This window comes from Vibrio sp. 2-2(8), assembly GCF_963888495.1.
Taxonomy (GTDB): Bacteria; Pseudomonadota; Gammaproteobacteria; order Enterobacterales; family Vibrionaceae; genus Vibrio; species Vibrio anguillarum.
Genome location: NZ_CAWPJM010000022.1, coordinates 57,672 through 115,342, shown reverse-complemented (window position 1 = coordinate 115,342; position 57,671 = coordinate 57,672). Strand labels below are relative to the sequence as shown.

The window sequence follows — 57,671 nt, the reverse complement described above, 5'->3', positions numbered from 1 at the left end:
AACTCTTGGCGAAAATCATCATAGCACAGTAATCTCATTCTATGAGATATTATCTAATTTATTGATTATCAATAGATTTATATATGGCATGAAACTTGGTTATCTCTTCTCGTCTTAACGTTTTGAGCGATTCAAAATGGCTCACCAATAACTACATCGTCATGAACAACTAATCAGGAGATTGAACATGGGTATTTTTTCTCGTTTTGCCGATATCGTAAACTCGAATATCAGTGCACTGTTAGATAAAGCGGAAGATCCTGAAAAGATGATCCGCTTAATCATCCAAGAGATGGAAGACACCTTGGTGGAAGTACGCACCAATTCGGCCAAAGCTATTGCGGATAAGAAAGAGCTCGCGCGTAAAGTGGATTCTATGGCCTCTCATATTGAAGATTGGCAACAGAAAGCGACCTTGGCGCTTACTAAACAGCGTGAAGATCTCGCTCGCGCTGCTTTAATTGAAAAAAAGAAATTGCAAGAAATGCAGAAAGGCTTGCACACTGAACAAACCTTGGTAGAAGAAACTATCGATAAATTGACTGGGGAAATCGGTAAGTTAGAGGCCAAAATTGCCGAAACACGGGTGAAGCAACAAGCTTTGGCACTTCGTAGCCAAACTGCGCACAACCGTCGTGATGTGCAACGTCATTTGCATACTAGCCGTACTGATGAAGCGATGGCGAAGTTTGAGCAGTACTCGCGTAAAGTCGATGAACTTGAAGCTGAAGCCGATCTCTACGCTATGTCCGGTAACGCTAAGTCACTCGACCAAGAATTTGCTGAACTTCAAGCGCAAGATGAAATTGAACAAGAGCTAGCAAAACTGAAACAGCAAATGGACAAAAACCAATAACGAGGAGTGGCATATATGTCATCATTTTTTATCGCAGGTCCACTGATTGTCTTTTTGATTTTTGTTGCACCGATATGGCTTTTTCTGCATTACAGAGGTAAACGACATAGCAGCAACTCATTGTCACAAGAGGATTTAGAGCGGATTAAATCGTTATCTGAAAAAGCGGAAAAACTGCAAAGCCGTGTTGAAACCCTTGAACGCATCTTAGATGCTGAATCACCGACTTGGAGGCAAAATCATGGCTAGCCGAGAACTCTATAAAGATCCGGTCAATGGCAAAATAGCTGGCGTATGCGCTGGGCTTGCTAATTATCTTGGGTTAGAAGTTTGGTTGGTGCGTATATTGGTCATCTCGGCGGCACTACTCGGTGGCGGTTTTTTAGTGCTTTTAGCTTATATGGCTTTGATGCTGATGTTAGAAAAGCAGCCTACTCAGTATGTTGAAACGCTAAAAGCCCAACGCGAACATACATTGAAGAATAAGCCTTGGGAGCAAGGACAAACCGCCGAAGCTTTGCTGGCGACATTGGATCAAGATTTAACTCGAGTGGATCAGAAAATCCGTAAAATGGAGGCTTATGTCACCTCTGAAGCATTTAAAGTCAATCGTGAGTTTAATCAGCTTTAAAAGCAAAGCTGGCACGTAGATTTGCAGTGTCATTGTTCAACTGACACTGAAAATGAAGGTAAGGGTAAGGAAACAAAAAATGAAGCATCATACAGAAATGACTTGTGCATGGGCGATGAATCACCCTTTAGAGCGCGATTATCACGATAATGAGTGGGGCATTCCCGTTTACGATGATGTCAAGTTGTTCGAATTTTTGACGTTAGAAGGTGCGCAAGCTGGGCTGAGCTGGATTACGATTTTGAAAAAGCGCGAAGGTTATCGCTTAGCCTTTGACGGTTATGATCTTGAAAAACTGGCTCAGTACGACGAAACGCGGGCACCTTACATTATCGAACATTTCGATGTGGTGAAGCACAAAGGAAAAATTGCCTCTGTCTATTCCAATGCACGAGCGGCTTTACTGTTGCAGCAAGAGTATGGTTCCTTATCCAAAGCATTGTGGCAGTTTGTGGATGGTCAACCAGTGCTCAATCATTGGCAGCAGATGAGTGATATCCCTACATCGACGCCCACGTCTAAGGCGATGAGCCAATTTCTAAAGAAAAAAGGCTTCAAGTTTATTGGCGAAACGATTTGTTATGCTTTTATGCAGGCGGTGGGTATGGTGAACGATCATTTGGCTGATTGCCCCAAGCGTTAATTTTTCAGGGTAACCTAATATGCAAAAGACCGCTGAAGATTCAGCGGCCTTTTGTTCTTCCGCTCATATTATGCACGCAGAGCAAGCTGTGCACTGTAGCGTTCTAATCCCGCTTTTAGATCAGCGATCAGATCGTCTACATCTTCAAGACCAATATGCACTCGAATCAGTGTACCTGCAAAGTGCGGGTGTGCGACGGTTCTTAAACTATCAAAGCTTTTGGGTTCATTAGCTAAAATCAGGCTTTCAAACCCACCCCATGAAAAGCCCATACTAAAATGTTGCATGCCATCGAGCAAAGCCGTCGTAGCTTTTATATCACTGCTCTTTAATACAAATGAAAACAGCCCGTTACCACCAGTGAAATCACGCTGATAAAACTCATGTCCAGGACAAGTCTCTAACGCAGGATGGCGAACGTGATCCACTTCAGGTTGCTCTGCTAACCAGTGTGCAATGGCTAAGCTATTTTGAGCATGTTGACGTAAGCGAACATCTAACGTTCTTAGCCCTCGTAGCCCTAAATAAGCGTCATCAGGTGAGACACATTGTCCCATCAAATAGCTTTGCTCTCGCAATTGATCCCAGCATTTTTCATTGGCAATCGCTGTTCCTAACATCACGTCTGAGTGGCCAACAATGTATTTCGTCGCCGCTTGGATCGAAATATCAACACCATGTTCAAAAGGTGAAAAGTTCACGCCTGCCGCCCAAGTGTTATCTAGCATGACAATGATGTCATGTTCATGTGCAACCCGCGCTAAGGTTGGGATATCTTGCACTTCCATCGTGATCGAACCGGGCGATTCAGTGAACAACACTTTGGTATTGGGTTGGATCAAAGCACGGATTCCTTCACCTATGGTCGGTGGGTAGTAGGTCGTTTCTATGCCCATTTTCTTCATGATTTTTTCACAAAAATCACGAGTAGGTTCATAGCAAGTGTCGACCATCAGAATATGGTCACCCGTTTGCACAAAGGAAAGAATACTATTGGCAATGGCGGCCGCACCGCAAGGGAAAAGCGCGCAACCGACACCACCTTCAATTTCCACCATTGCTTCTTGGAACGCAAAGTGCGTATGAGTACCACGGCGTCCATAAAAGAGTGTTTTATTAGCCCGATTGACAGTGGCCTGATTTTTTTCAGCCACACTATCAAATACAACGGTAGAGGCGCGCTGAATAGGTGGGTTGACAACGCCATTGGTCCACTTTTTACTACGACCCGCATTGACCAACAGTGTTTTTTTACCTTCTGACATCCGAAATCCTTGTCTGGGAGAGAGTTCGTTATTTAAAACATGGAGTTGCCTAGCTTGGCAACCCCAGTCAAATAAAAAGTTTACAGCAGAGGGTTAAACAGATAGAACAATCGTTCAAAAAACCTATGATACAGTGGGCGTTGCTCCCATATTGGTAGCTCAACCAAGTGAGATTGTTCTATATAGTGTTGCTGTAGCCAGTTCATTTCCTGAGTGAAAGATTGGTCTTCAATCGCGAGCGTGACTTCAAAATTGAGCCATAGGCTGCGCATATCGATATTCACTGTACCGACAAGACAGAACTGGTTATCGATCACGACGGATTTAGTGTGCAGCAAACCACCGTAGAATTCGTATATTTTCACCCCTGCTTCCAGTAGCTCACCATAGAATGCGCGAGATGCCCATTTGACCATCAATGAGTCATTTTTATGTGGAATAATGATCTCAACATTGATACCGCGCTGAGCGGTCATTTTTAGCGTTGCTAATAGGTCTGCACTAGGCACAAAGTAAGGGGTAGTGATCCTAACGGATTGGTTTGACTGATTAATCGCCAGTGTTAACACTTGGGAGATTAAGTTTTCTGGCATACCCGGGCCTGAAGGGACAACCTGTACAGGATGATGGGGCTGATCCGGACCAATTGTGCATTCTGGTTGTGCTGGCAACATGCGTGTTCCTGTTTCCACCTCCCAGTCCCAGCAATGTACTGCGGACAGCACATTGACCGCAGGCCCAGTAATACGAACCATAATATCGACCCATTGACCCACACCAGAGTTTTGTTTGAAATAAGCTGGGTCAACTAAATTCATCGATCCTGTGTAGGCAATTTTATCGTCGATAACAATGATTTTACGATGTTGGCGTAGGTCTAAGCGGCGTAAGAACATCCGCCACGGGCTCACTTCTAACGCTTGGACGACTTCAACTCCTGCGTCTTTCATCATGGTATACCAATGACTTTTGAAAAAACGGGGGCTCCCTGCGGAATCAAGTAGCAGCTTAACGTGCACATCCCGTTTGGCCGCTTGGATCAGAGCCGACGCAACCGAATCCGCCAATCCACCTGGGTGCCAAATATAAAAGACCATTTGAATGCTGGTGTGAGCTTGTTCAATGTCGGCAATGATGGAATGCAGAATTTCGTTAGGGGAGGTTTGCAGTGATAACGTATTACCACTTAAGGCCGGAATCCCCATACGGTGGTTACACAGTTCATCAATTTTATAAATTTGAGCACCCATTCCCTCAGGGGCATGAGCCTGGCAATCGTTAAGCTGTCTAAACCAATCACCAAATGGAGCAAACATTTCCTTCGCACGCTCTGCACGCTTGCGCCCTAAATTTAGCTCACCAAAAAGAAAGTAGCAGATCACTCCCACAATCGGAATGATATAAATCACCATCAGCCAAGCCAGAGAAACACTCACCGCTCGGCGTTTCAATACAACGCGTAGCGTGACTGCGGCGACCAAAAACCAATAGAGTGCGATGCCTGCTAAAGTAAGAACGTGGTAAACCTTGTCCATGCCATTAATCTTGTCGATAGAATAAGTCACGATAGTAAAGGGAAAGGGAAAAGTAAGGAAGTTTATCGCGTGAATAATATGAAAATAGTAACAGATGAATTGTGTTACTAAAGTGATCATGGCAGTTTAAAAAAATGATCTGAGGATAAAAAAGCAACAATTGAACTATAAAACTACGGTCTAATCCATAATTTATATCGTTCGGACTTCCAATTTTAATCTCAAACTGTTTTACTTGCCACCATCTCAGTGCGACTAAAAATTATAACTTGTGTAATTAAAAGTTTACACTCACTTTTAGCACTGCCTAACAAACACAACATTGGTAAATAGTTTATGGCAAGTAGTTCAAGAGGTCATTTCTCATCGAGACTTGGTTTTATTATGGCGGCTGCAGGTTCTGCGGTTGGCCTAGGGAATGTGTGGGGTTTTCCGACCAAAGCGGCAAGTAATGGTGGCGCGGCATTTTTAGTGATTTATTTGGCGATGGTATTCTTGCTGGCGTTTCCAATGCTGGTTGCGGAATTGACGATCGGGCGACATGGACAATCTAACCCCATCGCTTCTTTAAGAAGTATCTGGACCAAAAATCGTGCGGCGGCGGCACTGTTTGGCATTATCGCGATGATTGCCTCATCGATGATCCTCAGTTTTTACTCCATTCTTGCCGGATGGCTTATGGGTTTTGCGGCATCCCCTATATTAGGCCTGTTGGGTTTACAGACGGCGGCCGATTGGTTAGTGAATTTTAGCGGCTTACGCAATGTTTTACTGGCTCTCGCATTTTCTTTGCTCACTATTTATGTTGTGCGAAAAGGTGTCGCGGACGGCATTGAAAAATGGTCTACCCGTTTGATGCCAGTGCTTTTTATTCTATTCGGCGCCATGATTGCTTATATCTTTACCCAAGATGGGGCAATGGAAGGATTGAAGATGTATTTGATCCCTGATATTGCGCACATCACTCCCAGTTTATTAGTAGACGCAATGGGGCAAGCTTTCTTCTCTCTCTCTTTAGGTGTTGGAGCGATGATCGTTTATGGCTCATATCTTAAGAAAGATGTTAATTTGCCAAAAACAGCGGCGCAAGTCGCGGCGATTGATACGGGAGTGGCGTTTGCCGCTGGCCTTTTGATTCTCCCAGCAATGTTTGTGGCTAAAAATCATGGTGTCGAAATTTTTGATGATGCAGGCAACTTGATGAGTTCGGGCGATTTAGTCTTCACCGTGCTGCCTGCGATGTTTGATAATATGGGCAGTGCAGGGGTGTTGCTCGGCTTTGGTTTCTTTATTTTGATGGTTATCGCAGCGCTAACTTCTTCAATTTCTATGCTAGAAGTACCAGTATCTTGCGCGCAAGATGAACTAAAAATGACTCGTAGCCAAGCAACATGGATGATCGGTGGAGCCATTGCGCTGCTGAGCATCATCATTTCCCTTAACTTTGGGGCGTTATTTAACCTAGTGGCTAACGTCTCGACCGTCTATATGCAACCTTTATTAGGTGTGGTTTGGGCTATTGTGGTGGGTTGGGTTTGGCATCGTAATAAATTGCTTGATGAGATCAAACAAGGTAACCCAGACATTGCACAAAGCCTATTCTGGAAAATTTGGCCATGGTACGTGCGTTTTGTTTGCCCCGTGGCGATTTTAATGGTGTTTGCTTATTCATTAATTTAGCGCATTCCTAAGGCTCTCATCCGAGAGCCTTTTTATCATCCTACGGCCTTGAACCTTGCATTTATTGGTATCTGTGTTGTTTAACGCTATACTCAGCCGCCTATTCTGCAGTTAGTGATTCACATGTTTGATATTCTTTATACTCACAACGACTTTCTCATCATCAACAAGCATCCCAATGTTTCTGTGCACAAAGATGACGGGGATACAATGCTGCTGCAAGAAGTGGGTAAGGTTTCAGGTGATGGCCAGCTCTACTTAGTTCATCGGTTGGATAAAATGACGTCCGGCATTTTATTGCTTGCCCGCCACCAAGCTGCGGCCAGTGAGTTGTCTAAAAACTTTGCAGCAAGGGAAGTCGAGAAATTCTATCTTGCCATTGGCAGTAAAAAGCCTAAAAAGAAACAGGGTTTGATAAGCGGTGATATGGAACGCTCTCGACGTTCGTCGTGGAAGTTAGTGGCGACACAAAATAACCCTGCCGTAACGCAGTTTTTTTCCTGCTCTGCTGAGCCGGGTGAACGTCTCTTTTTATGTAAACCTTTTACCGGAAAAACCCACCAAATTAGGGTCGCTTTGAAATCACTCGGCTCTGCGATTGTCGGTGACCCTATTTATCATTTTCATGATGATTCTGATAGAGGCTATCTACACGCTTTTGCGTTACGTTTTTGCTATCAGGATCTGTGGTATCAATTTATCTGCGACCCACGCAATCAAGTAGCGATGGGGCAGAAATGGAACTCAGACATTGTTAGCCAAGGGATTGAATCTTGGTTAACACCTTGGAATCTAGTTTGGCCGAAAGTAAACAAATGACAGAACAAACAATGCAACGCTCAGCGCTTTCTCACTTTTTTACCCATATTGAGCAGCAGCTCTCCTGCAATACAGGTGAAATTCGCCGCTTATTTCATGGCCGAGGTCGTCAGTGGCCAGGTCTAGAACAGCTCACCTGTGACTGGTTGCAAGGGCAGTTAGTCGTCAACTTATTTAAAAATGTCGAAGAAGATTTTCTCGCGGAGTTAAAAGCGGGTTTGTCGCACCTAACAACCCGTCCGTTATGGCTAGAAAAGCAAGGTCGTTGTGTCTTACTTCAGCATCGATATGCCGATGGCGCGCCTTCAGAAACAGTATGGGGAGCGTTAGAGCCTTTCCCTGTGGTGGTCGAAAATGGCTTAAAGTACCAATTGAGCATTGGGCGTAACCAGAATTTTGGGCTGTTTTTGGATATGCGCTACGGCCGTGAGTGGGTTTCATCTCACGCTAAACATAAAAATATACTGAATCTATTTGCCTATACTTGCGGTTTTTCAGTAGCAGCTATTGCTGGTGGTGCTGACCAAGTTGTGAATGTCGATATGGCCAAAGCATCACTGGCTAAAGGCCGTGAAAACCATCAATTAAATGGCCACAATCTCAATTCAGTGAAGTTTCTTGGACATGATATTTTCAAGTCTTGGGGAAAAATCAAAAAATCAGGGCCATATGATTTGATTATTATTGATCCTCCTTCGTTTCAAAAAGGCAGCTTTGCGCTGACTAAAGATTATCAACGTATCTTACGCCGTTTACCTGAGCTGTTAGAACAAGGCGGCGAAGTGCTTGCATGCGTTAATTCACCAGCCGTAACCTGCGACTTTTTAATCGAAGGGATGAAGGTGGAAGCGCCATCACTTACTTTTCAAGCTCGCCTAGAAAACCCACCAGAGTTTGAAGATATTGATCCGCAAGCCAGCCTGAAAGCACTGATTTTCTCCTAAGTAGAATGGAGACTAGGTAAGATCACGCCATAATAAAGTTGGTTATGGTGTGATTTCTCCCGACTTCAGGAATTATTAATTTCCCAAAATATGTTCAATCGGTGAGGGTTTAGAATAGATGAATCCTTGGATAAGATACACAGCACGAGTAGCAAGATAATCAACTTGGTCTCCGCGTTCAACGCCTTCAGCAATAATTTCAATATTAGCTTCTTGTGCTGAGAGAATAATGGAATTGAGTATTTTTATTTTTAAGTCGTCAGTTCCAATCGTATCAATAAACATTTTGTCTATTTTAATACAAGAAATACCAAGATTTTGTATATATGAGTAACCACCGTAGCCTGTACCAAAATCATCAATTTTGAATTTATAGCCTTTTTCCATAAGATGAGATAGTGCCCTACCTGCATTTTCAATATTAATAAATGGCGTTCTTTCTGTTATTTCAAAATGAATCTGTTTGGTGGTCGGCCAATTGAGTTCTTCTAGTGTTTCTGCTAAGCCACCACTTTCAATATGGGCAGGCACGATATTGATACTCACCCATTGCTGCACATCGAATTGTTCTAAATCATCAATTACTTTTCTTATGATTTGATTCGTTATCTGGATGATTAAACCGGATGTTTCCGCCGGACCAACGAACTCATTTGGTGGAACCATCTCCTTGCCTTTGCACCAACGAACTAAGATCTCATAGCCAATAACTCTCTCTTCTCGGCTATCAAGAATGGCTTGGTAGTAAGGGATGAATTGTTTATCTTTAATGCCTTTAAGAATTAATCCTTGAATTGAGTTTTTATAATTTCTGAACTTTAAATAAAAAATAGATAATAAGATACCAATTGCTAGCGCAATGGGATAACCCCAATATATTAATTGGTAGTAAAGATATTGGTTGAATTCTTTACCAGCAGAGAGTGTTTCTTGAATATCAAACTCTTTTATGGTGTAACTAATGGTTGTGATGTGGTCTTGGTAAGCAATCTCTTTATTGCCTCGACTCATTCTCAATCCATTTAAACTAGGCGATAAATAATGAAAATTTAATAAAAAGCAATTTATACAATCACCTTTTAATATCTCTTCTTGCCAGCTACTGTCTAATATCCAAAAAATTCGATTACCTTCTTTTTGATAATAAATAAGTAGCTCTTTTTCTGTATCAAAAAGTGCGGGAGTGGTGGACATGTAAAACCCTGAAGAGAGGTCATAGGCTTTCAACTCATCCGAAAGTTGTAATGGGAAACCGACAGTCGAGCAGCTACGCCCGTCTTTGTTGACAACCGCGATCATTCTGATAAATCGGTTGTAGTACTTGGAATCACGAATTAATGACATATCGCTTGCTTGGCATTCATAATTTATCTGAGCGACTTGATCTAAAATCATATCATTTAAGCTCTGAGCTCTATTGGACAAATAAATATTGACGGTATCGAGTTTGCTTTCCAGCACATAGCGTGTCAACGGATTGATTAATATCGGGATGGCTAACGAAAAAATAAGAGTCGGGATCAGAAAGAGTAAGATCGCTATTTTAACGGGTCTGGTCAAAGTCATAAATGCAACCTTAGGCATCGTTATGCCACTGCGTTAGTAAGTGCGCAGTTTAGCATGCCACTGGTTCAATTGATGAGAATTTCGAAGAGTTATACGATTACCCAATGTATTACATTATCTGGATTTGAAGCCGTAGTTCGAAGCCAAAAGTGATAGCGTTAATCATGGTTGTATTCTTGACGTGAGTGAGTGTTAGAGAGTGTTTGAAATCCAGAATAAATGCGGGTAATGGTGGTGAACCAGCATGCGCCGCCGAATAGATAAGCTATTAAGGCAAAATGTTGAGGAAAAAGACAAAACAGGACGAAACAAGCAACCGTTTCCGTACCCTCAGTCAAGCCTGACATGTAATACAGTGATTTATGCTTGTAGATAGGGCTGTGGATGTTTCGCTTGCTGGCCATCACGGCGAAGGCAAGAAAGCTGCTTCCCGTACCGATAAAAGAAAAGATCAAAAAGGCACCAGCTACCGCATTGTGCTCAGGTGAAGCCAGCACAAAGCCAAACGGGATGAGCGAGTAAAACAGAAAATCTAAACTGATATCGAGAAATCCTCCCGCATCGCTGACCCCCTGAATTCTTGCCAACGCACCATCAAGGCCATCCGCTATTCGGTTTAGTATGATGAAAATTAATGCCAGCGTGTACTGTGAGAAAGCAAGTGCAGGAAGTGCACAGCAACCTAAAGTAAAACCCCAGAGTGTCGTTTGGTTCGCTGTAATGCCTAAGCGATGAAGCCCTTGAGCTGTTTTCTCTAGTGGCCAACGAATGATTTTGACACTAAATCGATCAAGCATGTGCGCTCTCCCATGAGCAGGTTAAAATGCGGCTGTTAGGCGGAACATCGTCTTTATCGTGCGTGACCATCAAGGTCGGAATGCCTTCGGCGACCAGTTGATTGAAGACCCAATCCCTAAATTGGATCCGCAGTGCTTTATCTAACTTGCTAAATGGTTCATCCAATAGTGCCAGTTTAGGTTGAGCCAGTAGCATGCGAGCCAAGCTAATACGTGCTCTCTGCCCCCCAGATATCTGTTCTGGGTAAGCATTGGCAAGATGTTCGAGAGAAATTTTCTGTAATGCTTTTTCTGCTTGAGACTGCCGTTCATGGCCTTTTACCGAGTTGGGTAAGGCAAAAGCCAAATTTTGCCAAACCGTCAGATGTGGGAAGAGCAGATCATCTTGAAATAAAATACCGACTTGCCGCTGATGTGCAGGCCGCAAAGTGATGTCGACATCGTCCAGTATAACTCTGCCTTGGAAGCTAAAATCCCTCCCCAAATGACCCGCAATTACATTAAGTAGCGTTGATTTTCCGCAGCCGCTCGGCCCCATTAAGCTAACAATTTCACCTGGGGAGATGGTGATATTTAAATCCGATAAGAGAGCTTCACCATTTTGTTTATGGATGGCGAGGTTTTCGAGGCAGAACGTCATGAGTAATGGCTTCCTTACGGGCAGTTTTTTTAACGATAGGGTTCATGGTACGGCGATGAGTTTGTAGGCGGCTGATCACAATCGCCAAGGTGAAAAAAATTAAAGGAAGTAGGGCTTGCCAAATGGCATAGATAGCGGTGACTCTGCGGTCAAAGCCACTCGAGAGCGCAACGGCTTCGGTAGTAATAGTAGCGATCCTTCCTGCGCCGAGCATCAAAGTCGGCAAATATTGCGCTAAGCTCACACTCATTCCAACCGCTGCCGCGTAAACGATGGCTGGCAAGAGTTGCGGCGTTTTAATTTGCCAAAATACTTGCCACGGCGTTTTTCCTAAACTTAACGCTGCTTTAGTCAGGTTTTGATTGTAGCTTTGCCACGGGCCATCCAACGCAAGGTAGACAAAAGGAAAGGCGAAGAATACATGTGACCATGTAACCCAAAGCCAATACTGATCGCTGGCTAAAAAGAGTGTGGCGATCTGCATGCCAAATAACAGTGAAAGTTGAGGAATGAGCATTGGCAAGGCGATCAAATAACTGGGTAAATGACGCTGATATTTGAGCTTATACTCATGAGCGAGTAGAGATAACACCAGCGCAATCACAGTGCTGAATAGCGCTAATTGTACGCTTTGATAAATGGTTGGTGCGATATTCAACCATTCGTTGTCCCAAAAACGGGCACTGAACTGGCTGGGCCATAAGTCTGGAAAGCGCCAACGTTGTGCAAAACTCCAAACCACCATTAAAGGCAACATCAGCAGAGATAAGGTAATGATGAATAAAAACAGTGATTTTCCTGGCAAGGAAAGCGCATAGCGGCCTGAGTATTGCCAGCGTTTGTAGTGTTGCGTGGAACACTTTTCGATAAAGAGAACGATCAATAACATGGCGCTGGCAAGTATAAACAACAGAACGGCGCCAGCGGCGGCGCGAGGAATTAAGGCTAAGTTAGGGTCACTAAACCACTGCCATACCAATACTGAAAACGTTGGTGGATTATTGGGGCCTAAAATGAGCGCCAAATCGACAACGGATACGCCGTAGGCAATCACGGCAAAGAGGGCAAACCGCAGTTTATTTAACCACTGTGGGAAGATCACTTTTAGCCATAGTTGGGGTTGAGAATAACCCAGTGAAGCCGCTGCTTGTTGCAGTTTATCAATGTTTAATTGCTGCAAAATGGGGATGCTCATCAGCAGTAAAAAAGGAACTTCTTTAAGTGCTAGCGCTAAGGTTAACCCGACTGAGTAAGGGTTGCGTACTAAAAGTGAAGCGCCATCTCCCATGAATGAGGTTCCAAACAGATGATACAAAAGGCGATCCGTCATGCCGCTTGGCGAGAATAAAAAAGCAAAACCAATGGCAAAAGCGACGTGAGGCATAGCCAGTAGCGGTGACAAAGCGTTCTCTACTTTTGACCAGTGACGGCTGTGCCATAATGATTGCAATATCACAAAGCAGATCGCTGCGGCGAGATAGGTACTGATTAACGCAGAACCTATGCTAAGTAGTAGAGATTGCCCGACTCCCGACCATTGTAAGATGGCGATGTAGCCATCTAGAGAAAAGTGGTGCAAGCCAACGGGAGGAATATAGCCCAATGAGGAGAGTATGACCCCAAGTAGGCCGGGAACAACTGGGGCAATACAGATGACAATAATCAGCAAATAGCTTGCTCTAAACATCGGGCTTTATCTCAGTCTCTTTAGTGGCCGTAGCGTTGTTGCCATTCGGCTTCAAGCGCCGTTTGCCAACTTGGATGTGGCTCGGCGATTGATTTAAACAGCTGAGTTTTCTTAGCGCTGCCACTTAAGAACTCATTTTGTAATACCGATGGATCTCCCCAAATGGAAAGATCTCCTTTACGAGATTGTGCTTCCGGACTGAGTAAGAAATTGATCGCAACCAATGCGCCTTCTTTGGCGCTCGCATTCCAAGGAATGGCGAGAAAATGAATGTTAGAAAGAGCCCCTGTTTCAAACGCGTAGGAGCGGGTAGAGACCGCTAGCGTTCCATTTGCTTGAGCGGAAAAAACAGCATTGGGGTTAAAGTTGATGGAAAGATCAAGCTGACCATCATCAAGCAATTGCAGCATTTGAGCGGAACCGCTGGGAAACTGCTTGCCTTGACGCCAGGCCACAGGATGAAATTCATCAAGATAGCGCCAAAGAGGTGCTGTCACTATGGCAAAATTTTGTTCATCCACAGGCTTAGACAGGGCAACATCGTTCTCTGTTAGTTCAATCAATAAGGCTTTAAGGAAACTGGTGCCATGAAACTCAGGAGGACGAGGGTAACTAACACGATTCGGAAACGCCTTTGCGTAGCTCAACATTTCTGAAAATGAACGGGGTGGGTTATTGAGCTTTTCCTGATCGTAAATAAACACCAGTTGTCCTACACCCCAAGGCGCTTCAAGGCCAAGAGTCGGCTCTGAAAAATCTTGATCGATCGGCAGTGAGGAATCAACATATTGCCAGTTAGGTAAACGCTCCGTAAATGGACCATACAGTAAACCATTACTTTTCATGGACTTAAAGTTTTCACCATTAATCCATACTAGATCGACACTGCCATTATTATTTTTAGCGGCCGCCTTTTCTGCAATAAGCCGTGTTGTTGTCTCGGCAATATCGGTCACTTTCACCTGTTTTAACTCGATACCGTAGCGATCTTGAAGCTCGTTGCCTGCCCAGCGAATGTACTCATTAATCTCTTGGCTTCCTCCCCACGCGTGAAAGTAAACGGTTTGTCCTTTAGCTGCATCTGTGGTTTGTTGCCAAGTTTGCGCTGACGCGGAAAGTGCGAAGGCACACGTGCAGAGTAAGGTGATGAGCTTTTTCATAATTATCCTTAAAGATCGCTTTATTCAGTGACTTAGTGAATAGACCGGAGATATTTCCATGTTCATTCATTATGAACGAAAAAAAACAAAAGATCTGAATTGGTGAGAAAAAGCAGAAGTCGCAGATAGGTGAATGATGTGTGAGGTGGTCTACGGAAATGGCAGCCTGATGGAGAAGACTGCCATGAGAAGAATGACTGAAATTAATTGACCCAATCACGTAAAGTAAAGGTGAGCGTGTGAACCTCATTTTTAAGCGTTAGGCTATCTTTAGTCAGATTGATCTCGCTCCAATCTGACAATGTTTGAGAAAACGCCTGCTCGGTATCCATGACATCACCGATACACATCATCATGGTCATGCCCATTTTTTCGATGCGGAATTGGTTGTCTTTTAGCTCGGCTTGCCCAAAAAAGTTATTGCAACCTGCGTTACCGCTAGCCATCATCTTTTCGCCGATTTCTAATCGCGGTGCTTTTTGTTTGTCATTATTGACCACGTCCTTGCCATCAATTTGCACCAGTTGCCAATTGTGATGCTGCAAATCTTGAGCGGTAATGCTTTCTACATCACCATTACTTGCACAGGCACTCACCAATACAGGTAGCGAAATTGCGGCTAGCCATTTTTTTGAACTAAACTTCATCGTATTAGACCCCAGAATTTGGAAAACGCGCACAGTATATAAAATTGAGTACTGTTTTTGTCAGTATAAGGTGATTGTTTTATATGCGTCACAGTTTGCAATCAGGAAGTGACACACGTTACTCTTATGTGGCGGACATTAAATTGGAAAAATAATTGAGTAACCATGGAGCAACTCGAATTTTTTAAAGTGCTGAGCCCTTGTATCGGTGTATGTTCAGTTGATGACAAAGGTTATTGCCAAGGCTGTATGCGTAAAAGGGAAGAGCGTTTTAACTGGCTCTCAATGACTGCTGCGCAGCAACTGCATGTCATAAAATTATGCCAACAGCGCTATAAGCGGAAAAAACAGAAACAACAAGCGCAAAACAAAGCAGATTCCGAGCCAGAAACGAACCCGCAGCGCGATCTGTTTTAATCAATTACTTCATTCCCCAAAAATCACTGACCCAACCACCAGCATGTTCATCAAAATGATTACCGTGAAAACGTTTATTCACATCGGGTTGTTCCATGTTGGGTTTTTCTGTCAGAAGCTGTTGAATATAGTTCGCCATTGGATCTGTACGTTGGTGCCGCGTTACAACATCTTTTATCAGTTGTAATCGATAAGTGGAACTTGCGCGTTTCATTTCTATAACCTCCATTGTTGTGGTAACCAATAGAAAAAATAGAAGCGATTCAGTACAGCGTCAATCAAAGATCTGCTTAAAATTTGCTCAATTTTATGATTAAAAATTAACCGCCTGATTTGGCTCGATTAAAGCTCTTTAAGCCATAGAATCTATTTAAAGAGAGATCGCTCTCGAAATTTTGTGATTGCTTTTTAGTGTTGCAATCGAATGGACGACCCCATCACATAAACATATTTATAAAATCAATAATATCCACTCTGTTTTAATGAAAGCCTGTTTATACGTATGAGTATGTTATGAAACTAAAAATTGTTACTAGCGCAATACTTGCTTCTATTGCCGCTTCTTCTTTCGCTGCTGATGGCGATATTCATCAAGTTACCATTCTTGGTACTTCCGATATTCACGGGCATTTTATGCCATGGGATTATGCTGCTGACAAACTGAATATACAGGGGAGCCTAAGTCAAATCGCCACCAAGGTTAAACAGATACGAGAGCAAGATAAAAACGTTATTTTAGTGGATGCGGGAGATACGATTCAGGGAAACTTTGTTGAAACGTTTAAGCATGAAGCCGTAGACCCTATGATGCTCGGTTTTAATGAGATGAACTACGATGTTTGGGTGCTGGGTAACCATGAGTTTGATTTTGGTTTATCGGTATTAAATCGCTCCCTGACTCAATTTAAAGGCCGAGCGTTAGCCGGGAATATTCAGAGGCCCGATGGCAATCCATTCTTACCCGCCGCAACAATTATTGAAAAAAATGGCGTCAAGATCGGTATCATTGGAATGGATACTCCGATGACACAAGTGTTTGCTGAAGGCACGAATCGCCTTGAAGGCATGAGCTTCACTAACCCAACACTTGAAGTGAAAAAAGTGATTGGGCAGATAAAAAATGATGTCGATGCGATCGTTTTGGTTGCGCACATGGGGCTGGATAACGAAAACGACATCAAAGATACGGGCGTATCTGATATTGCCAATGCTAACCCAGAAATCGATGCCATTGTTGCTGGCCACATGCACACTAAAATTGATAAAGCGACGGTAAACGGTGTCATCATTACCGAGCCTGACAAATATGGACGCGTTTTATCTCGAATCGATTTCCAATTTGAAGAAAAGGATGGCAAATACACGCTCGTTCATAAAGACAGCTTCACTTACCCTATAAAAGGTGTTGATTCTGATTCGAAAATGGAAACGCTGTACGCACCTTATCATCAACGCTTACGAGAAAACGCCAATCGCGAAATTGCGATACTTGACGGAGTCGACTTGGTTCCTGATGATGAAATACGCGGTATCCCTCAAGTGCATATTCAAGATACCGGCATCAGTGCGCTGTTTCAGGAAGCCAGTTTTTTCTACGCGCCAAAAGCAAACGTGATCGCACTGCAAATTGATAATGACCAAGCTCAACTTGATACTGGCTCAATCAAAGCAAAAGATATCGCATTTAACTATCAATATGCTGGTGGTGAAATTACGGTTTACCAAATGACGGGTAAAGAGCTGCGCACCTACATGGAGTGGGCCGCTGGGTATTTCAATTCCGTCTTGCCAGGCGATGTGACTTATAGCTTTGATCCAAAGCGGCGCGCATCGAAATACTCAACCAATGATTTTTTTGCGGGTGTCACTTACACCATTGATCTTACTCAACCTGCGGGTAAGCGAATTAAAGATCTGCGTTTTGCTGGTGGACAACCGATTGATGATACTAGTGATATTCGGTTGGGTATGAATAGTTACCGAATGGGGCATTTGACGCAGAAAGGGGGTAGCCTTGAAGGGCGGTCATTCCCGATTATTTTTGACTCGGAAGCGGAATATGGCGAAGAGGAAGGAACTATTAGAAACCTAACGATCCGCTATCTCACCCAAGAGAAACAAGGCCGCTACGAAGGGAAACCAATGCAACGTTGGAAGCTGGAAGGTTTGCAAGGGTATGAATCGGAACGTGCCATCGTGAAAGCTCTAATTAATAGTGGCCAAATTGATGTACCAAGTAGTGATGATGGGCGTTATAGCAATATCGCCTCGATCAATGTTAAAGCACTACTTTTTACCAATAAGGCCGCGGCTGAAGAGGCGATCAATGCGCGTATTTTGCAAAGTAGCCAAGCTTCTGATGCTGAAAAACAGCGTATCAATCGAGAGATTGTATTGCTCAAGGCATTGAATGCTAATATTTTAGATTAGCTAAAGTTTTAAATTAACGGTTAAGGCTCTGGCCAAAAGTCAGAGCCTACTACTTTAACGACTAACTCATCAATAACCAGAATCCAACACCTATCATCAATGAGCCTGAAATACGGTTCATTAGACGCACATTTTTTGAATGCCCTAGAGCTCGTTTTAACCCCTTGCCACCTGTTGCGTAAAGTGTCATACAGACAAATTCTGAGACCATAATAATGGACACCAGCAGTAATAGTTGAGGTGCAAGTGGTGCTTCACTATTAATAAAAGGCGGAAGTAGGGAGATCATAAACGCCCAGCCTTTAGGGTTGGCAATCGCGGTCACAAAACCTTGCATGACAAGATCCCAGTCTTTGTTATGGGGAGTGACCTGTGAGTCGCTACTGAGGGCAAGCTTGCCTTTTGAGCGCCACATCTGAATGCCTATATAGCCAAGATAGATGGCACCGATGGTTTTGAATCCGGTAAAGAGCCAAGGGTAATTGAGCATAATCGAAGCCATCCCCAAAACGGCTGCGATGGAAACGAACGCCACACCGACGATCTCTCCCATCATCATCCATAAAGTTCGGCGATAACCAATACTCATCCCAAGACTCAGTGCCAATGTCATGCACATACCTGGAGTAATCGAAACAAAAAAGAATGTTGGTATAAATGCCAGAAGTAAAGTACTGCTCATTAATCAATCCGTGTTGAGAGACAAGAGCTCTAGCATACACATTAATTACAATCTTCACTATTTCACTTTGCTGTGCAATTGACGACAGTGTTACTTACGGATTGAAACCAATAAAGATGACCGTTTGGGATGATGAAGCATAGATAGGATACACAGAGATGAAAAAAGCCGCATTGCTGCAGCTCTTTCGTTGTTATGACTTACTTCTTACGATTTTTTAGTCGATTCATCATGTTCAAACGACGTTCTGCTGAGGCTTGATCCGGTTTTTCGTCATTTGGGTTGTTACGACGGCCTTGGCGATCTTTGTACGCCGCTTTTGTGTGAAGTTTTTCAATGTAGGCATCACGCTGTTTAGGTTCATAACCTGGCTGCTCAACACGGCGGATGCGTTGCTGGATAAGGTTTTCAACCTGAACAACAGTCAACTCTTCTTCGCGGCTGACAAATGAGACAGCATGTCCCTGTTTGCCAGCACGACCAGTACGACCTATGCGGTGTACATAATCTTCGGCGAGAAATGGCATGTCATAGTTAACCACGTGCGGTAGGTCGACGATATCTAAACCACGTGCAGCGACATCGGTCGCAACCATGACACGCACTTTGCCTTCTTTAAATTCTTCAAGAGCGCGTCGACGTGCACTTTGTGCTTTATCGCCATGACATAGCACGGCCTTGATGCCATCCAGTTTCAGCTCTTTAACCACTTCATTAGCCGTCTCTTTATAGTTCACAAATACTAAGACTTGTTGCCAATTTTTGCGGCCAATCAGTTCAGACAGCAGTTCCGTTTTACGCTCTTGATCGACAGGGTAAACCACATGCGCCACTGTTGCGGCCGTGGTATTGGCACGATCGGCATTAATACGCTTGGGTTTGCGTAAAATATCGCCCGCCAGTTGGTTAAGCTGAGTGGATGTAGTGGCCGAGAACATCATGATTTGTGGTGAGGTTTCCACTTCCAGCATGATTTTACGCACGGGATTGATGAATCCCATATCTAAAATTCGATCTGCTTCGTCGAAAACCAAAAACTCAAGGTTGGCGAGTGAAACATTACCTTCACTTAAATGCTCTTCTAGTCGGCCAGGGGTCGCGACCAAAATGTCCACACCCATTTCAAGCTGACGAACTTGAGAAGACATTTTATTTCCACCGTAAACAGCAGCGACACTGAGTTTGGTGTACTTGACGTAGTCTTTAATGTTCTGGGCAATTTGCGCCACTAATTCACGCGTGGGTGCCAAAATTAAGCCTCGCGCTGTTTTAGGCGAAGGTTGCTTGCCGCTATCTAACAGATGTTGAATAACGGGCAGTGCGAATGCTGCGGTTTTGCCTGTGCCAGTTTGCGCCGTTGCAAAAATATCATGCCCTTTACGAGCCTCGGGAATGGCTTGTCGCTGAATGGGGGTAAGTTTTTCATAGCCGCATTCAGTAAGCGCTTTAACAAGTTCAGGTGCAAAACCTTGAGATGAAAATGACATTTAACGGGTTCCTTAAGCAGACAGCCTACAGTTCTTAATTTTAGCCGTGCACTATATAGGATTTAGAGTGATTTATCTCACGTTTATCGTGATCAGTGATAAATTTCCTACATTATTGACCAATTGTATTTGAGTTCACAAATGAGATGAATTGGTGATTCATAGCGGTTGCCTATCTTTCTATTATGTTTTTACTTCAGAAGCCGATAATAAATGGTAGACTCTCAACACTTGCGTAGCATCATGATGACGCAGAAGTAATTAACCTTGATAAAGGATGCATAGACGCCATGGACAATGCAGATTTTGTACAGAAACGGCAATATTACCGCTTAAAGTATCCAAAGCGGGCAAGACCTACCGTAAAAATTGATGATCAGCTATTCCATGTCTGTGAAATATCAGAGCAAGGCATTCGTATCTCAATGCCGAGAGTGACTACCTTATATTGTGGTCTATCAATGTCTGGTACGGTGCAGCTACGCAGCAATAATACAGTCAAAATTGCAGGTCAAGTACTGCGCTTTCAACAAGATGAAGTCGTGGTTCAACTATCCAATGGTCCTGCTTTTAAGCACATGGTTGAAGAACAGCGTTATATTCGCCAAAGATACCCGTCTTACTTCTCGTCTTTACGTTCTGCTTAAATCAAAAACTGTCTGCGTTGAAACGAGCGGTGCGTGCTTCTGCGATTGTGCAGTGCGTGATGTGCATAAGTTCGGCGAGAGTGATTGATGGGTTTTGTTTAACAAGCCTTACCAACTTGGCTGATTTGGGTTCAAGCTGTTCCTGATATTCTGCCAGTTTGTCTTTGAGTCTCGTTATTAAAAATTGCATGACCAGTGAATCAAGTTCTCTGAGCCGATTTGCCAATGATTCAAGTTGCGTTATCTCACCACTGATTTGCCAATTTCTGGAACGTCGTATTCGTTTCAGGTCGCACTGATATTCTCTCGCCAGCATTTTTGCTTTTTTCGCATTTTCTCCACCAAGCCGATGAATCAATGAGGGGAGGGAAATCGTGATGATCATAATAGCCATGTTCTTGTTTGAATGACTTTCCGTTATAACACGGTCTTATAAAACGGTGAAACCCCGATAGTTGGTAGCTATCGGGGTTTCGAATTTTTAGATTTCTCGGATGGTAAGGCCGATAGTCTTTATGCAAAAGGTTGGATTTTATCCAACTAATTCCTTGGTAGGAAATTAGATGCGGATGAAGTCCATGTGCTCAACTTTTGGCTTGAACACGTGACGTTGAACGTCTTGTGGCTTAACTTTTACTTCTGCGCCATCAATTACTAGAGTAATTGCTTCGTAGAATTCTGGTTTGTCCATTTGGTTGATCACGTCAGAATGATCCAGTGCGATAGCAACTGGCGCTGCTTCACCACCGTAAACAACTGCTGGGAATTGGCCCGCGTGACGTAGGCGGCGGCTCGCACCTTTACCTAGTTCAGTACGTACTACTGCTTCGAATTTCATAGTTTTTACACTCAAATTAGTAAAAATAAACTTCACATCTGCAATGCGACCTTGCTGATGTGGTATAGCTTTGATAGTGAATCAATGATTACTAACAAAACGAGCGCGGATACTAGCACTCTATCTAAGATGGGGCAATAGAAAATCCCTTGCAGCATCGATTTATTGCAGTGTTACGAAGGACCGTGACAGTCTTTATTGCTTAATATCGAGTTCGATTTCGTCCATTAAACCGAACGAAAAGTTAGCACCGCTTTTAACCCCCCCATGGTGCTAGTCGATAGGGTTAGCGTACCGCGATAACTGTGCGCCATTTCACTGACAATATTCAACCCAAGCCCAGATCCAGAGGTGGTTTCGTCTAAGCGCACGCCACGCTGTACCGCTTTGGCCAGATCTTGCTCAGCAATACCTGGGCCATCGTCTTCGATGTGGATTTCTACCCAGCCTTCTTCTCGATTTTTTGCGTGAACTCGAACTAAAGAAGCTGCCCATTTGTAGCTATTTTCCAGTAGGTTGCCGAGCATCTCGTCGAGATCGGTTGGGTCAACGGCAACCTCTAGATCAGAATCCAACTCATTAACTAACGTGATTTCACGCTGTGCGTAAATTTTGTCAAATGCCATAGAAATAGCATCTACCCGTTCGCTTGGATTGGCTTTTACCGCAAGAATATTCATTGAGCCAGCCATGCGCGCGCGCCCTAGATGGTAGTCAATCTGTTTTTGTAACTGTTCAATCGGTGTTCTGAGTTTCTGCTGTTGTACGAAATCAAGATGATCGATCTCATTGCGCAGTACAGAAATCGGTGTTTTTAAAGCGTGAGAGAGATTGCCTGCATGATTACGTGCACGTTCAAGCAATTCTTGATAGTGGAATAACAGTGCATTCAAATCATTGACTAACGGAAAGACTTCTTTTGGGTACTCGTCACTGAGACGGGCTTGTTGACCTTTGCGCAATGCGGCCAGCTCTTTTTGCATTTTCCCTAACGGCCGTAATGACCAACTGACTTGCAAGCCAATCAGCACCAATACACCACTGAAGAGCAGACCTAGTATCATCCACAATTGGCTAATTACGCTGTTTAAAGTGTCTTGTAATGGCGCTTCATCAAGACCGATGGTAATGGTGATAGGAGAAGGGAAGTCTGGTAAGTAGATGATTTGTTCAATGACGATCAGTTTTTCATCTCTTGCGCCTTTGACGATGCTTTTCAAGCCATGTTTTTCGCTGATAAGGCGCTTATCCCACAATGAGCGAGAACGAAGCGATTGATCATGGCTTGAGGCCGTCCAATAAAGGCCGCTGTAGGGTTGGCTAAAACGAGGGTCGGAAAGGCGCGACGACAGTACTAGATTCCCTTGCGGTGTCGCTTCCAAGTTCGCCGTGATTTCATCCATCGCTAAACGTAGCTGACTTTGTACATCATTGACTAGGTAGTCTTTGATCAGTGTGGGAATGCCAATTCCCGCCGCTAAAATCATGGTACCTAACCAAAACGTTGCCGCGAGCAGTAAACGACTTTTTAAACTGAGGCGCTTTAAGGCCGAGGTTTTATTTTGCATTAAGCTGGTATCCCAGTCCTCTCACGGTTTTGATAATGTTGTTATTGATCTTTTTACGGATGCGGCCAATAAACACTTCGATGGTGTTGGAGTCTCTATCGAAATCTTGTTTGTAGATGTGTTCCACCAGTTCAGTCCGTGAAATGACTTTGTCGGCATTGTGCATGAAGTAGGCAACCACTTTGTATTCCAGTGCCGTCAAGCTCACGGCTTGGCCTTGCCACATCACTTTAGAGGTTCGAGTATCAAGGCTTAAGTCACCGATTTGCATCACAGGGGAAGCGTTACCTGATGCTCGGCGCAGTTGTGCGCGGATACGAGCGGTTAATTCCACCATCTCAAATGGTTTGGTGAGGTAATCATCCGCTCCTGCATTTAAGCCCTCGACTCGTTGAGTCAAACCGTCTCTTGCACTGAGGATCACAATGGGCGTATTAATGTTTTCATCTCGAATGCCTTTCAATACGGTAAGGCCATCGAGCTTGGGTAAACCGAGGTCAAGCACAATCACATCCCACTCTTCTGATGTGGCGCGATAGAGTGCATCAATGCCATCTTGTGATAATTCAGGCACCCAGCCGGTCTGTTCAAGCGCTTCTACAATTTGTTCCCCAAGACGAGGATCGTCTTCGACTACCAATATTTTCATGGTTATTCTCTATTTTTTGATGATGTCGCGTAGGTTCCTGCCACGAATAGCCATTAGTTCTAATGTGCTTGCATTATATTCTACGCGGATAACTCGGTTGTCATGCATCAGTTTTAATTCGTAGACCCATTCACCATCATCTTCATCTAACTCTACTTTGATAACTCGGCCATTGAGTTCTTTATCTATCGTGGCATAAAGCTCAGACAATGGATGAATTAAACCTTTTTGAACTGCCGCGTAGACCTCGTCTTGATCCTCATCAATCTCTACCTTGGTTCCTGGCTTATAAGTGTCTTGAACCCAATCGTGTACATCACTGCTTGCAGCTAAAGTGGGTAAGGATAATGATGAGAGCAGCAGTAAGCGTGCGAAAGCTTTACCCTTTTTGAACAACATGTTGCGCCCCCTGTAATAAGATAAACAGAGTATAAATGACCTTACATGAATAGAAAGTGAATCATCGGTTTTGTAGCTCATCTTCAAAGATCTTATCGCGCATTTTCCAAAATCGTCCCACTTTTCGCGCAATGACAAATTGTGGTGGACGAAAACGGTGTTGATGAGCCACTACTTTGCTTGGTGAAGATTGATCAAAAGGGCGATGCTTATCGGCTAGGTGCGGTCGCACAAATTGGTCGTGGAACACCTGTTTCTGTTTCTTGGTGGTTAGTGGCCAAAATTCGTGGACTTGCGCATCGTTCTCACCACGATAGGTAACGCGCAGTTGCGCTTTTCCACTTGCATCTTTATGTACATTCAAATCCATTTCGATACATTCAAAAACCAATGCATCTTTGAGGTTGAGTGCCTCTTTGAGCTTTTTATCAGGGTCAACCAGTGTTGCGTCACATTCATGGCAGATACGTGCGGCGATATCGTTGTCAGCCCCACACTCACCGCAATATTTTGCTCTAAAACGGTAACCACAGTGTTCTCGTTCGCCACTTTCTTCGTCTGTAAAATAGCCTTGGCAACGTCGACCATAGTGTTCAAGCAAAAAACCAGCGGCATCGAGTTTACCCCAAAAGTTGTTATTAAAACCGCAGGCCGGACAGGGAATGGTAATAATTTCACTGTTGGGATCGGGCTTTGGCTCACCGACTTCTGGTTGATAAAGATCATAGTTATTGCCCGCATAATCCAATACCAAACATTCGGTTTTTCCTGCGGATAAGCGTAGCCCACGTCCGACAATTTGCTGATATAAACTGATGGACTCGGTGGGGCGTAAAATCGCAATCAGGTCAACATGCGGAGCATCAAAACCTGTGGTTAATACCGACACGTTAACTAAGAATTTGATTTGGCGCTGTTTAAACTGCTTGATGATGGTGTCGCGTTCAGGGGTCGGCGTGTCACCAATGACGATGGCAGTTTCGTTGTTGGGCAGTAATTGCACAATTTCTTGGGCGTGGCGAACGGTGGCCGCAAAGATCATTACTCCCTGTTTTTGCTGTGCTAGTTGGATGATTTGTTGAACAATCTGTGGTGTGGCACGTTTCGATTGCTCAATCACCATGTCGAGTTCGGCTTCTTTGTAGCGCCCGGTATTGGCGGGTTTTAGCTGCGAAAAATCGTAACTGAGCACGGGGGCATCAACCATTCGCGCTGGCGTTAAAAAAGCTTCATCGAGCAGATAACGGATCGGTAGCTCAAAAATACAGTCACGGAAGAAGCGAGGCTCCTCACTGCGCACTTGGCCGCGAGTATGGTATTGATAAATCCAGCCCATGCCTAAACGATAAGGCGTAGCGGTTAACCCCAACACTTTAATCCCCGGGTTGAGCTCGCTTAAATGGGTGATCACCTTTTGATAGCTACTACTTTTCTCATCCGGTACGCGGTGGCATTCATCAATCACCAGTAATGAAAATTGATTTTTAAAGGCATCTAAATTGCGCACCACGGATTGTACCGAAGCAAAGACGACCTGTTGATCGGTCTCTTTTCGTCCTAAACCTGCCGCAAATACCGCGCCTTGCAAACCGTAGCCCTCATATTTGGCATGGTTTTGCTCTACCAGTTCTTTCACGTGCGCTAGTACTAAGACTCGTCCTTTGGCAAGCCTTGCCAGCTCAGCAATAACCAAACTTTTTCCTGCCCCCGTCGGTAGTACAATTACGGCGGGCGTAGTGTGATGACGAAAATAGTGGATCACGGCTTTGACCGAGTCCGATTGATAAGGACGAAGTGTGTACATAACTCGCGTTTTCTCTTGTTGAACGCTGGATAAAAACAGTGAAATAGATCAACTATTTCATTTTAGCTGCGTATAATACCTGACTTGATTTAGATGAGGTAATCATGCGGTTAGATAAATTTTTGTGTGATGCGTTAGGTGCGACACGTAAAGAAGCCACCAAGATCATCAAAAGTGGTGATGTCACAGTAAATGGTAAGACGCAGAAAAGTGGTTCATTGCAGGTGACGCAGGAGTGTGAGGTGGAGTGGCAAGGCCGTGAGTTAATCTTGCATGGTCCGCGCTATATCATGTTACACAAACCCGCTGGTTACGTTTGCTCACATGAAGACGGCTTCAATCATACGGCATTTATTTTGCTCGATGAAGTGAATGTTCAAGACTTGCATTTTGCAGGACGTTTGGATGTCGATACCACAGGTTTGGTTCTGATCACCGATGACGGTCAATGGTCTCATCGCATTACCTCGCCAAAACACAAATGCGACAAAACCTACCGTGTCTGGCTTGCAGACCCTATTGAAGCGAATTATGTCGAACAATTCTTAACGGGTATTGAACTGCGTAATGAGCGTGAGCCAACCTTGCCTGCGCAATTGGAAGTCGTCGGTGAGAATGAATGTTTACTGGCCATTCATGAAGGCAAATACCATCAAGTTAAACGCATGTTTGCTGCTTTAGGCAATAAAGTGGTTGGCCTTCACCGTGAGCGCATTGGTCATATTGTGCTAGATGAGGCACTAGAGCCCGGTGAATACCGTTATTTGACTGACCAAGAAGTGGCTTCTATTGGGGCTTGAACGGCCTAGCTTTACTGCAACTTCATTCCTTATTTATCTGGAGAACTATGACTTCATCTCAACCTGTTACAGCGAATAATACGCCGCACATTAGTTTTTTACTCTTCTTAGTATTAGGCGCGATTGGCGCATTAACGCCGCTGGCGATTGATATGTATCTGCCAGCCATGCCAGCGATTGCTAAAGATCTCGGTGTGAGTGCTGGAGCGGTACAAATGACGCTGACCGCTTATACCGCTGGTTTTGCGATAGGCCAACTATTGCATGGTCCTCTAGCCGACAGTTATGGCCGTCGCCCAGTGCTGCTGATCGGCGTATTACTGTTTGGTATTGCTGCCACTGTGAGTGCGACTACGCAGGCTATTGAAGCGTTAACGTATGTTCGCGCTGCGCAAGGTTTTGCTGGAGCAGCGGCGGCTGTGGTTATCCAAGCGGTGGTGCGTGATATGTTTGATCGCGAAGATTTTGCCCGCGCCATGTCTTTTGTCACCTTAGTGATGACCGTTGCCCCGTTAGCTGCGCCGATGATTGGCGGACACTTGGCCATTTGGTTTGGTTGGCGTTCGATATTTTGGGTGTTGGCTATTTTTGCCGCGGTGGTGATTGCTCTCGTGGTTTGGAAAATTCCAGAAACACTCCGTGCAGAAAATCGTCAACCGCTGCGCTTTCGAAATACCATTCGCAACTATGTGCAGTTAAGCCGTAACCCAGTCGCGATGGGGCTTGTTTTTTCTGGTGCTTTCTCGTTCGCTGGTATGTTTGCCTTTTTGACCGCAGGCTCTTTTGTCTATATTGATATTTATGGAGTCGATCCTGATCAATTTGGTTACCTGTTTGGCCTCAATATCGTCGCGATGATTATCATGACCAGCTTGAATGGTCGAATGGTGAAACGAGTCGGTTCCCACGCCATGCTACGCTTTGGTTTGTTGATTCAGTTGTGCGCAGGTATCGGGCTATTTATCGCGTGGTTACTCAACCTTGGTTTATGGGGTATTGTGCCTTTTGTGGTGCTTTTTATTGGTACATTGTCAACGATAGGCAGTAATTCAATGGGATTATTGTTAAGTGGTTATCCGAAAATGGCGGGTACCGCTTCTTCACTGGCTGGAACGTTGCGTTTTGGCACAGGTTCAGTGGTTGCAGCGATTGTCGCGATGATGCCTAGTGATGTTGAGTGGCCGATGATTGTGGTCATGACGGCGTGCTCGGTACTTTCATCTCTTTTTTATTGGACATTAGGAAGAAAGGCGTAATGTCAGAGTATTACCTCGAAATTCAACGTGTAGTGAATACAGCGCTGCAAGAGTTAACAGCAGAACACCAAGCGAATAAGCTGGTGAATGCGCCTTTAGCTAATAATCACTTTTTGGTGCATTGGGTGAGTAAGGCATTGAAAGCACAACGATTTCATCGCTGTGTGGTGGATGATTTAAATCGTTGGCAGAAAGCTGGACGTTCGAAAGGCAACCAATCTGAATTACTGTTTATCTTCAAACGCATCTCAGCATTTTACGGTAAGTTTTTTGTGCAAGACGCGGATAACATCATTACCGATAAGAAAATTGACGCGTTTTTGGAATTCATGGAAGCGGCTCACTGGGAAGTGACAACATGTGATCCATTGGTGAATGAAGGCAAATTACAGCTTTTTACCGATGGGCAAAACTCATTGGCTTTGTGCGCAAATCAGTGTGAATCATGCTTTGATGGTGAACTGCTCGTGAAGCCGATGAACTGGTTTGTGCGGGGCCATCATGCTGATTTCGTCGAAAAGGCCAGCAGTGCTGGCTTTATGGTGCACAAACGTACCGATTATAAGTCGAATGTGAAATATCATGGTGAGTATTTGATATACCCAAGCAACCATGGCGTGCAATTGGCTGAAATTCCATTAGGCTTTCCTATTGATTAGTATGAAATTGAAACCCAATAAGTTGCAGAGCTAGCGATTTCGCTAGCTCTTTTTTTGTGCCTTTTTGACGATGGCTTTGACCATGCCATTAAAAATAAAAAGGTGGGCAGGCATCATCGCGAACCAGTAAAGTAACCCTAAGAATCCTTTGGGGTGCCACCATGCCGTCACATTGAGTTCTCGCGTTTCGCCTAGATCTTTAATGGTAAATTCCAATCGCCCTAACCCTGGGCCTTTCATCCCAAAAAGAAGAGACAAAAACTGTTGAGGTTGGCAGCGGATCACTTTCCACGAATCAATAAAATCGCCAACTTGCAGTTCCGGGCCACAAGGGGAGCGGCGCACAGGTTTGCCACCACCGAATAAAAGATCGAGCCATTCGCGTGTACGCCATAGTGCATTGGCAAAAAAATAGCCTTCTTGGCGGCTTCCTATGGTTCGGATAACATTCCATAAAGCCTCAGCAGAAGCGCTGGTCTGAATCGTTGCTCCTGCTTGTTTAGGATAGTAGCCAAAACCGGGTTGCCAACGCTGTAGAGCACTTGGATCAAATCCCCACACTTGCGAGCGTGTAAATTCTCCTTCATGCTCGATTATTTTGGTGACAACGTCACGATATAAAATCAGTCTTTGAGGATAGCGTGCTTCAATGGCTTGTGAGTCGGCAATGTAATCATGATCTAAACCGGCAAGTAGTGCTCTGCCAATATTAGAAGGGACGGAGGTGACAAGACCTAGCCAGTAAGAAGCCATTTTGGGGGTTAATAGTGGGGTAGACCATAACCGAAAAGGTTTCTGCGTTGCCTGACAAATAATGGCAAATTGTTCGCGGTAGGAGAGGGTGTCAGGCCCACCGACTTCAAACAATTGGTGTGCAACGGGCTGCTCATTAGCTAATTCAAGTAGATAATGATTGAGGTTTTCCAGCGCTATCGGATTTGCTTTGGAATCAACCCATTTGGGAGTGATGAGCATCGGTAAGTTGTAAACAAAATCACGCATGATTTCAAATGCGGCTGATCCCGGTCCAAGAATGACACCGGCTCTTAACTCGGTCACTGGTACAGGACTTTTCCTAAGTAGATCGCCGGTCATTTTCCGTGCTTTGAGGTGCTCTGAGTTTCCGGTTTGTGGCTGAATCGCACTTAAGTAGATCAGGTGTTTGACCTGGCTAACCTCAAGGGCTTGTTTAACGTTTTCCGCCAACGACAATTCATAGTCGACGAAATCATGTCCTTGCGCCATACCGTGCACTAAAAAATAAACCAGTTCAAATTGTGGGATAAGCGCAAGTGTCGCCTCTTTATCGGTAAGGTCTAAATAACGCAAGGTAAGGTTGGGATGAGATATGGCACGTGAGGTTAAGTAGTCAATGTGCCTAGCTGCGGCCGTTACTTGAAAACCTTGCGCTAATAGCAAAGGTAACAGTTGTGAGCCGACATAGCCTGATGCGCCGAGTACTAACACTTTTTTCATGACGGTCCCTTCAAATAAGATGGTTAGATTATGCTCACAGACGTATAATAGCGACTTCATTTTTCCTGTGCTATCAATGTGTTGAATTTGAGGTGATCGGTTGTCTGTTTTTTCGCAAATCGTGTTACATACAAGAGGCGATTTTTTCCGTCGCTTAATGGCTATCGCTCTGCCGATCACCTTGCAAAGTATTATGTTTTCTAGCCGTGGTCTAGTGGATGTTTTGATGCTAGGGCAATTAGGTGAGGCAGAAATTGCTGCGGTAGGCGTTGCCGCTAGAGCAACTTTTGTCACCACCATCATGCTAGTGGGCGTGACAACCGGAGGCGCACTTTTAACAGCTCAGTATTGGGGCGCAGGAAACAAACAGGGCGTGCGAGAAAGTACGGCACTTACGTGGTTAGTCGCTAACCTATTTGCTGTAATGACGGTGGCACTATTTTTACTGTTTCCAAGTCAAATCATGGCACTAACCACGGATTCCGAGACCGTTAATGCGCTAGGTAGCCAATATTTGATTATTACCTCACTCAGTATGTTTGCTGTAGCTTGCGTCAGTAGTATGGCTGTAGGGCTGCGAGCGATGCATAAACCGGGGCTCAGCACGTTTTTTAGCGGTATTGGTATTGTTTCAAACGTGTTTTTAAACTGGGTGCTGATTTTCGGCAAATTGGGTTTTCCCGCAATGGGAATCGAAGGTGCAGCGATTGCTACCGTGCTCAGTGGTTTTATTGAAGTTGCGTGTTTATACGGTTACCTCTATGCCAAGAAACATCTGTTAGCGTTTGGAATTGACGATATCCGAGCCATCATTGAATGGCCTACCATTTCTCGTTTTTTGAAGCTTTCGTTGCCAACCACCTTTAATTTCCTTGCATGGGCAGGCGGTTTATTTGTCTACCATGCCATCATGGGGCAAAGTGGTGTGCAAGGCTTAGCGGCGTTATCGGTGATGACGCCAGTAGAATCGATTTCATTGAGTTTACTGATTGGGATGTCGAATGCGGCTGCGGTTTTAGTCGGTAACCAACTTGGCGCTAAGCAGTACGATGCTGTTTATTATCAAGCCTTGGGTTTAACTATCATCAGCCTTCTTGTAGGCGTGATCGTCGCTGCCGCCTTGTATGTGGTGCAGATCCCTATCCTGAACTCTTTCACCGCCTTGACGGATGAAACCCGTGCTTTATCTGAAGAGTTTATCGTGATACTGAGCCTTGGCATCATTTTACGTTCCATTCCAATGACGGTGATTGTTGGCGTGTTGCGAGCTGGCGGTGACGTAAAGTTTTGTCTTTATCAAGATTTAGTCGCGCAGTGGCTGATCGGTATTCCGTTAGCCGCATTTTGTGCGATTGTGCTTGGGGCTAAGCCTGAAGCAATCTATTTATTGTTTCTCGTTGAAGAGTTGATTAAATGGGGCGGTTCTCTTTATCGAATGAAAAGCAAGAAGTGGATGCGAAATTTGATTGAAAATTAGACACAACGCAGTTAGGTGGTGCAATTTGATGCACATAATGTGATCCGGTATCCAAAATGCTTTCTACTGCAGGAGAATTAGTGTAGATTCACAATCCAATTTTAGTCGATTGCGAGCGATTTGATGTTACAGCTGACCAACCTGTGTAAAGGCTATCTAGATGGCGATGAATTTCATCCCGTGCTACAGGGGGCAGAGTTAACATTAAACCGAGGCGACCAAATCGCATTGATGGGTGAAAGTGGTTCGGGTAAGAGTACATTACTCAACCTTATTGCCGGATTGGATATTGTCGATTCTGGCGAAATTTGGTTTCCAAGTTTTGCCATGCATGACACGTCAGAAAATAAGCGTACCGCTTATCGCCGAAATAACATTGGTCATATATTTCAGCAGTTTAATCTTCTTCCCACCCTTAATCTCGCGGATAATATTCGCTTTTGTCGTCAGTTGAAAGGAATGCCGGAAGACCAAGGTTTACTGCGTCAAATTCTTTCTTCGCTTGATTTAATGCCGTTGCTAGGCCGATACCCTGAAGAGGTTTCTGGTGGGCAGCAGCAGCGTGCTGCGATCGCGCGCTCCTTGTACATGGAGCCTAAGATTTTATTAGCAGATGAACCAACCGGTAGTCTTGATGAGCGTAATGCCGAGGCGGTGATGCGTTTATTGACGACCTTAACTCGCCAGCTGGATTGCACGTTATTATTGGTGACGCACAGTGAAAAAGTCGCGCAGCATATGGATGGTCGCGTACGTTTACAAGGAGGGTTGTTGCATGTTATGGCCCGTAGTTAAGGCGCTACTTGGTCATTATCGGCGTTATCCTTTACAAATCATCCTAGTATGGCTGGGTTTAACGCTTGGCGTTTCATTGTTGGTGGGAGTGACGGCCATCAACCAGCATGCTCGTCAAAGTTATGAACATGGCGAAAAGCTGTTTTCTAATCCATTACCTTATCGTATTCGTTCCAAGCATATTGCCAATAAAATCCCCCAAGGTTTCTATATTCAGTTGCGCCGTGATGGATTTTCTCAGTGCGCTCCTTTTGAAAACCATCGTTTGACGACAAAAAATGGCACGGATATTTCGCTGATTGGGCTTGATCCCGTCGCTATGTTGCCAACCAATAGCGGCCTTCCTCTATCGGAATTTTCGACATTATCATTGATGAATCCGCCGTATCCTATTTTGGTGAGTGTTGATCTCGCTCGTCTCCAAGGTTGGCAAACGGGTGATTTTATCGTGCTTGATGATGAATCAAAGTTAGGTCCTATTCAGATCGATCAACAAGATCTCATCAACGGCACACGCGTTATTGCGGATCTATCCTTGGTGCGTATGCTCAAGAAAAGTTCGGGCTTATCTGTTATTGCTTGTGGTGATATGCCGCCAGAGAAACTGAAAAGACTAAAAGATAATTTACCTAATGGTTTGACGCTAGTCCGTAGTTCTCGCACTGAGCTGGAATCACTCACGCGTGCTTTTCATCTCAATCTCAATGCAATGGGTATGCTGGCATTTTTGGTCGGGCTATTCATATTCTACCAAGCCATGTCTTTATCTTTAATCCAGCGCCAACCTTTAGTCGGGTTATTACGGCAAGCGGGCGTTTCTGGCTGGCAGCTTACCCAAGCATTGGTGATTGAGTTGTTTGGCATGGTCCTGCTTAGCTGGATATGCGGTAACGGATTGGGGTTATTATTGGCCAATCAACTTATTCCAGCGGTTTCAGCCAGTTTGGGTGACTTGTATGATGCTAATGTCGGTTTATCGATTAGCTGGAATTGGCAGTGGAGTAGTTACAGTTTAGCCATGGCGTTGATTGGTGCATTCGCGGCGTGCGCTTGGCCCCTCGTCCGGTTGCTAAAATCGCAGCCTATTCGTCTTTCGGCTCGTCTCTCTTTGCTTCGATTTGCTGGCACAGAATTTCGCCTGCAAGCCCTTGTTGCTTGCGCATTGACTGTCGCGGCGATTGCCGTGTATCAAGTTCCACAAACGCAACTTTCTGGTTTTGCAATTATTGCGTTGATGTTACTCAGTGTTGCGCTGTTTACGCCTTATCTTATTTGGACGCTGTTCAACAGTTTTTCCTACTCACTCGCTTGGGTAAAAGCGCGTTGGTTCTTTGCCGATGCAGCCGCTAGTATGAGCTATCGCGGTGTCGCAACTATGGCATTTATGATTGCTATGGCGGCGAATATTGGCATTGAAACCATGGTTGGTAGCTTTAGAGACACTACTGAAAAATGGTTAAACCAACGTTTAGCGGCCGATATTTATGTCTATCCTACCAACAGTTCGGCATCAAGAATGAGCAGTTGGTTGAAAGCGCAGCCTGAGGTCAATGATGTTTGGTGGCGTTGGGAAAAAGATTTCGCCACTGACAAAGGTGCATTGCAAGTGGTCAGCACAGGTATCTCCGATGGTGAGTTAGACTCGTTGACGGTTAAACTCGCTGTTCCTAACTATTGGTATGATTTACACCATTCAAAGAGTTTGATGATCAGTGAATCCATGGCGCTTAAATTAGGCATTAAGCCTGGTGATTTTATTGACCTTTCTGAGCCTTTGGGCCAAAAGTGGCAAGTCGTGGGGGTGTATTACGATTATGGTAACCCTTACCACCAGGTCTTATTGTCACACCAAAATTGGTTATTTGCGTTTGCCAGTACGGGAAATGTGGCGCTAGGAGTGGTTTTGCACGAAGGTGTGAATGACCAAGGATTAAAGAAGCGACTAGAATCGGTATTTAGGTTGGGCCCTGAGCGGATTTTTGATAACAATCACATCCATACTCAAGCGATGCGGGTGTTTGACCGAACCTTTGCCATCGCCGATACGCTCGGGCGTATTACTTTGTTGATTGCCGTGTGTGGTATTTTCTTTGCTACGTTAGCCGGAGAGGTTTCTCGCCAGCGACACGTTTCGCTACTGCGTTGTTTGGGTGTTTCTGGTAAAGAGCTGGTGGTGATTGGCAGCTTGCAGTTGTGTGTTTTTGGGGCGATAGCGCTCGTGATTGCGATGCCGTTAGGGCTTGCACTTGCTCGTCTTGTGGTGGACATCGTGATTAAACAATCCTTTGGTTGGACAATCCAACTGCAGTTGATCCCCGGGGAGTATTTGAAAACGGCAGCATGGGCGATGGTGACCTTGATGTGCGCAGGTGCAATCCCGGTTATTCGTTTGGTCAGAAGGCCACCGATTAGCTCATTTAGAGACGCGTTATAAATGATGAAACGATACCTCGTACTTTTGTGCTCTTTGTTGATTGCTGTATTGTTCGGCCTCTATTCGTGGCACCAGTATTGGCAGACACAGCAAACGATTTCAGAATATGCCGTTTCTGAAACAGCTTCTAAGCAAATGGATACATCATCAATATCGAAGGAGCACCCGTTCGAGTTCGTGCTTCCTAATCGCCCGGTACGACTTCCTCAAGATTTCAATTTTCATCAAGGTTTTGAACATGAGTGGTGGCATTACTTTGCGAATGTCAGTGATGAACATGGGCAGCAATATGGGATCCAGTGGAGTTATTTTCGTCTCGCTAATGAAGCTCGAGATGCCAATGGATGGCTTAGTCCTCAGCTTTATCTTGCTTATGTGGTGATCTCTTCAAAGAATGAAGTCTGGCGTGAACAGCGGATTGCGCGGGGCGGAATTGGTCAAGCCGGCTTAGAATTAAAGCCGTTTAAAATGTGGATTGATAATTGGAACTGGCGCGCACCGGGGACGACTCCATTTCCTGGAGTATTAGACGTAACGACGGACACGTTTTCACTCTCATTAAAAAATAACCTTTCCGGGCCATTTGTATTACCTGGTCAGCAGGGATACCAAAAAAAGCATGATTCACTCTCTTTAGCCTCATATAGTCTCCAAGCACCGTTTTTGCAGGTCAAAGGTGTGCTCAACTTAGGTGTTAACTCTCAACCTATTCAAGTCACAGGTAATGCATGGCTGAGCAAGGAGTGGGGTAATAATCTACTGCCTAACGCTAAACAGGGATGGGATAAGTTGTTCGTTAAACTCGATAGCAAAACAACCTTATTGGTTAATCGCTATCGTTATTTTCAGCAAGAGCCCTATTTGTTTGGGGCAATTGTGAAAGATTCGGGCACCACGATCGCACTATCTGCTGATGAAATTGATTTAGTTCCTGTCGTTTCTGCCGCGTCGGAGAATGAGCGTGACATCCCGTTACAATGGGTGGTAAACATCCCTAAATATAATATTCATCTGGTGACGAAAGCGGTGAATCGCGATCTGTGGTCACCCTTTCTGATCCCTTATTGGGAAGGCCCCATTATCACCGATGGTAGTCATAAGGTGACGGGTTTCATGCAACTAACGAGCAACTAAGTTCAAATATTTGCGGAATCTAAAGGTCAAGTTGTTCTTGGCCTTTGTGTTTTTGTGAACCTTTTTTATTTTGTTGTAAAATTGTTATGCATGAAAACTAATCAACAATGGGAAAATAGTGAAAACCAAGGAATATACGTTGTATTGTTATGCTTGACTCGGAAATTCCGATTCTTAATATCTGAACAAGCGATTTTTACTTCTATCAGCTACTGTATAAACTCTGTCATATTCATTTGTTAATGGTTTATTAACATGCATAACTATAAGGACGATATCATGAGTGATGTGATTCGCGACTTTTTCAAGATGGAATCAGCAGGTGGTATTTTGCTGGTTATTGCTGCTGCAATTGCAATGATGATTGCTAACTCACCGCTAAATGATGTTTACCAATCTTTTTTACATTCCTACGTGTTTGGAATGTCAGTGTCGCATTGGATCAATGATGGCTTAATGGCCGTATTCTTTTTGTTGATTGGTTTAGAAGTCAAGCGTGAATTGTTGGAAGGTGCTCTTAAATCCAAAGAAACGGCTATTTTCCCAGCCATTGCTGCCGTCGGCGGCATGCTTGCTCCAGCATTAATTTACGTGCTGTTTACGGCTGGTGATGCACAAGCGATTCAAGGTTGGGCGATCCCAGCGGCCACTGATATTGCGTTTGCGCTAGGTATTATGGCGCTATTGGGTAAACGTGTTCCGATCAGCTTAAAAGTGTTCTTGCTGGCGCTTGCGATTATTGATGACTTAGGGGTTGTGGTCATTATTGCGCTATTTTATAGCGGTGATCTTTCTACCATTGCGTTAACCGTCGGTTTCTTAATGACTGGTGTGCTTTTTATACTAAACAACAAGCATGTTACCAAAATCAGCCTTTACTTAATTGTCGGTGCGATTTTATGGTTTGCCGTACTTAAATCTGGTGTTCATGCAACCTTGGCTGGTGTAGTGATTGGTTTTGCTATTCCGCTGAAAGGTGATAAAGGCGAATATTCTCCGCTAAAGCATCTTGAGCATGCGCTACACCCGTATGTCGCTTTTGGTATTCTGCCATTGTTCGCATTTGCCAATGCCGGGATTTCACTGGAAGGGATCTCCGTATCTAGCCTCACGTCAATGTTGCCTTTGGGCGTGGCTCTTGGTCTATTTATTGGTAAGCCATTGGGTATTTTTACCTTCAGTTGGGCTGCGGTGAAACTCGGTGTCGCTAAATTGCCTGAAGGGATCAATTTCAAGCATATTTTTGCCGTGTCAGTGCTATGTGGTATTGGCTTTACAATGTCGATTTTTATCTCGTCATTGGCTTTTGGACCGACCAATGCTGAATTTGATACGTTTGCACGGCTCGGTATATTAATGGGCTCAACCACTGCCGCGATTGTAGGCTATATATTGCTTCGTTTATCTTTGCCAAAAAACGCATAAGAATATAATCAGCCCTCCGTAATACGAGGGCTGATTCATTTTATAAACTAACCATTTGATTTATCAATATTCTTAATCAATAGAAAATTTAAGTTTTTATCGATTTATTGAAAATTATTGCCAGCGTAATTATTTTTTGATATTTTTCGCACCAATCTCGGACAGTAGCTTCTGGGGGACACGCGTAATGACCATTCAGGCTGATTGTGACATTACGTAGGGTAGGTATCAGCAAGTCCTTTTGTTGATAGACGGGATACTCTTGCAGCGGGAGCTGCATGTGAATGGGAAACCCAACATTGAACTCATCATCACTTAACACACTGACGTTAATCAGCTTTGTACTTCCTCTATGCCCTGTGCTTGAAGACAGTTCTATCACCGAACCTTGATTCTCTGATTTAGTAATCTTTCATCGAAGACGATGAACCAATTTCCGTTTTTGCCTTTTGGCTAATACGGAGCTTATTGCTATGTCATATTTCCTTATATTCAAACCAAACCAAGGAAATAGGCGGAAATTTTCACATTCAAGGGGAAGGGAAATGAGCACAGCCTTTGAAGTCGATAACACTATCGCAAACATTTTTTCATCTCAGGTACCTGTTGTTGAAGGTATTTATGATCTCACACCGGACCAAATTCTACTCGATCAAATTGAGCATGAATCTGAAGTTCGTTCATACCCACGCCGTCTACCGATTGCCATCAAGCAAGCTTATGGTGCGTTAGTAGAAGATACGCGCGGACAAATTTTCCTCGACTGCTTAGCGGGTGCGGGAACGTTGGCGCTTGGGTATAACCATCCTGAGATCAATCAAGCACTGAAAGAGCAGTTAGATTCAGGTCTGCCATATCAGACATTGGATATGACAACGCACGCTAAAGACAAATTCATCAAGCAAGTAAAAGCATTTTTGCCTGAAGAGTTTGCAAAAAATTCCGCGATTCAATTTTGTGGACCTTCTGGTGCGGATGCCGTTGAAGCGGCTATTAAGCTGGTGAAGCAGACAACGGGTCGTAACACTATGTTTGCGTTTCGCGGTGCTTACCACGGTATGACCAACGGAACGATGGGCATGATGGGCAACCTGAATACTAAAGCTCGTCGCACAGGGTTAATGTCGGATGTGCATTTTATGCCATTCCCATACAACTTGCGCTGCCCGTTTGGTTTAGGGGGCGATGAAGGTGCCAAAGCGAGCATTCGCTACATCGAACGTCTGCTGAACGATGACGAAGCAGGCATCATGAAACCGGCGGCCATTATTGTTGAACCTGTTCAAGGTGAAGGAGGCGTCATTCCCGCTCCAGCATTCTGGCTGCGTGAGCTACGCCGTATCTGTGATGAACACGGTATTTTATTAGTTTTCGATGAAATTCAATGTGGCGTGGGTAAATCGGGTTACCGCTTTGCATTTGAAGAGTCTGGTATTTGTCCTGATATTCTTTGCTTATCTAAAGCCATTGGTGGTGGTCTACCAATGTCTATTCTTGTGTTCAAGAAAGAGATCGATACTTGGAAACCGGGTGAGCACACAGGCACGTTCCGTGGTAACCAATTGGCCATGGTTTCTGGTGCGAAAGCGTTAGAAATTATTTTACGTGATAACCTCGTTGAACACGCTAATGTCGCGGGTCAGTACCTACGCCAAGGTCTTGAAGCGATTCAACGCCGCGTGAATTGTATTGCGGAAGTTCGTGGCAAAGGTTTGATGCTCGGCCTCGAGATTCGTAAACCAAACGGTGAAATGAACAAATTTGGCGAGCCAATGGCCGATGGTCAATTAACACTCGCTATCCAACGCGCAGCACTTGAGCGTGGGTTGATGGTTGAAAAAGGTGGCCGTGAAGGATCCGTTATTCGTTTCTTACCACCGATTATCATCTCATTCGAGCAGATCGATTTTGCCCTGCGCACTCTTGAAGCGGCGATTTTAGCCGCAGGTGGCGGCGAGAAAGATCCAGAGCCAGAAAATCAAGCGTGGAAGAAGCATTTTATCCAAACTGGTGAAATGGGCAGCAATGAATTTGCCGATGTGATGAACCATGCCACTTCTGCGATGAAAGCTGTTTTTGAACAAGCCAAAGCGCCTTATTCAGGTTTGGAGCCAAAGCAGCTTGAAGAAGCGATTTACGCAGTAGATTTGGATAACAAAAATGCGCCATTGAAGGATGTGATCTCTGAAATGGCAGATCTGGTAGCCAAAAATTCCATTATCGTTCAACACCCAGATTGTATTGCTCACCTGCACACGCCACCCTTGATGCCATCAGTAGTGGCTGAAGCGATGATTGGTGCATTAAACCAGTCCATGGACTCATGGGATCAATCGTCTTCTGCTACCTATGTTGAACAGAAAGTGATTGATTGGATGTGTGAGAAATACGAACTCGGCGCTCAGTCGGATGGTATTTTCACCAGTGGTGGCACGCAAAGTAACCAAATGGGTTTAATGTTAGCTCGTGATTGGATTGCCGATAAATTAAGTGGTCATTCTATTCAAAAGCTGGGCTTACCTGAGTATGCCGATAAGCTGCGTATTGTGTGCTCGAAAAAATCGCATTTCACCGTGCAAAAATCGGCCTCTTGGATGGGGTTGGGCGAGAAAGCCATTTTGGCGGTTGATGCGAATCCAAACGGCACAATGGATGTCACCAAACTGGAAGCGGTTGTTGCACAAGCGAAAGCGGAAGGTCTTATTCCTTTTGCTATTGTTGGAACGGCAGGCACAACGGATCACGGTGCGATTGATGATCTGTCGACGATCGCGGATGTAGCACAGCAACATGATCTATGGATGCATGTGGATGGAGCATACGGCGGCGCATTGGTTCTAAGTAGCCATAAAGCACGTTTGCAAGGCGTTGAGCGTGCGCACTCGGTCAGCGTCGACTTCCATAAATTGTTCTTCCAAACGATCAGTTGTGGCGCGGTGTTGCTCAAAGATAAAAGTCACTTCAAGTATCTACTGCATCATGCGGATTACCTTAACCGTGAACATGATGAACTGCCAAACTTGGTGGATAAATCTATTTCTACGACCAAGCGTTTTGATGCATTGAAAGTGTTTATGACAATGCAAAATGTAGGCCCTAAGGCTTTGGGTGAAATGTACGATCATCTGCTAGAACAAACACTGCAAGTGGCAGATTTAGTTCAGCATCACGATGCTTTTGAACTCTTGGCTGAGCCTGCGCTCTCCACCGTGTTATTCCGTTCCGTGGATAAACAAGCGGTAGATTTTGACGAGTTGAACAAAGCGTTGCGTTTAGAAGCATTGACACGTGGTGTCGCGGTGTTGGGCGAGACGATTGTGGATGGCAAAACAGCGCTTAAATTCACCATTTTAAACCCATGCTTACAACTGTCAGATTTCAAAGCATTACTTAATAAGATTGAAGTACTAGCCTCTGAGCTAGCCAAGGCATAAAGGAATACAAACAACCATGTCTATTTTACAAATTGGCGCGGGAGGCGTTGGCTGGGTTGTCGCACATAAGGCGGCCCAAAACAACGACATACTCGGTGATATTGTTCTTGCTTCTCGTACTCTTGAAAAGTGCGAGAAGATCATTGAATCGATCAAAGGAAAAAATAACCTTAAAGATCCAACTAAAAAACTTGAGGCACGCACCGTCAAGGCGGATGACGTAGCCTCGTTAGTTGCATTAATTAAAGAAGTCCAGCCTGATCTTGTGATCAACGCTGGCCCTCCTTGGGTAAACGTGCCAATCATGGAAGCATGTTATCAAGCCAAGGTTTCCTATCTAGATACATCGGTTGCTGTTGACCTTTGCTCTGAAGGTCAACAAGTGCCTGAAGCGTATGATCCTCAATGGGCATTTCGTGAAAAATTTAAGCAAGCAGGCATTACCGCTATTCTCGGTGCTGGTTTTGATCCGGGCGTGGTTAGCGTGTTTGCCGCGTATGCGGTGAAACACCTCTTTGACGAAATCGACAGTATTGATGTGATGGACATTAATGCAGGCGATCACGGCAAGAAATTTGCGACTAACTTTGATCCAGAAACCAATATGTTAGAGATTCAAGGCGACTCTTTCTATTGGGAAGAAGGGCAGTGGCAGCGTGTTCCTTGCCATTCACGAATGCTAGAATTTGATTTTCCTCAGTGCGGCCAGCACAAGGTGTACTCCATGTCGCACGATGAAGTGCGTTCGATGAAAGAGTTTATTCCGGCCAAACGTATTGAATTTTGGATGGGTTTTGGCGATCGTTATCTCAACTATTTCAATTGCATGCGTGATATTGGTTTATTGAGTCCAAACCCATTGACGCTGCAAGATGGTACTGTGGTTCAACCACTTCAAGTGCTTAAAGCGATGCTGCCAGACCCAACCTCTTTGGCTCCTGGCTACAAAGGCCTGACTTGTATTGGTACTTGGGTGCAAGGTTGGAAGGATGGTAAACAGCGCAGTGTCTTTATCTACAATAATGCAGACCATGAAGTGGCATACCATGATGTAGAGCACCAAGCCATCGCTTACACCACGGGCGTTCCTGCCATTACTGCGGCATTGCAGTATTTCCAAGGGCATTGGGCACAAGCGGGCGTGTTTAACTTAGAGCAGCTTGACCCTGATCTGTTTTTAGAAACGATGCCTAAATTAGGTTTGGATTGGCATGTTCAAGAGCTCGATATCGGGCAACCAGAGATTAAAATTCTAAAATAAGAGTTTTCGATAGTTAAGCCGATGCAGATGTGTCGGCTTTCTTCAATTTGAGAGTGATAAATAGATGCAAAAAAGCGAACTCCAAACGCCCTATTTTATGATTGATGAATCACAGTTGATCGCGAACCTAGAAATCGCGAGGCAGCTCAAAGAGATGTCGGGCGTCAAACTCGTCTTGGCTTTAAAATGCTTCTCTACTTGGGGAGTATTTGACATCATCAAACCTTACTTAGATGGCACAACCAGCAGTGGCCCATTTGAAGTAAAATTAGGCTACGAAACGTTTGGTGGTGAAACACACGCCTATAGCGTTGGCTACAGTGAAGCTGATGTTAAAGAAGTGGCCGATATTTGCGACAAAATGATTTTTAATTCGCAATCCCAGTTGGCCGCTTACCGTCATTTAGTTGAAGGCAAGGCGTCATTGGGTTTACGTTTAAACCCCGGCGTGAGTTACGCTGGGCAAGATCTTGCCAATCCCGCACGTCAGTTTTCTCGTTTAGGTGTTCAAACAGACCATATTGATAACTCAGTGTTCGATACTATCAATGGCGTGATGTTCCATATGAACTGTGAGAACAAAGATGCTGATGCGTTCATTGCGTTATTAGATTCGATCTCTGAGCGTTTTGGCCAATATCTGGATAAGTTAGATTGGGTCAGCCTAGGCGGTGGTGTGTTCTTCACTTGGCCTGGTTATCCGCTAGAAAAATTAGCATTAGCGCTTAAGGCCTTTTCAGAAAAGCATCAGGTTCAGCTTTATCTTGAACCGGGTGAGGCGATCATCACGAAAACGGCTGATTTAGTGGTGACTGTCGTCGATATCGTTGAAAATGGCATGAAAACAGCGATTGTTGATTCGGCAACTGAAGCGCATCGTTTAGACACACTGATTTACAAAGAGCCAGCGGCTATCTTAGAAGCGAGTGCGAACGGTGAACATGAGTATGTCATTGGCTCGTGTTCTTGCTTAGCGGGTGATCAATTTTGTGTGGCTTCATTTGAACAGCCATTATCGATTGGTCAGCGGTTGCATATCATGGATAGCGCGGGCTATACCATGGTGAAATTGAATTGGTTTAATGGCCTTAAAATGCCTTCCGTGTATTGTCAACGCAGTACAGGAGAGCTTCAGAAACTGAATGAATTTGGCTATGAAGACTTTAAACGTTCATTATCTCAATGGTCGGTAAACTGATGACAATAGGCCTCACCATACAGTGGGTGAGGCCTATTTTTGTAAAATCACACCTTAGAGTTTAAAGCTTTTCATTCTTTCGTCTAATTGGCGTGAAAGAGCGGCCAAGGTTTCACTCTCTTCTGCCAAATAGTTTGCCGATTGTGACATCTCCAATGCTGAATCGTTAATGCCACTGACGTTACGGTTCATTTCTTCGGCCACTGCACTTTGTTCTTCTGCCGCAGTGGCGATTTGAATTGCTTTATCACTCACATGCTGAATATGACTGACGATCAAGGAAAGATCGCTGCCTGCATTTTCTGCCCGCTCCACACTGTTATAAGCGAGATCTTGGCTTTTTTGCATCGCGTTTGATGTACTAACGGCCAGTTGCTGTAAGCGGTTAATGGTGGTTTGGATTTGGTCAGTGGAATGATGGGTACGGCTAGCTAAATTTCTGACCTCGTCGGCGACCACTGCGAATCCTCTACCTTGTTCTCCAGCACGTGCGGCTTCAATCGCTGCATTTAGTGCAAGTAAATTGGTTTGTTCAGAAATGCCGCTGATCACTGTGGTAACTTCACTGATTTGCATCACGCCTTCTTTGAGTTTGTGCACTTGCTCAGTGGCCACTTCCAGCTCTTTTGAGAGCGCTTTAATGCTGTCCACACTGGAATGTACGTCTTTATCGCCTAAGCCGGCTTCTTTGCTGGCATCCAATGTGTCTCTTGCGGTCTCTTCTGCATGGCCTGCAACATCGGCAACAGTCGCACTCATTTCATTCATCGCGGTTGCGAGCTGGCTTAATTGGTCACGTTGGCTGGTCACCGCTTGGCTAGTTTCTTCCGCAGAAGAAGCGATGCGAATGGCGGCCTCTGCAAGCAGGTTTGCTGAGGTGACCGACTCGGTTAATGCTAAACGCACTGCGCTTACACTGTCATTGATACGACATGCCACAATGCCAATCTCATCTTCTCCCATTACTGGGACTTGTGCGGTTAAATCGCCGCTTGCCACTTTTTTCATTACTTCTTTAATTGACTCTAACGGCATAATGATGGCTCGGCTGATGACCACCCCAAGCGTTGCCATCACAAACACAACTGCCAATGTCGCTCCTCCCATCTTGAGGATCTGTTTGTTGATCGCCTCTTCAATGTCATTGATGAGCATGCCTGAGCCGATAATCCAATGCCACGGCGCAAACCCGTGGACTGCCGATAATTTCTCTGCGGGTGTTCCACTGTTAGTCTGCCAAGGATATGTCAACGTGCCTTGTTGACCATTTTTGCCAAGTTCAACCATAGTGAACCAAAACTCGCCTTGTGTATCTTTTCCTGGGCTTCCCATCTGTTTGCCAACCAAATCAGTGCGAATCGGATGGGCAATGGTGTAACGAGACTCATCGATAGCAAAAAGATAGTTGTTGCTGTCAAAACGTGTGTTGTTGATGAGTATCTTCGCCTGTGATTTAGCTTCGTCTTCGGGGAGTGTTTTCTGAAGGTGTGAGATTTGTGAGAGGAGAGTATCGATAACTGCGTTCAACCTCGCTTCACGCTCTACGACTAAGTTACTTCTCAGCGCGCTAGTTGCAATGAACAGTAAGCTCAATAAGCCAACAATTGCAACCGCGATAATAGCGGTCAGCTTGTAGCTGACCTTAATATTTTCAAGCTTCAACATGACGTTACCACCATTAAAACAACCCAACCTTATTGCTGGGCATATTGGTTTACCTGTTGTACTTGAGGTTACCGTGATGTTGGTTACGTTTGATTGCCAGAGTCACAAGGTTTGTTAATACTCATTAGTAATCATCCGTTTATCCATCTGACGGCGTCTTCAAGTTATTCGGCATCTAGGATTTGCAGGCTTAGATTAATTATGGTTACCCGCTCTCTAATATTGGAATATGGTCGTCATTTCGCGAATGCAATTAGTTGATTTTGTTAACTGAATCACAACTTTAATCTTACTTAATAGATAGTGAGGTCGATAAAAAAGGAAGCATCAGCTTCCTTTTTTCGGGCGTAAACGAGATTACACTTCTAATATCACGCGCGTATCTTCACTGAGCGCTTCAAGCTCATCGGCTACGTCTTCAATTTGTATCGCAGCTGGGAGCTTGATGGCTAGGTTGGCGGTAAATAAACTTGAGCTGACACCGCCACCACCCGCAATAAAAACGCGTTGGCAATCCATATCTAAAATATTGATACCTTGATTATCAAGAAGGTGGGTGATTTCGTTGACGATGCCTGCACGGTCGTTTGCATCAATCCGCAGTTGGTAAATCGTTTCTTTTTCGTGTTGATGTACGTCAGAATCAACAATCTGCACCAGAAGATCGGGTTGTTCTCTAAATGCTTGTTGAACGATAACGGCATTTGAGGTCGGTAACTCTATTTTAATGACGGCAGCTACTTGGTTTTCAATAAAGTTCACTTTACTTATTAACCATTTTCCACCATTTTCATGAGTGATAGCGGCAAGATGTTTAATTGTGGCTGGTGTTGCACTGCCGACGAAATTGACGATAAAAGTACTGTTCATAATAGGCCTCCCATAGCAAGCTAACGAAAGATAAATCGTTGATCTTGAATTCCTTTCACTTCAGTGTAGAGGCCTATCTTAGATAAGACTTGATGAGAGTCAATTTTTTACATTTACGCAGTCTCTTGCTTGTCAGTATTCATACTTGGGCCACAAAAATAGCCTCGGCTTTAGGCATTGGCCTTGTGCTTAGCCCTGTGTTTTAAAAACTGACTTTGAGATTAAGGCCATAAAATTGCGAATCATAGCTAGCGCCTGAGTCCAAAGCAAACTTTGCGGCATCTTGGTTACCAAACCAAGGTGTGCCATTAAATTCTACTTCGGCATTGCCTCCCCAAGCATTTGATACCCAGCCATGGATATGTCCAACAGGGTTGAGGAAGAAAAGTGTGACATCACCCAGAGTCGATGAACCCAACACTTCACCACCTGTGGTAACAATATCTTGTTCCGCTTCAAACATCAGTTCACCGACAACCGCACCGAAAAAGGGCGTAATAAACAAGTCTTGCCATGACGGTATCTCGGCAAACGATTCTACGCCATATTCCCAAAAGAAAGTCGACATAACACCGGAGTAAAGAAAAGATTCAAACTCATTAAATCCAGCATGTCTTGCGGCTGTGTAGTAAACGCCGCCAAAGTAGGGGTGCATAATGTAGTTGAGATAATGCTCATCTCTATCCCAAGTGGGGCCGGATGATACGTTATCTTTCCATTTGCTGCCTATGCCGCTTATGCTGCGATCCTCTTCATCCCATTTGGTAATGGATGCAGGCAAAAATGTCATTAAGCCAACGGTTGCTACGCTTAATCCTAAGATGGTATAGGTTTGGCCTTTGAGATAGTCCCAGTCTTTTGTATCTTGCACGGTAAGATATTTAGGCAGCGTGGGCTCTTCAAGGTTTAGCGGTTGCGACTCTGCTAAGCTTGCTAAAAATGGAGAGTTCGATTGGTAAATATTCGGATCGTCATTAAAACAAGAAATTTGATTGCAGTCGACCGTATAGGAAAACTCAATGTGTTGGTTGAAATCGTATGCAGTGGCACTAGCACAAGCCGAAAACGATAACATCAATGGTATGATGCTTTTCTTTGACACGGAGGGCTCCAAAGTTTTGTTTTTAATGATCAGAATCACAATTATCTATTAAAGCGGCGGTGATGAAAACAGCAAATTATGTAAATAAGGAAACTTATGAGAAAAATAGCATTCAAAGCGTTATATATTGCACTTTATTCTCTGCCGTATTGATTGATAGCACACCTGTAAGCGTACACAAAAGGACACCATGATATGTTGAAAATAGCAATGTTAAGCACGGGTGAGGAAGTGCTCCATGGCGATATTGTCGATACCAATGCTGCTTGGTTATCCAGTGAGTTCTTCCAGCAGGGTTTTTCGTTAGTAAAACGATCAACGGTAGGCGATAGCCAGCAAGCCTTGGTTGAAGAGTTACTGATGCTTAGTTTCAATAATGATGTATTGATCGTAAATGGCGGGCTCGGCCCAACGTCTGATGATTTAAGTGCGGCGGCGGCGGCTCAAGCGGCGGACCAAAAGTTGGTGTTGTCTGTGCTGTGGAAGCAAAAACTGGACGAATTTTTTGCGCAGCGTGGTGTTGTGATGCCAGAAAGTAACCTCAAACAAGCGATGTTACCTGAGTTCTCTGACATCATTGATAACCCAATAGGGACGGCTTGCGGCTTTAAAGTTCAGATTAATGATTGTGTTTGTTATTTCACCCCCGGAGTACCCAAAGAGTTTAAGCTGATGGTCTCTGAACAGATTTTACCTGACTTGCTAGCGACATACCCACAACAAACGGGATTAGAGTGCAGCCGTTTATTCACTCTGGGTTCATCGGAATCGGCCATTTCAGATAAGTTGGATAAATTAGTCTTACCGGAAGGGTATATGCTGGGGTATCGTTCTTATCTGCCTTTTATTGAGGTGAAATTGTTTGGTCCGAAAAGTGATTTAGAACGCCGAGTAAAACTACTACAGATCATCTACCAGCATTTGGAACAACATGTTGTGAGTGTCGATGAACCTATGCTCACGCATATCGGTCATTTAATGCAAGACAAAGGATTATCGATCTCTATTGCAGAACAAGCGACCAAAGGTTGGCTCGCCAGTTGGTTGTTAAGTAACGAGCAGGTGGAAGCGTTGAGCGGTCACTGCTGGATTTTGAGCCGCAACGTTGAATCGGGCTTAGGCGATCAAGATCCACTCGCGGCGTCATTAGCGCTTGCTGGCGCAACGAAGGAAAAGTGTTCTACTTCGTTATCGCTTGTGACTGGTGTATTAAATGATGATCAATTTAGCCTAGCTTTATCGGCTCCGCAGGGAGAGTGGGGACAGATCCTCAAATTCAAGCGTCGTTACAGCGCCGATGAGCAGAGGGAGTTAATGGGGACCATCGCGGCTGATATGTTACGCCGCTATTTATCGAATAAGCCTATTTTTGCTCAGTATGGGGCATTGATCTCCGTCAAAGAGATGTTTTTACCTGCGAGCGTCATTGGCTAATCAACTCAATGTGTTAGCGTATTTTTAAGTCTAAGCTGTTGATAATTAAGTGCTTTGCATTTAAATTGTATCGGGTGGTAACTGCATGATTTTTTGGCTTATTCCGTAGGTTCGGTGAGGTGCTTAGCTTATGATTATTTCGTCTAAAGACTAAGCTCATGATTTCACGCATCAGATAAAATTGTTTCAAAATTGGGTCTTTTTTACACATCTTTTCTCTGTACACTGTCAGTCCGCTCGATGAAATTCAGCAGGAGGCTGACATGTTTAACCAATCGAAAATTTTAGTTTGGTATAAAGTTGCAAGTCAAAAAGTGATCTTAGGTGAGGCATTGAGTAATGAAATGAGTGATGTTGTTTCTTTATGGCTCAACGCTCCATCAGACTTAGATACGCCTAGCTATCAAGGATATAGACTTTCATTGTTTGATGGGGATGGCAGAGAAATCGCTAACAAATCCGTATCAATGGGTACGGCTGATGGCATTCTTCTAGGAATGTATAAAGCCAGAGCATAGCTCTGGCTTTACCTTTTTAACGCGCCAATGTGTGATGCGTTAACAGTGCACTATTGGCAGATCGAGATTAGGCTCGCCTTGCTTTGGGTCGATAATTAACACCAGCAAGTTCCACGTGGCTTTTGGCTTTACAAATACAGGGCAATATTTCGTTGCGCTCTGTGTAAGCCATCGCAAAACCAACATATTCCACTTCGCCTTTAACGAGCGTGCAGCGACAGGCACCACAGTGACCATCGCGACAGTTGTACTCTGGCTCTAGCCCCGCACTCTCCATACTTTCCAATAAAGTATTGGAAGAGTTTGATTCTATGGTTGTAACTTTGTTGATTTTAATGGTCGCCATTACAGCTCAAAGTCCTCGAAGTCATTGGCACGAACTTTATTGTCAATTTGGCCTACAAGGTAGGAGCTGATTTCTGCTTCTTGAGGTGCAACTTGTACGTTGTCTGAAGACAACCACGCATTAATCCAAGGAATTGGGTTTGATGTTGCGCCGGGGTAGGCGATATCTAAACCAACCGCTTGCATACGAACGTTGGTGATGTATTCAACGTATTGGCACAGAATGTCTTTGTTTAAACCAATCATCGAACCATCTTTAAACAGATATTCAGCCCACTCTTTTTCTTGTTCAGCAGCCGCTTTGAACAAATCAAAACACTCTTGCTTGCACTCTTCAGCGATTTGTAAGAAGGCGAAATCGTCTTGTCCATTACGCAGCAAGTTGATCATATGCTGTGTACCAGTCAGGTGCAAAGCTTCATCACGTGCAATCAACTTGATGATTTTGGCGTTACCTTCCATCAATTCGCGCTCTGCAAAGGCAAATGAGCAGGCGAAGCTGACATAGAAACGAATCGCTTCCAACGCATTGACTGACATCAAGCAAAGATAAAGTTTGCGTTTCAGGTCACCCAAGCTAATTTTGACGCTCTCACCATTAATCTGATGTGTTCCTTCACCAAAACGGTGATAGTCATTAGACAGTTGGATCAGATCATCGTAATAGTGTGCAATGTCTTTTGCGCGTTTCAATATATGTTCATTTTCGACGATGTCATCAAACACAATGCCAGGATCATTCACAATATTACGAATAATATGAGTGTATGAACGTGAGTGGATTGTTTCTGAAAATGACCAGGTTTCAATCCATGTTTCCACTTCAGGAAGCGAAACCAGCGGTAGCAGTGCCACGTTAGGGCTGCGACCTTGGATTGAATCCAGTAGCGTTTGATATTTTAAGTTCGAGATGAAAATGTGCTTTTCATGATCTGGAAGCTTGTTGTAATCAATGCGATCACTCGATACGTCGACTTCTTCTGGACGCCAGAAGAACGAGAGCTGTTTTTCTATCAGTTTTTCAAAAATTTCAAACTTTTGCTGGTCGTAACGAGCCACGTTAACCGATTGGCCAAGAAACATCGGTTCTTTGAGTTGATCATTCTTTTTTTGAGAAAAAGTACTGTAAGCCATAAATGCCTCAATCCCTTTTAAGCTCCCCTGCGTGGGGAGCATTATTGAATAAGTTGAGTGAAATAGAGTTAGATCTTACAACCGCCGCCCGCACAATCATCATCTTGTGCCTGTACTGCGTCTTTTTGATCATCCTTCGCGCCATCACGAGTGTTGTGATAGTACAAGGTTTTCACACCAAATTTATATGCCGTCAGCAGATCTTGCAGCAACTGTTTCATTGGTACTTTGCCACTTTCATACGCGCTGGGGTCGTAGTTGGTATTAGCGGAAATCGCTTGGTCAACAAATTTCTGCATGATGCCGACTAGGTGCAGATAGCCGTTGTTAGAACCAATATTCCACAATAACTCATAGTTCTCTTTCAAATTAATGAAATCCGGCACGACTTGTTTCAAGATGCCATCTTTTGAGGCTTTTACTGAAACATAACCGCGAGGAGGCTCAATACCGTTGGTGGCATTGGAAATTTGCGAAGAGGTTTCTGAAGGCATTAACGCTGTTAACGTTGAGTTACGTAAGCCAAATTCCATGATCTCTGCGCGCAGCGCATCCCAATCATAATGCAAAGGTTCTGCGCAAATTTGGTCGACATCTTTTTTATAGGTGTCGATAGGCAGCAAGCCTTTGGCATAATTTGTTTCATGGAATAGAGGGCATCGGCCTTGTTCTTTGGCTAACGCGACTGAAGCCTTCAACAGGTAATATTGCATCGCTTCAAAAGTGCGGTGTGTCAAACCATTTGCACTACCGTCCGAATATTTCACGCCATTTTTCGCCAGATAGTAAGCGTAGTTAATCACGCCTACACCCAATGTACGGCGATTCATGGTTGACTTATAAGCGGCAGGCAGTGGGTAATCTTGATAATCCAACAGTGCATCTAGCGCACGAACCACAAGATCAGACAACTCTTCGAAATCATCCAGAGATTGAATTGAACCTAAGTTGAATGCCGAAAGCGTACATAGCGCAATCTCACCTTCATTATCTTCAACATTAGACAGCGGTTTCGTCGGCAGTGCGATCTCCAAACAGAGATTGGATTGGCGAACAGGCGCTACAGACGCATCAAACGGGCTGTGCGTATTGCAGTGGTCAACGTTCTGGATGTAGATACGGCCAGTGGAGGCACGTTCTTGCATCAATAGGGAGAACAGTTCTACCGCTTTCACCGTCTCTTTTTTAATCGAAGTGTCATTCTCATATTGAACATACAAACGTTCGAATTCGTCTTGGTTTTCGAAGAATGCGTCATACAATCCAGGCACATCAGAAGGGGAGAATAGGGTAATATTACCGCCTTGAACTAAGCGAGAATACATCAACTTATTGAGCTGAACACCATAGTCCATATGACGAACACGGTTCTCTTCAACGCCGCGGTTATTTTTCAATACCAGTAGCGACTGCACTTCACCGTGCCACAAAGGGTAGAAGACAGTGGCTGCGCCACCACGTACACCACCTTGAGAACAGCACTTCACTGCGGTTTGGAAATATTTATAAAAAGGAATACAACCCGTGTGGAATGCTTCACCACCGCGAATTTCCGAGCCTAATGCACGAATGCGGCCCGCGTTAATACCAATACCCGCACGCTGTGATACATAACGTACGATAGAGCTTGCTGTGGCATTGATTGAATCTAAGCTGTCACCACATTCAATCAACACACATGAGCTAAATTGACGGGTAGGCGTGCGCACGCCCGACATGATTGGCGTTGGCAGCGAGATTTTGAACATTGATGTTGCGTCGTAAAAACGCTTAATGTAATCGAGACGGTTTTCTTTTGGATATTTCGCGAATAAGCAAGCGGCGACCAAAATGTAGAGGAACTGGGCACTCTCATAAATTTGTTTCGTCACACGGTTTTGCACGAAGTACTTACCTTCAAGCTGTTTTACCGCGGCGTAAGAAAAATTAAGGTCACGTGCGTGATCGATATAAGTGTCGAGTTCTTCAAATTCTGCGCGAGTATAATCTTCGATAAGGTGCTTATCGTATTTGCCCATTTCAACCAAACGAGAGACATGGTTGTACAAAGTGGGTGGCTCGTATTGTCCGTAGGCTTTTTTACGCAAATGGAACACCGAAAGACGAGCAGCTAGATATTGGTAATCTGGCGTCTCTTCTGAAATCAAATCGGCAGCGGATTTGATGATAGTCTCATGGATGTCAGAGGTCGTAATACCATCGTAAAACTGAATGTGAGCTTTCAGTTCTACTTGTGATACAGAGACATTGTGCAGGTCTTCCGCAGCCCACGCGATTACACGGTGGATTTTCTCAAGATCAATTGTTTCTTTGCGTCCATCACGCTTGGTGACAGTAAGTTTTTGGTTCATTCTGCTTCATTTCCCTAACAAAACTGATTAAGGCCGTATTTTTGTAGAATTGTTGTAAATTTCATCGCGGCTTTGTGATCTGAATTTATCTATATATTGTAGTGCAAACACAACATATAGGGGTTCTTTGCTTTGCGAGTTACAAGATAGTGCTATCTGAAGCTCATTTCAAGTTACAGATCTGGGACAGCTTGTGGATAACTAGCAAAAATAAAAAAAACAGTTAGTACCCACTTACTGATGATCAAAGAGCCGATTTGATTGTAGAAAATTACCGTTTTGAGTTTGGTTTAGATGTAACCACAATCAAAAAAAAACTTCTTGATCTTTGAGGAAAAAAGGGAGCGATTTTCGATGTGGTTAAAATGGAATCTAGAGCACAAAAAACAGCCTAGAAACCGAGAAAAAATGTGCTATTCGGCTTAATTTTTAACGTGAGCAATACGCTATCGATAATGGCATATTAGATGACCACTGACTTTAAAAAAGCTGAGTATGAACGATGTAATTGACATCAACATTGCGCCCTAAACGGTAAGTATCGGTTAACGGGTTATAAAGTAGGCCTGTTATTCCTTGCTCTTGCAGGTTTGTTTTATCAATCATCTTAATCAGTTCCGATGGGCGGATGAATTTTTCATGATCATGTGTGCCTTCTGGTACAATGCGTAGCAACTTTTCTGCGCCCACGATGGCAAACAGGTAAGACTTAAAATTACGATTGAGCGTAGAAAAGAAAACATGACCGCCGGGTTTGACCAACGCAGAGCAGGCTTGAACAACGGACAATGGGTCTGGAACATGCTCAAGCATTTCCATACAGGTGACAACATCATATGTGTGTGAGTTGTCAGCGGCGTGGTCTTCAATCGTACTTTGAATATAAGTGAGCTTTGTTCCGGTTTCTAAAGCATGTAAACGAGCGACTTCAAGCGGTTCTTTGCCCATGTCTAAGCCAGTCACTTGCGCACCTTCTCGCGCCATGCTTTCGGCTAAAATTCCGCCACCACATCCTACATCGAGCACCTTCTTGCCAAATAAGCCGTTGGCATTGACTAACACATAGTTCAATCTTAACGGGTTAATTTGATGAAGTGGCTTAAATTCACCATCCAGATCCCACCAGTGTGACGCCATCTCTTCAAACTTTTTAATTTCATTAAGATCAACGTTTTGTGCTTTAGTCATGTTAGATTCGCTCTTGCTGTCAAAATAGGCATCTTTAGTTGTGTGGGGTATTATAACCAGTTGATTATCACAGGCTACAGGTTATCTTTATTTCATTAATTTTTGGCTAAAATTTGGCCATTAATCAGCCGGGTATGGAATGAATGTGCAATTTCTCGGCACTTGATACACAACAAAGGTCACAACCTGATAAAAGGAAAGGGAAAGGGATGCCGAAGTAGTGAATTATGTGTTATATTTTTCGGCCTTGTACGTATCGAATATACGATCAAAAGATAGAGGGATAATGGCTCTATGAGCGATCTAGCTAGAGAGATCACGCCCGTAAACATTGAAGATGAGCTAAGAGGTTCATACCTAGACTACGCGATGTCCGTTATCGTGGGTCGTGCTCTTCCAGATGTGCGTGATGGCCTAAAACCAGTACACCGTCGCGTTCTATTCGCGATGAATGTGCTTGGTAACGATTGGAATAAACCATATAAAAAATCTGCCCGTGTTGTGGGCGATGTGATTGGTAAATATCACCCGCATGGTGATAGTGCTGTATACGATACGATTGTTCGTATGGCGCAGCCGTTCTCATTGCGTTACATGTTGGTCGATGGCCAAGGTAACTTTGGGTCGATCGATGGTGACTCTGCGGCAGCAATGCGTTACACCGAAGTACGCATGTCAAAAATTGCCCACGAACTGCTTGCCGATCTCGACAAAGAAACGGTCGATTATGTACCGAACTATGACGGTACAGAACAGATCCCTGCGGTTCTTCCTACGAAAATTCCTAACCTACTGGTGAATGGCTCATCTGGTATTGCAGTAGGTATGGCAACCAACATTCCACCCCATAACCTAACGGAAGTGGTTGAGGGTTGCTTGGCCTATATAAATAATGAAGACATCACCATTGATGAGTTGATGGACTACATTCCGGGCCCAGATTTCCCAACAGCAGCATTAATCAGTGGCCGCAAAGGAATTATCGACGCTTATAAAACAGGGCGCGGTAAAGTCTACATGCGCTCTAAAGCGGATATCGAAGTCGAGAAGAATGGTAAAGAAACCATTATCGTCAGAGAAATCCCTTATCAAGTGAACAAAGCACGCTTGATTGAAAAAATTGCTGAGTTGGTTAAAGAGAAAAAAGTCGAAGGCATCAGTGCACTGCGTGATGAGTCTGATAAAGACGGCATGCGTATTGTTATCGAATGTAAACGTGATGCGGTTGGTGAAGTAGTTCTGAACAACCTCTACGCTCAAACACAGTTACAAACGACATTCGGCATCAACATGGTTGCGCTGGATAATGGTCAACCTAAGCTATTCAACTTGAAAGAAATGTTGAAATGCTTTGTTGATCACCGCCGTGAGGTGGTGACGCGTCGTACTATTTTTGAACTGCGTAAAGCTCGTGATCGTGCCCACATTCTAGAAGCACTGGCTCTCGCGTTAGCCAACATTGATGAAATCATCGAATTGATTCGCCGCGCAGCAACGCCAGCAGAAGCAAAAGAAGGCTTGATTGCTCGTGGTTGGGATCTTGGCAACGTAGCGTCAATGCTTGAACGTGCTGGAACCGATGCCGCTCGTCCTGAATGGCTTGAACCAGAATACGGTATCCGTGATGGCAAATATTTCTTAACTGAGCAACAAGCCCAAGCAATTCTTGAACTTCGTCTGCACAGATTGACAGGTTTAGAGCACGAAAAAATTCTTGATGAGTACAAAGCTCTTCTGGAAGAAATCGCTGAACTGATGCATATCCTTGCCAGCACTGAACGTTTGATGGAAGTGATCCGCGAAGAGCTTGAAACTGTTCGTGATGCTTTTGGTGACGCACGACGCACTGAAATTACCGCGGCAACTCACGATATCGACATGGAAGAGCTGATTGCTCGTGAAGATGTGGTCGTTACACTTTCTCATGCAGGTTATGTGAAATACCAGATCCTCAGCGATTACGAAGCACAACGCCGTGGTGGTAAAGGTAAGAGCGCGACGAAGATGAAAGAAGAAGACTACATTGAGCGTCTTCTTGTGGCGAATACTCATGACCATATTCTTTGCTTCTCGACTCGTGGTAAGACATACCGTTTGAAAGTCTATCAATTACCGCTAGCGAGCCGTACAGCGCGTGGTAAACCTATCGTTAACATTCTTCCTCTGGAAGAAGGGGAACGTATTACTGCGATTTTGCCAGTCACTGAGTTTAGTGATGATAAGTTTATCTTTATGGCGACCGGTGACGGTACAGTGAAGAAAACATCACTTTCAAGCTTTGCCAACGTGCGTTCTAACGGTTTGATCGCGGTTAACTTGCGTGAAGATGACTCTTTGATTGGTGTGGACATTACCGATGGCAACAGTGAAATTATGCTGTTTTCTAAATTTGGTAAAGTGGTTCGCTTTAAAGAATCAGAAGAAACGCCAGTATTGGATGAAAATGGTCAGCCTGTTCTTGATGAACATGGCCAGCCAGAAATTAAGTTCAAAGGTGTTCGCGCCATGGGACGCACAGCGTCCGGTGTTCGTGGTATGAAGCTAGCAGAAGGCGACCAAGTGGTATCGCTGATTGTTCCTTCAAATGACGGCGACATCTTAACAGTGACACAAAACGGCTATGGTAAACGTACAACCTTAGGGGAATATCCAACTAAAGGTCGTGCAACTCAAGGCGTTGTTTCAATCAAGGTGTCTGAGCGTAATGGTCAAGTTGTCGGCGCAGTGCAAACTGAAGAAGGCGATGAGTTCATGATGATCACCGATGCCGGTACGCTCGTTCGTACTCGCGTCGCGGAAGTGAGCCAAGTGGGACGCAATACTCAAGGTGTGACCTTGATTCGCACCGCTGAAGATGAAAACGTCGTAGGTTTACAACGTATTGAAGAAATTGAAGATGTTGAGTTACCAGAAGGTGAGGAATTGCCAGAAGGTGAAGCGAGCGTTGCAATTTTAGAAGTACAAAGTGACGCAGAAGAGACTGACTCTGAACCGAGCAGCGATTCTGAAGACGAGTAATCGTTTCACATATCCACCTTTATTCTAAGGTGATAAAGAATAAAAGCCGGAGCATTGATTGCTTCGGCTTTTTACTTCTAGCGAGCAGCCCATCCAACAAGTGAAGGATTTCCATTCAGCGTTGAAATCGTGGTGGTCTTTTTGAAAAGATCATCTGTGCCACAAATACGGCTGACTCCACATCTCTCATTCAACCTAAAATTGCCTATACTTAGCTATTGAGTTAACGTCATAAAAGTCATTAATTTAATTTAAAACGTTCTAGAAAAGATAACTTTTTAATAAATAAGAAACCATTCATTGGTTAAGATCTGTCCCCATAACATAATGGCGCTACAACTAAAAAGGATATAAAAGATGTTTGCTAATCGGTTTACTTTACAATCGCGATTAATTTTTGCGGTGTTATTACCTTGCGTTGCGTTGATTATTGTTGGAATGGCGAGCTTCAATAGCATGTCGACGATTCAACGACAGGCAGAACAGCTCTATCTCAATACGGCCGCGCCAATGCGTTCAATGGCTGAAGTTGCCTCTCGAATTCCCCGTATGCGGGTTGGTATCGATATGATGTTACTTCAAGAGACGTCGTTAAGAGATAAAAAGGGTGTCCTCACACGCGTGAAAGAGACACGTGACGAAGATATCCCTGAAATGAGGCAGTCTGTCGAGCACGCAGTTCAGTCACAAGTGGATCCAGAACAACGTAGACAAGTTCAGCAGCTGTTGACTGACTTTGAAAAAATGGTCAGTACTCAACTTAATCCTATGTTGGCGGCATTTGAAAAGGGCGATCTAGATACGGCGCGCAACATATACCGAGATCAATATGCGGTTACCTATGGTGAACTGCGTAAAAAAGCCAATGTGATCCTCGATTCGCTACTAGAGCAGGCCAAACAGCAG

General features: G+C 44.3%; 50 protein-coding genes (1 of these 50 only partly in view). 25 read left to right on the top strand and 25 right to left on the bottom strand.

Features of this window, described 5'->3' with window-relative positions; all coding sequences use genetic code 11:
• Positions 1 to 187 precede the first annotated feature (187 nt).
• Genes pspA through AACV12_RS06940 form a run of 4 tightly spaced genes read left to right on the top strand, consistent with a single transcriptional unit; the run spans position 188 to position 2,130 of the window.
• Positions 188 to 856 carry a phage shock protein PspA gene (pspA, locus tag AACV12_RS06955; RefSeq protein WP_047690932.1) on the top strand — a complete coding sequence of 223 codons (669 nt, stop codon included), beginning with the start codon at positions 188 to 190 and terminating at the stop codon, positions 854 to 856.
• 15 nt (positions 857 to 871) lie between these two features.
• Entirely contained in the window at positions 872 to 1,105 is a 234-nt protein-coding gene (gene pspB / locus AACV12_RS06950) for an envelope stress response membrane protein PspB (RefSeq protein ID WP_170900086.1), read from the top strand.
• Positions 1,098 to 1,487, top strand: a complete 390-nt coding sequence (gene pspC / locus AACV12_RS06945) for an envelope stress response membrane protein PspC (protein ID WP_013857036.1) — start codon at positions 1,098 to 1,100, stop codon at positions 1,485 to 1,487. Before pspB ends, pspC begins: the two co-directional genes overlap by 8 nt.
• 52 nt (positions 1,488 to 1,539) lie before the next feature.
• Positions 1,540 to 2,130, top strand: a complete 591-nt coding sequence (locus AACV12_RS06940) for a DNA-3-methyladenine glycosylase I (RefSeq protein ID WP_013857035.1) — start codon at positions 1,540 to 1,542, stop codon at positions 2,128 to 2,130.
• 68 nt (positions 2,131 to 2,198) lie between these two features.
• Here the strand turns inward: AACV12_RS06940 and AACV12_RS06935 are convergent, their stop codons facing one another.
• Both AACV12_RS06935 and cls read right to left on the bottom strand, forming a co-directional pair.
• A complete protein-coding gene (locus AACV12_RS06935; protein WP_094124269.1) occupies positions 2,199 to 3,395 on the bottom strand; it encodes a cystathionine beta-lyase in 1,197 nt (398 codons plus the stop codon).
• An 80-nt stretch (positions 3,396 to 3,475) separates the two neighbouring features.
• Complete coding sequence (cls, locus tag AACV12_RS06930; RefSeq protein ID WP_026028020.1) at positions 3,476 to 4,930, bottom strand: cardiolipin synthase; 1,455 nt, start codon at positions 4,928 to 4,930, stop codon at positions 3,476 to 3,478.
• Positions 4,931 to 5,266: 336 nt separating this feature from the next.
• On the opposite strand from cls, the gene AACV12_RS06925 reads away from it, so the two are divergent.
• The 3 genes from AACV12_RS06925 to AACV12_RS06915 all read left to right on the top strand — a co-directional run bounded on the left by AACV12_RS06925 (position 5,267) and on the right by AACV12_RS06915 (position 8,373).
• Positions 5,267 to 6,610: a sodium-dependent transporter gene (locus AACV12_RS06925; protein ID WP_013857032.1), complete on the top strand. Its 1,344-nt coding sequence runs from the start codon at positions 5,267 to 5,269 to the stop codon at positions 6,608 to 6,610.
• Between the two features lie 123 nt (positions 6,611 to 6,733).
• Positions 6,734 to 7,429, top strand: a complete 696-nt coding sequence (locus tag AACV12_RS06920; protein ID WP_017047706.1) for a TIGR01621 family pseudouridine synthase — start codon at positions 6,734 to 6,736, stop codon at positions 7,427 to 7,429.
• Between the two features lie 11 nt (positions 7,430 to 7,440).
• Positions 7,441 to 8,373 (top strand): class I SAM-dependent methyltransferase, encoded by a 933-nt coding sequence (locus AACV12_RS06915; protein ID WP_170900207.1) that lies wholly within the window; start codon positions 7,441 to 7,443, stop codon positions 8,371 to 8,373.
• A 75-nt stretch (positions 8,374 to 8,448) separates the two neighbouring features.
• Here the strand turns inward: AACV12_RS06915 and AACV12_RS06910 are convergent, their stop codons facing one another.
• The 6 genes from AACV12_RS06910 to AACV12_RS06885 form a co-directional block, all read right to left on the bottom strand.
• Positions 8,449 to 9,939, bottom strand: a complete 1,491-nt coding sequence (locus AACV12_RS06910; protein WP_170900085.1) for an EAL domain-containing protein — start codon at positions 9,937 to 9,939, stop codon at positions 8,449 to 8,451.
• Positions 9,940 to 10,097: 158 nt separating this feature from the next.
• Positions 10,098 to 10,736, bottom strand: coding sequence for a CDP-alcohol phosphatidyltransferase family protein (locus AACV12_RS06905; protein WP_170900084.1), 639 nt, complete (start codon positions 10,734 to 10,736; stop codon positions 10,098 to 10,100).
• Positions 10,729 to 11,376, bottom strand: a complete 648-nt coding sequence (locus tag AACV12_RS06900; RefSeq protein WP_094133765.1) for an ATP-binding cassette domain-containing protein — start codon at positions 11,374 to 11,376, stop codon at positions 10,729 to 10,731. The genes AACV12_RS06905 and AACV12_RS06900 overlap by 8 nt, the downstream gene beginning before the upstream one ends.
• Positions 11,342 to 13,063 carry an ABC transporter permease gene (locus AACV12_RS06895; protein ID WP_170900083.1) on the bottom strand — a complete coding sequence of 574 codons (1,722 nt, stop codon included), beginning with the start codon at positions 13,061 to 13,063 and terminating at the stop codon, positions 11,342 to 11,344. The genes AACV12_RS06900 and AACV12_RS06895 overlap by 35 nt, the downstream gene beginning before the upstream one ends.
• Before the next feature lie 20 nt (positions 13,064 to 13,083).
• A complete protein-coding gene (locus AACV12_RS06890; RefSeq protein ID WP_170900082.1) occupies positions 13,084 to 14,223 on the bottom strand; it encodes an ABC transporter substrate-binding protein in 1,140 nt (379 codons plus the stop codon).
• Positions 14,224 to 14,426: 203 nt separating this feature from the next.
• On the bottom strand, positions 14,427 to 14,870 hold the full coding sequence (locus AACV12_RS06885; protein WP_026028018.1) for an META domain-containing protein: 444 nt from the start codon (positions 14,868 to 14,870) through the stop codon (positions 14,427 to 14,429).
• A gap of 165 nt (positions 14,871 to 15,035) precedes the next feature.
• Here AACV12_RS06885 and AACV12_RS06880 point away from each other — a divergent pair, with 165 nt between their 5' ends.
• A complete protein-coding gene (locus AACV12_RS06880) occupies positions 15,036 to 15,287 on the top strand; it encodes a DUF1289 domain-containing protein (RefSeq protein WP_013857474.1) in 252 nt (83 codons plus the stop codon).
• Positions 15,288 to 15,291: 4 nt separating this feature from the next.
• Here AACV12_RS06880 and AACV12_RS06875 read toward each other — a convergent pair whose 3' ends face one another.
• Positions 15,292 to 15,501, bottom strand: coding sequence for a hypothetical protein (locus tag AACV12_RS06875; RefSeq protein WP_026027723.1), 210 nt, complete (start codon positions 15,499 to 15,501; stop codon positions 15,292 to 15,294).
• Positions 15,502 to 15,800: 299 nt separating this feature from the next.
• Here AACV12_RS06875 and AACV12_RS06870 point away from each other — a divergent pair, with 299 nt between their 5' ends.
• Complete coding sequence (locus AACV12_RS06870) at positions 15,801 to 17,717, top strand: bifunctional metallophosphatase/5'-nucleotidase (RefSeq protein WP_170900081.1); 1,917 nt, start codon at positions 15,801 to 15,803, stop codon at positions 17,715 to 17,717.
• A 61-nt stretch (positions 17,718 to 17,778) separates the two neighbouring features.
• Here the strand turns inward: AACV12_RS06870 and AACV12_RS06865 are convergent, their stop codons facing one another.
• Entirely contained in the window at positions 17,779 to 18,399 is a 621-nt protein-coding gene (locus AACV12_RS06865) for a LysE family translocator (RefSeq protein WP_013857026.1), read from the bottom strand.
• 200 nt (positions 18,400 to 18,599) lie between these two features.
• Positions 18,600 to 19,886, bottom strand: a complete 1,287-nt coding sequence (locus tag AACV12_RS06860; protein WP_026027722.1) for a DEAD/DEAH box helicase — start codon at positions 19,884 to 19,886, stop codon at positions 18,600 to 18,602.
• A 290-nt stretch (positions 19,887 to 20,176) separates the two neighbouring features.
• Between AACV12_RS06860 and AACV12_RS06855 the strand changes: the two genes are divergently transcribed.
• Complete coding sequence (locus AACV12_RS06855; RefSeq protein ID WP_017046184.1) at positions 20,177 to 20,533, top strand: PilZ domain-containing protein; 357 nt, start codon at positions 20,177 to 20,179, stop codon at positions 20,531 to 20,533.
• A gap of 1 nt (position 20,534) precedes the next feature.
• Here the strand turns inward: AACV12_RS06855 and AACV12_RS06850 are convergent, their stop codons facing one another.
• The 6 genes from AACV12_RS06850 to AACV12_RS06825 form a co-directional block, all read right to left on the bottom strand.
• Positions 20,535 to 20,927 carry a ribosome recycling factor family protein gene (locus tag AACV12_RS06850; protein ID WP_094127027.1) on the bottom strand — a complete coding sequence of 131 codons (393 nt, stop codon included), beginning with the start codon at positions 20,925 to 20,927 and terminating at the stop codon, positions 20,535 to 20,537.
• A gap of 165 nt (positions 20,928 to 21,092) precedes the next feature.
• A complete protein-coding gene (rplY, locus tag AACV12_RS06845) occupies positions 21,093 to 21,371 on the bottom strand; it encodes a 50S ribosomal protein L25 (RefSeq protein WP_010318386.1) in 279 nt (92 codons plus the stop codon).
• A 227-nt stretch (positions 21,372 to 21,598) separates the two neighbouring features.
• The gene (locus tag AACV12_RS06840) at positions 21,599 to 22,939 is read right to left on the bottom strand and encodes an ATP-binding protein (protein ID WP_170900080.1); all 1,341 of its coding nucleotides are present in this window, start codon (positions 22,937 to 22,939) and stop codon (positions 21,599 to 21,601) included.
• Positions 22,929 to 23,588: a response regulator transcription factor gene (locus AACV12_RS06835; RefSeq protein ID WP_010318384.1), complete on the bottom strand. Its 660-nt coding sequence runs from the start codon at positions 23,586 to 23,588 to the stop codon at positions 22,929 to 22,931. Before AACV12_RS06835 ends, AACV12_RS06840 begins: the two co-directional genes overlap by 11 nt.
• Positions 23,589 to 23,597: 9 nt before the next feature.
• Positions 23,598 to 23,987 (bottom strand): PepSY domain-containing protein, encoded by a 390-nt coding sequence (locus AACV12_RS06830; RefSeq protein ID WP_010318383.1) that lies wholly within the window; start codon positions 23,985 to 23,987, stop codon positions 23,598 to 23,600.
• A 61-nt stretch (positions 23,988 to 24,048) separates the two neighbouring features.
• A complete protein-coding gene (locus tag AACV12_RS06825; RefSeq protein WP_013857019.1) occupies positions 24,049 to 25,791 on the bottom strand; it encodes a DEAD/DEAH box helicase in 1,743 nt (580 codons plus the stop codon).
• A gap of 104 nt (positions 25,792 to 25,895) precedes the next feature.
• On the opposite strand from AACV12_RS06825, the gene rsuA reads away from it, so the two are divergent.
• Genes rsuA through AACV12_RS06810 form a run of 3 tightly spaced genes read left to right on the top strand, consistent with a single transcriptional unit; the run spans position 25,896 to position 28,506 of the window.
• Positions 25,896 to 26,591: a 16S rRNA pseudouridine(516) synthase RsuA gene (rsuA, locus tag AACV12_RS06820; protein ID WP_170900079.1), complete on the top strand. Its 696-nt coding sequence runs from the start codon at positions 25,896 to 25,898 to the stop codon at positions 26,589 to 26,591.
• Positions 26,592 to 26,638: 47 nt separating this feature from the next.
• Entirely contained in the window at positions 26,639 to 27,847 is a 1,209-nt protein-coding gene (locus AACV12_RS06815; RefSeq protein WP_170900078.1) for a Bcr/CflA family multidrug efflux MFS transporter, read from the top strand.
• Positions 27,847 to 28,506 carry a DUF2913 family protein gene (locus tag AACV12_RS06810; protein ID WP_170900077.1) on the top strand — a complete coding sequence of 220 codons (660 nt, stop codon included), beginning with the start codon at positions 27,847 to 27,849 and terminating at the stop codon, positions 28,504 to 28,506. The genes AACV12_RS06815 and AACV12_RS06810 overlap by 1 nt, the downstream gene beginning before the upstream one ends.
• 42 nt (positions 28,507 to 28,548) lie before the next feature.
• On the opposite strand, the gene AACV12_RS06805 is transcribed toward AACV12_RS06810, so the two are convergent.
• Entirely contained in the window at positions 28,549 to 30,042 is a 1,494-nt protein-coding gene (locus AACV12_RS06805) for a DUF2867 domain-containing protein (protein ID WP_170900076.1), read from the bottom strand.
• 40 nt (positions 30,043 to 30,082) lie between these two features.
• Between AACV12_RS06805 and AACV12_RS06800 the strand changes: the two genes are divergently transcribed.
• The 8 genes from AACV12_RS06800 to nspC all read left to right on the top strand — a co-directional run bounded on the left by AACV12_RS06800 (position 30,083) and on the right by nspC (position 43,140).
• A complete protein-coding gene (locus tag AACV12_RS06800; RefSeq protein ID WP_017046178.1) occupies positions 30,083 to 31,459 on the top strand; it encodes an MATE family efflux transporter in 1,377 nt (458 codons plus the stop codon).
• Between the two features lie 123 nt (positions 31,460 to 31,582).
• Complete coding sequence (locus AACV12_RS06795; protein ID WP_013857013.1) at positions 31,583 to 32,254, top strand: ABC transporter ATP-binding protein; 672 nt, start codon at positions 31,583 to 31,585, stop codon at positions 32,252 to 32,254.
• Positions 32,235 to 34,688, top strand: coding sequence for an FtsX-like permease family protein (locus AACV12_RS06790; protein WP_013857012.1), 2,454 nt, complete (start codon positions 32,235 to 32,237; stop codon positions 34,686 to 34,688). Before AACV12_RS06795 ends, AACV12_RS06790 begins: the two co-directional genes overlap by 20 nt.
• Positions 34,689 to 35,822 (top strand): lipocalin-like domain-containing protein, encoded by a 1,134-nt coding sequence (locus tag AACV12_RS06785; protein ID WP_170900075.1) that lies wholly within the window; start codon positions 34,689 to 34,691, stop codon positions 35,820 to 35,822.
• A 279-nt stretch (positions 35,823 to 36,101) separates the two neighbouring features.
• Positions 36,102 to 37,247, top strand: a complete 1,146-nt coding sequence (gene nhaA, locus AACV12_RS06780; RefSeq protein WP_026027720.1) for a Na+/H+ antiporter NhaA — start codon at positions 36,102 to 36,104, stop codon at positions 37,245 to 37,247.
• A gap of 545 nt (positions 37,248 to 37,792) precedes the next feature.
• Entirely contained in the window at positions 37,793 to 40,681 is a 2,889-nt protein-coding gene (locus tag AACV12_RS06775) for a diaminobutyrate--2-oxoglutarate transaminase family protein (protein ID WP_170900074.1), read from the top strand.
• A 16-nt stretch (positions 40,682 to 40,697) separates the two neighbouring features.
• Positions 40,698 to 41,942: a carboxynorspermidine synthase gene (locus AACV12_RS06770; RefSeq protein ID WP_017044304.1), complete on the top strand. Its 1,245-nt coding sequence runs from the start codon at positions 40,698 to 40,700 to the stop codon at positions 41,940 to 41,942.
• A gap of 64 nt (positions 41,943 to 42,006) precedes the next feature.
• Positions 42,007 to 43,140 (top strand): carboxynorspermidine decarboxylase, encoded by a 1,134-nt coding sequence (gene nspC, locus AACV12_RS06765; RefSeq protein ID WP_013857007.1) that lies wholly within the window; start codon positions 42,007 to 42,009, stop codon positions 43,138 to 43,140.
• A gap of 54 nt (positions 43,141 to 43,194) precedes the next feature.
• Here the strand turns inward: nspC and AACV12_RS06760 are convergent, their stop codons facing one another.
• From AACV12_RS06760 to AACV12_RS06750, 3 genes are all read right to left on the bottom strand, one after another.
• A complete protein-coding gene (locus tag AACV12_RS06760; protein WP_026027718.1) occupies positions 43,195 to 44,805 on the bottom strand; it encodes a methyl-accepting chemotaxis protein in 1,611 nt (536 codons plus the stop codon).
• A gap of 357 nt (positions 44,806 to 45,162) precedes the next feature.
• Positions 45,163 to 45,675 carry a glycine cleavage system protein R gene (locus tag AACV12_RS06755; RefSeq protein WP_013857004.1) on the bottom strand — a complete coding sequence of 171 codons (513 nt, stop codon included), beginning with the start codon at positions 45,673 to 45,675 and terminating at the stop codon, positions 45,163 to 45,165.
• 202 nt (positions 45,676 to 45,877) lie between these two features.
• Complete coding sequence (locus AACV12_RS06750; protein ID WP_240507690.1) at positions 45,878 to 46,816, bottom strand: DUF3943 domain-containing protein; 939 nt, start codon at positions 46,814 to 46,816, stop codon at positions 45,878 to 45,880.
• 156 nt (positions 46,817 to 46,972) lie between these two features.
• Between AACV12_RS06750 and AACV12_RS06745 the strand changes: the two genes are divergently transcribed.
• Complete coding sequence (locus AACV12_RS06745; protein ID WP_013857002.1) at positions 46,973 to 48,211, top strand: CinA family nicotinamide mononucleotide deamidase-related protein; 1,239 nt, start codon at positions 46,973 to 46,975, stop codon at positions 48,209 to 48,211.
• Between the two features lie 263 nt (positions 48,212 to 48,474).
• Positions 48,475 to 48,729 (top strand): hypothetical protein, encoded by a 255-nt coding sequence (locus tag AACV12_RS06740; protein WP_013857001.1) that lies wholly within the window; start codon positions 48,475 to 48,477, stop codon positions 48,727 to 48,729.
• 67 nt (positions 48,730 to 48,796) lie between these two features.
• Here AACV12_RS06740 and yfaE read toward each other — a convergent pair whose 3' ends face one another.
• The 4 genes from yfaE to ubiG form a co-directional block, all read right to left on the bottom strand.
• Positions 48,797 to 49,075, bottom strand: coding sequence for a class I ribonucleotide reductase maintenance protein YfaE (gene yfaE / locus AACV12_RS06735; RefSeq protein WP_013857000.1), 279 nt, complete (start codon positions 49,073 to 49,075; stop codon positions 48,797 to 48,799).
• On the bottom strand, positions 49,075 to 50,208 hold the full coding sequence (gene nrdB, locus AACV12_RS06730) for a class Ia ribonucleoside-diphosphate reductase subunit beta (RefSeq protein ID WP_170900073.1): 1,134 nt from the start codon (positions 50,206 to 50,208) through the stop codon (positions 49,075 to 49,077). The genes yfaE and nrdB overlap by 1 nt, the downstream gene beginning before the upstream one ends.
• Before the next feature lie 68 nt (positions 50,209 to 50,276).
• Positions 50,277 to 52,559, bottom strand: coding sequence for a class 1a ribonucleoside-diphosphate reductase subunit alpha (gene nrdA, locus AACV12_RS06725; RefSeq protein ID WP_017046168.1), 2,283 nt, complete (start codon positions 52,557 to 52,559; stop codon positions 50,277 to 50,279).
• Positions 52,560 to 53,039: 480 nt separating this feature from the next.
• Positions 53,040 to 53,747, bottom strand: coding sequence for a bifunctional 2-polyprenyl-6-hydroxyphenol methylase/3-demethylubiquinol 3-O-methyltransferase UbiG (ubiG, locus tag AACV12_RS06720; RefSeq protein ID WP_170900072.1), 708 nt, complete (start codon positions 53,745 to 53,747; stop codon positions 53,040 to 53,042).
• Positions 53,748 to 54,041: 294 nt separating this feature from the next.
• Between ubiG and gyrA the strand changes: the two genes are divergently transcribed.
• Together gyrA and AACV12_RS06710 are read left to right on the top strand one after the other, a co-directional pair.
• Positions 54,042 to 56,765 carry a DNA topoisomerase (ATP-hydrolyzing) subunit A gene (gyrA, locus tag AACV12_RS06715; protein ID WP_017049834.1) on the top strand — a complete coding sequence of 908 codons (2,724 nt, stop codon included), beginning with the start codon at positions 54,042 to 54,044 and terminating at the stop codon, positions 56,763 to 56,765.
• Positions 56,766 to 57,122: 357 nt separating this feature from the next.
• Positions 57,123 to 57,671, top strand: partial view of a methyl-accepting chemotaxis protein gene (locus tag AACV12_RS06710; RefSeq protein ID WP_170900071.1) — the start only. 1,098 nt of this gene lie beyond the right edge of the window; the window shows 549 of its 1,647 coding nt (coding positions 1-549); it begins with the start codon at positions 57,123 to 57,125; the stop codon falls past the right edge of the window.

What these genes read in the sequence shown, in the direction of transcription:
- pspA (WP_047690932.1), top strand. Translation starts at nt 188, where the DNA reads ATGGGTATTTTTTCTCGTTTTGCCGATATCGTAAACTCGAATATCAGT.
- pspB (WP_170900086.1), top strand. Translation starts at nt 872, where the DNA reads ATGTCATCATTTTTTATCGCAGGTCCACTGATTGTCTTTTTGATTTTT.
- pspC (WP_013857036.1), top strand. Translation starts at nt 1,098, where the DNA reads ATGGCTAGCCGAGAACTCTATAAAGATCCGGTCAATGGCAAAATAGCT.
- AACV12_RS06940 (WP_013857035.1), top strand. Translation starts at nt 1,540, where the DNA reads ATGAAGGTAAGGGTAAGGAAACAAAAAATGAAGCATCATACAGAAATG.
- AACV12_RS06935 (WP_094124269.1), bottom strand. Translation starts at nt 3,395, where the DNA reads ATGTCAGAAGGTAAAAAAACACTGTTGGTCAATGCGGGTCGTAGTAAA.
- cls (WP_026028020.1), bottom strand. Translation starts at nt 4,930, where the DNA reads ATGGACAAGGTTTACCACGTTCTTACTTTAGCAGGCATCGCACTCTAT.
- AACV12_RS06925 (WP_013857032.1), top strand. Translation starts at nt 5,267, where the DNA reads ATGGCAAGTAGTTCAAGAGGTCATTTCTCATCGAGACTTGGTTTTATT.
- AACV12_RS06920 (WP_017047706.1), top strand. Translation starts at nt 6,734, where the DNA reads ATGTTTGATATTCTTTATACTCACAACGACTTTCTCATCATCAACAAG.
- AACV12_RS06915 (WP_170900207.1), top strand. Translation starts at nt 7,441, where the DNA reads ATGCAACGCTCAGCGCTTTCTCACTTTTTTACCCATATTGAGCAGCAG.
- AACV12_RS06910 (WP_170900085.1), bottom strand. Translation starts at nt 9,939, where the DNA reads ATGACTTTGACCAGACCCGTTAAAATAGCGATCTTACTCTTTCTGATC.
- AACV12_RS06905 (WP_170900084.1), bottom strand. Translation starts at nt 10,736, where the DNA reads ATGCTTGATCGATTTAGTGTCAAAATCATTCGTTGGCCACTAGAGAAA.
- AACV12_RS06900 (WP_094133765.1), bottom strand. Translation starts at nt 11,376, where the DNA reads ATGACGTTCTGCCTCGAAAACCTCGCCATCCATAAACAAAATGGTGAA.
- AACV12_RS06895 (WP_170900083.1), bottom strand. Translation starts at nt 13,063, where the DNA reads ATGTTTAGAGCAAGCTATTTGCTGATTATTGTCATCTGTATTGCCCCA.
- AACV12_RS06890 (WP_170900082.1), bottom strand. Translation starts at nt 14,223, where the DNA reads ATGAAAAAGCTCATCACCTTACTCTGCACGTGTGCCTTCGCACTTTCC.
- AACV12_RS06885 (WP_026028018.1), bottom strand. Translation starts at nt 14,870, where the DNA reads ATGAAGTTTAGTTCAAAAAAATGGCTAGCCGCAATTTCGCTACCTGTA.
- AACV12_RS06880 (WP_013857474.1), top strand. Translation starts at nt 15,036, where the DNA reads ATGGAGCAACTCGAATTTTTTAAAGTGCTGAGCCCTTGTATCGGTGTA.
- AACV12_RS06875 (WP_026027723.1), bottom strand. Translation starts at nt 15,501, where the DNA reads ATGAAACGCGCAAGTTCCACTTATCGATTACAACTGATAAAAGATGTT.
- AACV12_RS06870 (WP_170900081.1), top strand. Translation starts at nt 15,801, where the DNA reads ATGAAACTAAAAATTGTTACTAGCGCAATACTTGCTTCTATTGCCGCT.
- AACV12_RS06865 (WP_013857026.1), bottom strand. Translation starts at nt 18,399, where the DNA reads ATGAGCAGTACTTTACTTCTGGCATTTATACCAACATTCTTTTTTGTT.
- AACV12_RS06860 (WP_026027722.1), bottom strand. Translation starts at nt 19,886, where the DNA reads ATGTCATTTTCATCTCAAGGTTTTGCACCTGAACTTGTTAAAGCGCTT.
- AACV12_RS06855 (WP_017046184.1), top strand. Translation starts at nt 20,177, where the DNA reads ATGGACAATGCAGATTTTGTACAGAAACGGCAATATTACCGCTTAAAG.
- AACV12_RS06850 (WP_094127027.1), bottom strand. Translation starts at nt 20,927, where the DNA reads ATGGCTATTATGATCATCACGATTTCCCTCCCCTCATTGATTCATCGG.
- rplY (WP_010318386.1), bottom strand. Translation starts at nt 21,371, where the DNA reads ATGAAATTCGAAGCAGTAGTACGTACTGAACTAGGTAAAGGTGCGAGC.
- AACV12_RS06840 (WP_170900080.1), bottom strand. Translation starts at nt 22,939, where the DNA reads ATGCAAAATAAAACCTCGGCCTTAAAGCGCCTCAGTTTAAAAAGTCGT.
- AACV12_RS06835 (WP_010318384.1), bottom strand. Translation starts at nt 23,588, where the DNA reads ATGAAAATATTGGTAGTCGAAGACGATCCTCGTCTTGGGGAACAAATT.
- AACV12_RS06830 (WP_010318383.1), bottom strand. Translation starts at nt 23,987, where the DNA reads ATGTTGTTCAAAAAGGGTAAAGCTTTCGCACGCTTACTGCTGCTCTCA.
- AACV12_RS06825 (WP_013857019.1), bottom strand. Translation starts at nt 25,791, where the DNA reads ATGTACACACTTCGTCCTTATCAATCGGACTCGGTCAAAGCCGTGATC.
- rsuA (WP_170900079.1), top strand. Translation starts at nt 25,896, where the DNA reads ATGCGGTTAGATAAATTTTTGTGTGATGCGTTAGGTGCGACACGTAAA.
- AACV12_RS06815 (WP_170900078.1), top strand. Translation starts at nt 26,639, where the DNA reads ATGACTTCATCTCAACCTGTTACAGCGAATAATACGCCGCACATTAGT.
- AACV12_RS06810 (WP_170900077.1), top strand. Translation starts at nt 27,847, where the DNA reads ATGTCAGAGTATTACCTCGAAATTCAACGTGTAGTGAATACAGCGCTG.
- AACV12_RS06805 (WP_170900076.1), bottom strand. Translation starts at nt 30,042, where the DNA reads ATGAAGTCGCTATTATACGTCTGTGAGCATAATCTAACCATCTTATTT.
- AACV12_RS06795 (WP_013857013.1), top strand. Translation starts at nt 31,583, where the DNA reads ATGTTACAGCTGACCAACCTGTGTAAAGGCTATCTAGATGGCGATGAA.
- AACV12_RS06790 (WP_013857012.1), top strand. Translation starts at nt 32,235, where the DNA reads ATGTTATGGCCCGTAGTTAAGGCGCTACTTGGTCATTATCGGCGTTAT.
- AACV12_RS06785 (WP_170900075.1), top strand. Translation starts at nt 34,689, where the DNA reads ATGATGAAACGATACCTCGTACTTTTGTGCTCTTTGTTGATTGCTGTA.
- nhaA (WP_026027720.1), top strand. Translation starts at nt 36,102, where the DNA reads ATGAGTGATGTGATTCGCGACTTTTTCAAGATGGAATCAGCAGGTGGT.
- AACV12_RS06775 (WP_170900074.1), top strand. Translation starts at nt 37,793, where the DNA reads ATGAGCACAGCCTTTGAAGTCGATAACACTATCGCAAACATTTTTTCA.
- AACV12_RS06770 (WP_017044304.1), top strand. Translation starts at nt 40,698, where the DNA reads ATGTCTATTTTACAAATTGGCGCGGGAGGCGTTGGCTGGGTTGTCGCA.
- nspC (WP_013857007.1), top strand. Translation starts at nt 42,007, where the DNA reads ATGCAAAAAAGCGAACTCCAAACGCCCTATTTTATGATTGATGAATCA.
- AACV12_RS06760 (WP_026027718.1), bottom strand. Translation starts at nt 44,805, where the DNA reads ATGTTGAAGCTTGAAAATATTAAGGTCAGCTACAAGCTGACCGCTATT.
- AACV12_RS06755 (WP_013857004.1), bottom strand. Translation starts at nt 45,675, where the DNA reads ATGAACAGTACTTTTATCGTCAATTTCGTCGGCAGTGCAACACCAGCC.
- AACV12_RS06745 (WP_013857002.1), top strand. Translation starts at nt 46,973, where the DNA reads ATGTTGAAAATAGCAATGTTAAGCACGGGTGAGGAAGTGCTCCATGGC.
- AACV12_RS06740 (WP_013857001.1), top strand. Translation starts at nt 48,475, where the DNA reads ATGTTTAACCAATCGAAAATTTTAGTTTGGTATAAAGTTGCAAGTCAA.
- yfaE (WP_013857000.1), bottom strand. Translation starts at nt 49,075, where the DNA reads ATGGCGACCATTAAAATCAACAAAGTTACAACCATAGAATCAAACTCT.
- nrdB (WP_170900073.1), bottom strand. Translation starts at nt 50,208, where the DNA reads ATGGCTTACAGTACTTTTTCTCAAAAAAAGAATGATCAACTCAAAGAA.
- nrdA (WP_017046168.1), bottom strand. Translation starts at nt 52,559, where the DNA reads ATGAACCAAAAACTTACTGTCACCAAGCGTGATGGACGCAAAGAAACA.
- ubiG (WP_170900072.1), bottom strand. Translation starts at nt 53,747, where the DNA reads ATGACTAAAGCACAAAACGTTGATCTTAATGAAATTAAAAAGTTTGAA.
- gyrA (WP_017049834.1), top strand. Translation starts at nt 54,042, where the DNA reads ATGAGCGATCTAGCTAGAGAGATCACGCCCGTAAACATTGAAGATGAG.